Source organism: Rhizobium sp. ZX09, from assembly GCF_017357485.1.
GTDB lineage: Bacteria > Pseudomonadota > Alphaproteobacteria > Rhizobiales > Rhizobiaceae > Agrobacterium > Agrobacterium pusense.
Genome location: NZ_CP031363.1, coordinates 2,593,187 through 2,649,133, shown reverse-complemented (window position 1 = coordinate 2,649,133; position 55,947 = coordinate 2,593,187). Strand labels below are relative to the sequence as shown.

54 protein-coding genes and 1 riboswitch (2 of these 55 only partly in view) are annotated in these 55,947 nt (G+C 59.3%); of the genes, 35 read left to right on the top strand and 19 right to left on the bottom strand.

Going from position 1 to position 55,947, the window contains the following annotated elements; all coding sequences use genetic code 11:
- A riboswitch (cobalamin riboswitch) is annotated at positions 1-49 on the top strand; it begins 169 nt to the left of the window's first position.
- 117 nt (positions 50-166) lie between these two features.
- The 7 genes from BTN45_RS12960 to BTN45_RS12930 are packed head-to-tail and all read left to right on the top strand — an operon-like array spanning position 167 to position 8,482.
- A complete protein-coding gene (locus tag BTN45_RS12960) occupies positions 167-592 on the top strand; it encodes a DUF1636 family protein (RefSeq protein WP_207588184.1) in 426 nt (141 codons plus the stop codon).
- Positions 589-1,626, top strand: a complete 1,038-nt coding sequence (gene cobW, locus BTN45_RS12955) for a cobalamin biosynthesis protein CobW (protein WP_006700272.1) — start codon at positions 589-591, stop codon at positions 1,624-1,626. Before BTN45_RS12960 ends, cobW begins: the two co-directional genes overlap by 4 nt.
- Positions 1,627-1,628: 2 nt before the next feature.
- Positions 1,629-4,979, top strand: coding sequence for a cobaltochelatase subunit CobN (gene cobN / locus BTN45_RS12950; RefSeq protein ID WP_207588181.1), 3,351 nt, complete (start codon positions 1,629-1,631; stop codon positions 4,977-4,979).
- On the top strand, positions 4,979-6,331 hold the full coding sequence (cobG, locus tag BTN45_RS12945) for a precorrin-3B synthase (protein WP_207589735.1): 1,353 nt from the start codon (positions 4,979-4,981) through the stop codon (positions 6,329-6,331). Before cobN ends, cobG begins: the two co-directional genes overlap by 1 nt.
- Positions 6,328-6,960, top strand: coding sequence for a precorrin-8X methylmutase (locus tag BTN45_RS12940; protein WP_006700275.1), 633 nt, complete (start codon positions 6,328-6,330; stop codon positions 6,958-6,960). Before cobG ends, BTN45_RS12940 begins: the two co-directional genes overlap by 4 nt.
- Positions 6,957-7,724: a precorrin-2 C(20)-methyltransferase gene (locus tag BTN45_RS12935; RefSeq protein WP_022557022.1), complete on the top strand. Its 768-nt coding sequence runs from the start codon at positions 6,957-6,959 to the stop codon at positions 7,722-7,724. Before BTN45_RS12940 ends, BTN45_RS12935 begins: the two co-directional genes overlap by 4 nt.
- A complete protein-coding gene (locus BTN45_RS12930) occupies positions 7,721-8,482 on the top strand; it encodes a precorrin-3B C(17)-methyltransferase (protein WP_004444163.1) in 762 nt (253 codons plus the stop codon). Before BTN45_RS12935 ends, BTN45_RS12930 begins: the two co-directional genes overlap by 4 nt.
- On the opposite strand, the gene BTN45_RS12925 is transcribed toward BTN45_RS12930, so the two are convergent.
- Positions 8,449-9,231 (bottom strand): cobalt-precorrin-6A reductase, encoded by a 783-nt coding sequence (locus BTN45_RS12925; protein WP_207588179.1) that lies wholly within the window; start codon positions 9,229-9,231, stop codon positions 8,449-8,451. The genes BTN45_RS12930 and BTN45_RS12925 overlap by 34 nt on opposite strands.
- Here BTN45_RS12925 and cbiE point away from each other — a divergent pair.
- Genes cbiE through cobM form a run of 3 tightly spaced genes read left to right on the top strand, consistent with a single transcriptional unit; the run spans position 9,230 to position 11,675 of the window.
- Complete coding sequence (gene cbiE / locus BTN45_RS12920) at positions 9,230-10,489, top strand: precorrin-6y C5,15-methyltransferase (decarboxylating) subunit CbiE (protein WP_207588177.1); 1,260 nt, start codon at positions 9,230-9,232, stop codon at positions 10,487-10,489. The genes BTN45_RS12925 and cbiE overlap by 2 nt on opposite strands.
- The gene (locus BTN45_RS12915; RefSeq protein WP_004444156.1) at positions 10,483-10,905 is read left to right on the top strand and encodes a cobalamin biosynthesis protein; all 423 of its coding nucleotides are present in this window, start codon (positions 10,483-10,485) and stop codon (positions 10,903-10,905) included. The genes cbiE and BTN45_RS12915 overlap by 7 nt, the downstream gene beginning before the upstream one ends.
- Positions 10,902-11,675 carry a precorrin-4 C(11)-methyltransferase gene (cobM, locus tag BTN45_RS12910; RefSeq protein ID WP_004444155.1) on the top strand — a complete coding sequence of 258 codons (774 nt, stop codon included), beginning with the start codon at positions 10,902-10,904 and terminating at the stop codon, positions 11,673-11,675. The genes BTN45_RS12915 and cobM overlap by 4 nt, the downstream gene beginning before the upstream one ends.
- Here cobM and BTN45_RS12905 read toward each other — a convergent pair.
- A complete protein-coding gene (locus tag BTN45_RS12905) occupies positions 11,630-12,760 on the bottom strand; it encodes a cobalt-precorrin-5B (C(1))-methyltransferase (RefSeq protein ID WP_207588175.1) in 1,131 nt (376 codons plus the stop codon). The genes cobM and BTN45_RS12905 overlap by 46 nt on opposite strands.
- A gap of 58 nt (positions 12,761-12,818) precedes the next feature.
- Here BTN45_RS12905 and cobA point away from each other — a divergent pair, with 58 nt between their 5' ends.
- The 3 genes from cobA to BTN45_RS12890 all read left to right on the top strand — a co-directional run bounded on the left by cobA (position 12,819) and on the right by BTN45_RS12890 (position 16,365).
- Entirely contained in the window at positions 12,819-13,607 is a 789-nt protein-coding gene (gene cobA / locus BTN45_RS12900; RefSeq protein ID WP_207588173.1) for a uroporphyrinogen-III C-methyltransferase, read from the top strand.
- Complete coding sequence (locus BTN45_RS12895; protein ID WP_207588171.1) at positions 13,604-14,920, top strand: cobyrinate a,c-diamide synthase; 1,317 nt, start codon at positions 13,604-13,606, stop codon at positions 14,918-14,920. Before cobA ends, BTN45_RS12895 begins: the two co-directional genes overlap by 4 nt.
- A 197-nt stretch (positions 14,921-15,117) precedes the next feature.
- Positions 15,118-16,365: a cytochrome-c peroxidase gene (locus BTN45_RS12890; protein WP_112765666.1), complete on the top strand. Its 1,248-nt coding sequence runs from the start codon at positions 15,118-15,120 to the stop codon at positions 16,363-16,365.
- Here the strand turns inward: BTN45_RS12890 and leuB are convergent.
- From leuB to BTN45_RS12875, 3 genes are all read right to left on the bottom strand, one after another.
- Positions 16,346-17,458, bottom strand: a complete 1,113-nt coding sequence (gene leuB / locus BTN45_RS12885) for a 3-isopropylmalate dehydrogenase (protein WP_035208013.1) — start codon at positions 17,456-17,458, stop codon at positions 16,346-16,348. The two genes, BTN45_RS12890 and leuB, sit on opposite strands and share 20 nt — an antisense overlap.
- A gap of 270 nt (positions 17,459-17,728) precedes the next feature.
- Positions 17,729-18,334 carry a 3-isopropylmalate dehydratase small subunit gene (leuD, locus tag BTN45_RS12880; RefSeq protein WP_006698323.1) on the bottom strand — a complete coding sequence of 202 codons (606 nt, stop codon included), beginning with the start codon at positions 18,332-18,334 and terminating at the stop codon, positions 17,729-17,731.
- Between the two features lie 161 nt (positions 18,335-18,495).
- Complete coding sequence (locus BTN45_RS12875; RefSeq protein ID WP_006698322.1) at positions 18,496-18,726, bottom strand: hypothetical protein; 231 nt, start codon at positions 18,724-18,726, stop codon at positions 18,496-18,498.
- Positions 18,727-18,836: 110 nt separating this feature from the next.
- Here BTN45_RS12875 and BTN45_RS12870 point away from each other — a divergent pair, with 110 nt between their 5' ends.
- Positions 18,837-19,748, top strand: a complete 912-nt coding sequence (locus tag BTN45_RS12870) for a CoA ester lyase (RefSeq protein WP_207588169.1) — start codon at positions 18,837-18,839, stop codon at positions 19,746-19,748.
- The gene (locus BTN45_RS12865) at positions 19,745-19,951 is read left to right on the top strand and encodes a DUF1737 domain-containing protein (protein ID WP_003505258.1); all 207 of its coding nucleotides are present in this window, start codon (positions 19,745-19,747) and stop codon (positions 19,949-19,951) included. The genes BTN45_RS12870 and BTN45_RS12865 overlap by 4 nt, the downstream gene beginning before the upstream one ends.
- A gap of 19 nt (positions 19,952-19,970) precedes the next feature.
- On the opposite strand, the gene BTN45_RS12860 is transcribed toward BTN45_RS12865, so the two are convergent.
- The gene (locus BTN45_RS12860) at positions 19,971-20,411 is read right to left on the bottom strand and encodes a metallopeptidase family protein (protein WP_003520258.1); all 441 of its coding nucleotides are present in this window, start codon (positions 20,409-20,411) and stop codon (positions 19,971-19,973) included.
- A 332-nt stretch (positions 20,412-20,743) separates the two neighbouring features.
- Between BTN45_RS12860 and rplU the strand changes: the two genes are divergently transcribed.
- From rplU to BTN45_RS12790, 14 genes are all read left to right on the top strand, one after another.
- Positions 20,744-21,058: a 50S ribosomal protein L21 gene (rplU, locus tag BTN45_RS12855; protein WP_003492690.1), complete on the top strand. Its 315-nt coding sequence runs from the start codon at positions 20,744-20,746 to the stop codon at positions 21,056-21,058.
- Between the two features lie 40 nt (positions 21,059-21,098).
- A complete protein-coding gene (gene rpmA, locus BTN45_RS12850) occupies positions 21,099-21,368 on the top strand; it encodes a 50S ribosomal protein L27 (protein ID WP_004444127.1) in 270 nt (89 codons plus the stop codon).
- A 131-nt stretch (positions 21,369-21,499) separates the two neighbouring features.
- Positions 21,500-22,132 carry a GNAT family protein gene (locus tag BTN45_RS12845; protein WP_004444125.1) on the top strand — a complete coding sequence of 211 codons (633 nt, stop codon included), beginning with the start codon at positions 21,500-21,502 and terminating at the stop codon, positions 22,130-22,132.
- Positions 22,129-22,722 (top strand): GNAT family N-acetyltransferase, encoded by a 594-nt coding sequence (locus tag BTN45_RS12840; protein ID WP_207588167.1) that lies wholly within the window; start codon positions 22,129-22,131, stop codon positions 22,720-22,722. Before BTN45_RS12845 ends, BTN45_RS12840 begins: the two co-directional genes overlap by 4 nt.
- A 169-nt stretch (positions 22,723-22,891) precedes the next feature.
- Positions 22,892-23,959: a GTPase ObgE gene (gene obgE, locus BTN45_RS12835; protein WP_004444121.1), complete on the top strand. Its 1,068-nt coding sequence runs from the start codon at positions 22,892-22,894 to the stop codon at positions 23,957-23,959.
- Positions 23,956-25,125 carry a glutamate 5-kinase gene (gene proB, locus BTN45_RS12830; protein WP_207588164.1) on the top strand — a complete coding sequence of 390 codons (1,170 nt, stop codon included), beginning with the start codon at positions 23,956-23,958 and terminating at the stop codon, positions 25,123-25,125. The genes obgE and proB overlap by 4 nt, the downstream gene beginning before the upstream one ends.
- Positions 25,118-26,404, top strand: a complete 1,287-nt coding sequence (locus tag BTN45_RS12825; RefSeq protein ID WP_042936043.1) for a glutamate-5-semialdehyde dehydrogenase — start codon at positions 25,118-25,120, stop codon at positions 26,402-26,404. Before proB ends, BTN45_RS12825 begins: the two co-directional genes overlap by 8 nt.
- Before the next feature lie 3 nt (positions 26,405-26,407).
- Positions 26,408-27,031, top strand: a complete 624-nt coding sequence (locus BTN45_RS12820; RefSeq protein ID WP_004444115.1) for a nicotinate-nucleotide adenylyltransferase — start codon at positions 26,408-26,410, stop codon at positions 27,029-27,031.
- 69 nt (positions 27,032-27,100) lie between these two features.
- The gene (gene rsfS / locus BTN45_RS12815) at positions 27,101-27,589 is read left to right on the top strand and encodes a ribosome silencing factor (protein ID WP_006698315.1); all 489 of its coding nucleotides are present in this window, start codon (positions 27,101-27,103) and stop codon (positions 27,587-27,589) included.
- Positions 27,590-27,746: 157 nt separating this feature from the next.
- Complete coding sequence (gene rlmH, locus BTN45_RS12810) at positions 27,747-28,229, top strand: 23S rRNA (pseudouridine(1915)-N(3))-methyltransferase RlmH (RefSeq protein WP_004444109.1); 483 nt, start codon at positions 27,747-27,749, stop codon at positions 28,227-28,229.
- A gap of 157 nt (positions 28,230-28,386) precedes the next feature.
- Positions 28,387-29,784, top strand: coding sequence for a murein hydrolase activator EnvC (locus BTN45_RS12805; RefSeq protein ID WP_207588162.1), 1,398 nt, complete (start codon positions 28,387-28,389; stop codon positions 29,782-29,784).
- Positions 29,774-31,102, top strand: a complete 1,329-nt coding sequence (locus BTN45_RS12800) for a S41 family peptidase (RefSeq protein ID WP_004444102.1) — start codon at positions 29,774-29,776, stop codon at positions 31,100-31,102. The genes BTN45_RS12805 and BTN45_RS12800 overlap by 11 nt, the downstream gene beginning before the upstream one ends.
- A gap of 62 nt (positions 31,103-31,164) precedes the next feature.
- Positions 31,165-32,358 carry a divergent polysaccharide deacetylase family protein gene (locus tag BTN45_RS12795; RefSeq protein WP_207588161.1) on the top strand — a complete coding sequence of 398 codons (1,194 nt, stop codon included), beginning with the start codon at positions 31,165-31,167 and terminating at the stop codon, positions 32,356-32,358.
- A gap of 56 nt (positions 32,359-32,414) precedes the next feature.
- Entirely contained in the window at positions 32,415-32,927 is a 513-nt protein-coding gene (locus tag BTN45_RS12790) for an RNA pyrophosphohydrolase (protein ID WP_022557006.1), read from the top strand.
- A gap of 32 nt (positions 32,928-32,959) precedes the next feature.
- Here BTN45_RS12790 and bfr read toward each other — a convergent pair whose 3' ends face one another.
- The 4 genes from bfr to BTN45_RS12770 form a co-directional block, all read right to left on the bottom strand.
- A complete protein-coding gene (gene bfr / locus BTN45_RS12785; RefSeq protein ID WP_004444094.1) occupies positions 32,960-33,451 on the bottom strand; it encodes a bacterioferritin in 492 nt (163 codons plus the stop codon).
- Entirely contained in the window at positions 33,417-33,728 is a 312-nt protein-coding gene (locus BTN45_RS12780) for a (2Fe-2S)-binding protein (RefSeq protein ID WP_207588160.1), read from the bottom strand. The genes bfr and BTN45_RS12780 overlap by 35 nt, the downstream gene beginning before the upstream one ends.
- Positions 33,729-33,994: 266 nt before the next feature.
- Positions 33,995-34,720, bottom strand: coding sequence for an acetoacetyl-CoA reductase (gene phbB, locus BTN45_RS12775; protein WP_022557005.1), 726 nt, complete (start codon positions 34,718-34,720; stop codon positions 33,995-33,997).
- Positions 34,721-34,877: 157 nt separating this feature from the next.
- On the bottom strand, positions 34,878-36,059 hold the full coding sequence (locus BTN45_RS12770; protein ID WP_022557004.1) for an acetyl-CoA C-acetyltransferase: 1,182 nt from the start codon (positions 36,057-36,059) through the stop codon (positions 34,878-34,880).
- 243 nt (positions 36,060-36,302) lie between these two features.
- On the opposite strand from BTN45_RS12770, the gene phaR reads away from it, so the two are divergent.
- On the top strand, positions 36,303-36,878 hold the full coding sequence (phaR, locus tag BTN45_RS12765) for a polyhydroxyalkanoate synthesis repressor PhaR (protein WP_004444083.1): 576 nt from the start codon (positions 36,303-36,305) through the stop codon (positions 36,876-36,878).
- Between the two features lie 60 nt (positions 36,879-36,938).
- On the opposite strand, the gene BTN45_RS12760 is transcribed toward phaR, so the two are convergent.
- Both BTN45_RS12760 and BTN45_RS12755 read right to left on the bottom strand, forming a co-directional pair.
- The gene (locus BTN45_RS12760; protein ID WP_207588159.1) at positions 36,939-38,315 is read right to left on the bottom strand and encodes an MFS transporter; all 1,377 of its coding nucleotides are present in this window, start codon (positions 38,313-38,315) and stop codon (positions 36,939-36,941) included.
- Between the two features lie 112 nt (positions 38,316-38,427).
- On the bottom strand, positions 38,428-43,188 hold the full coding sequence (locus BTN45_RS12755; RefSeq protein WP_207588158.1) for an NAD-glutamate dehydrogenase: 4,761 nt from the start codon (positions 43,186-43,188) through the stop codon (positions 38,428-38,430).
- 541 nt (positions 43,189-43,729) lie between these two features.
- Between BTN45_RS12755 and BTN45_RS12750 the strand changes: the two genes are divergently transcribed.
- Positions 43,730-44,299, top strand: coding sequence for a CarD family transcriptional regulator (locus BTN45_RS12750; protein WP_004444078.1), 570 nt, complete (start codon positions 43,730-43,732; stop codon positions 44,297-44,299).
- A 71-nt stretch (positions 44,300-44,370) separates the two neighbouring features.
- On the opposite strand, the gene BTN45_RS12745 is transcribed toward BTN45_RS12750, so the two are convergent.
- The gene (locus BTN45_RS12745) at positions 44,371-44,874 is read right to left on the bottom strand and encodes a L,D-transpeptidase (protein WP_064263777.1); all 504 of its coding nucleotides are present in this window, start codon (positions 44,872-44,874) and stop codon (positions 44,371-44,373) included.
- Between the two features lie 183 nt (positions 44,875-45,057).
- Between BTN45_RS12745 and BTN45_RS12740 the strand changes: the two genes are divergently transcribed.
- Entirely contained in the window at positions 45,058-45,741 is a 684-nt protein-coding gene (locus BTN45_RS12740; RefSeq protein WP_004444073.1) for a response regulator transcription factor, read from the top strand.
- A 119-nt stretch (positions 45,742-45,860) separates the two neighbouring features.
- Positions 45,861-46,316 (top strand): cyclic nucleotide-binding domain-containing protein, encoded by a 456-nt coding sequence (locus BTN45_RS12735; RefSeq protein WP_004444071.1) that lies wholly within the window; start codon positions 45,861-45,863, stop codon positions 46,314-46,316.
- A gap of 32 nt (positions 46,317-46,348) precedes the next feature.
- Here the strand turns inward: BTN45_RS12735 and BTN45_RS12730 are convergent, their stop codons facing one another.
- The 6 genes from BTN45_RS12730 to tesB form a co-directional block, all read right to left on the bottom strand.
- Positions 46,349-47,152 carry an exodeoxyribonuclease III gene (locus BTN45_RS12730; protein ID WP_004444069.1) on the bottom strand — a complete coding sequence of 268 codons (804 nt, stop codon included), beginning with the start codon at positions 47,150-47,152 and terminating at the stop codon, positions 46,349-46,351.
- Between the two features lie 158 nt (positions 47,153-47,310).
- Positions 47,311-48,036: an outer membrane lipoprotein carrier protein LolA gene (locus BTN45_RS12725; RefSeq protein ID WP_207588157.1), complete on the bottom strand. Its 726-nt coding sequence runs from the start codon at positions 48,034-48,036 to the stop codon at positions 47,311-47,313.
- Between the two features lie 47 nt (positions 48,037-48,083).
- On the bottom strand, positions 48,084-50,747 hold the full coding sequence (locus BTN45_RS12720) for a DNA translocase FtsK (protein WP_207588156.1): 2,664 nt from the start codon (positions 50,745-50,747) through the stop codon (positions 48,084-48,086).
- Between the two features lie 273 nt (positions 50,748-51,020).
- The gene (locus BTN45_RS12715; protein WP_004444059.1) at positions 51,021-52,367 is read right to left on the bottom strand and encodes an ammonium transporter; all 1,347 of its coding nucleotides are present in this window, start codon (positions 52,365-52,367) and stop codon (positions 51,021-51,023) included.
- Positions 52,368-52,396: 29 nt separating this feature from the next.
- Entirely contained in the window at positions 52,397-52,747 is a 351-nt protein-coding gene (locus tag BTN45_RS12710) for a P-II family nitrogen regulator (protein ID WP_004444057.1), read from the bottom strand.
- A 211-nt stretch (positions 52,748-52,958) separates the two neighbouring features.
- Positions 52,959-53,843 carry an acyl-CoA thioesterase II gene (tesB, locus tag BTN45_RS12705; protein WP_004444049.1) on the bottom strand — a complete coding sequence of 295 codons (885 nt, stop codon included), beginning with the start codon at positions 53,841-53,843 and terminating at the stop codon, positions 52,959-52,961.
- A gap of 56 nt (positions 53,844-53,899) precedes the next feature.
- Between tesB and BTN45_RS12700 the strand changes: the two genes are divergently transcribed.
- Both BTN45_RS12700 and BTN45_RS12695 read left to right on the top strand, forming a co-directional pair.
- A complete protein-coding gene (locus BTN45_RS12700) occupies positions 53,900-55,144 on the top strand; it encodes a ubiquinone biosynthesis hydroxylase (RefSeq protein WP_207589733.1) in 1,245 nt (414 codons plus the stop codon).
- A 458-nt stretch (positions 55,145-55,602) separates the two neighbouring features.
- Positions 55,603-55,947: the 5' portion of a helicase-related protein gene (locus BTN45_RS12695; RefSeq protein WP_207589731.1), read on the top strand. The gene runs 2,739 nt beyond the window's last position; the window shows 345 of its 3,084 coding nt (coding positions 1-345); it begins with the start codon at positions 55,603-55,605; its stop codon lies off the right edge, out of view.

Below are 55,947 nucleotides of genomic sequence, written 5' to 3'. Positions count from 1 at the left end.
GCTCATCGAGCCGCAAGCCAGGAGACCTGCCGTTTCAGGAAAAACGTCTACCGGGCGGGGTGCTCCGGTCAGTCGATGACGTCGAACAGCCGGTCTGTGCCTGTGCGCATACCGTTTTCGATATCCGCACCCCAAAGAATTTGACTTGGCGCGGGAACGATACGGTTTGGATATTTCAGCGACATCTTCACATGCTGGTGGAAACGCGCAGGATGAAACGGCGTCCGGTGTGGTCGTTTTCGTTTGCCGAAGCTGTCGCGACGAAGCTGATCCCAGCGCCGAGCCACGTGCCGGCTCACGTCTTGCCGAGGCCGTCACCGCAGAGGCGGAAGCGTCCGGCATCGCGGTCCGTTCCGTCAATTGTCTCGCCAACTGCAAACGTGGCCTCAGTGCCGTGCTGCGCAGCGCCAATGGCTGGTCCTATGTGTTTGGCGGGCTGAAACCCGACGATGCAGGGGACCTGCTGACCGGCGCGCGGCTTCTTTCTGCGTCTTCAGATGGCCTGATGCCCTGGCGCGGCCGCCCCGAACCATTAAAGCGCGGCATGGTGGCGCGCATTCCCCCATTCGATTTTACCGAGGAGAGATCATGAGCAACCATCTGGACCGCGTTCCCTGCACCATCGTCACCGGTTTTCTGGGGGCGGGAAAAACGACGCTGTTGCGGGGTCTTCTGGAAAAGCTGGACGGCAAGCGGCTCGCAATCATCGTCAATGAATTCGGCGATATCGGTATCGACGGCGAAATCCTGAAAGGCTGCGGCATTGAAAGCTGCCCCGAAGAAAACATCGTCGAACTGGCCAACGGCTGTATCTGCTGCACGGTGGCTGACGATTTCCAGCCCGCGATCGAACAGATTCTCAGCCGCCAGCCGAAGGTGGAGCATATTCTGATCGAGACCTCGGGTCTTGCCCTGCCTAAGCCGCTGGTCCAGGCTTTCCAATGGCCGGCCATCAAGAGCCGCGTGACCGTGGACGCCGTTGTGGCCGTGGTGGATGGCGCCGCCCTTGCTGAAGGAAAGGTCGCGCACGACATGGAGGCGCTCGCTGCTCAGCGGGCCAATGACGAGGCGCTTGATCACGATGATCCGGTTGAGGAAGTTTTCGAGGACCAGGTCGCCTGCGCCGATCTCATCGTTCTCACCAAGGCCGATCTTCTAGATGAAGCCGGCCTCGACAAGGCGAGGGCGCATGTGCTCGAACATCTGCCGAAGGCGGCGAAGATCGTTGTGGCCTCCAATGGCGCCATCGACCCCGCCGTGCTGATCGGTCTTGGTCTTGCCGTTGAAGAGGATATCGAAAACCGCCGCACCCACCATGACGGTGAACTCGACCATGAACACGACGATTTCGACAGCTTCGTGATCGACCTGCCGGCCGTGGCCGATCCGGAAGCACTGGCGGCGCGCATTGCCGAAACGGCTGCGGCTGAAAACGTCCTGCGCATCAAGGGCTTCGTCGAAGTTTCCGCCAAGCCCATGCGTCTGCAGGTGCAGGCGGTCGGAAGCCGGGTCAATCATTATTATGACCGCCCCTGGGCAGCGGGCGAGCAGCGCCGCAGCCGACTGGTCATCATCGGCGAAAAGGGCATCAATCGCGAAAAGATCGAACAGATGCTGGCCGCCTGACGATGCATATTCTTGCCACCACATCCTCGTCTCTCGACGATCTGATCGAGCCGGTTGACCTCAACCAGCCTCGATCGGATGTGGTGATGCTGTCGTTTTCGACAAGCGATCTTGCCGGGCTTGAGCAGGCGTGGCGACAGGCGGACAGTGTGCTCCCCAGCCTGTCCGCCGCAAACCTCGCCGAGCTTCGCCATCCCATGTCGGTTGACCTGTGGATCGAAAAGACGGCGGAGCATGCCACGGTCATTCTTGTCCGAATCCTCGGTGGAGCGGAACGCTGGCGTTATGGAGTTGATCAGCTTTCCAGCATGGCGCGCCGACGTGGCATAAAGCTTCTGCTTCTGCCCGGCGAATGCAGTGAAAGGGACGAAAAGCTCGAAGCGGCGTCGACCGTGGACACACACATCCTGACATCTGTCCTTTCTTTTTTCCGCGAAGGCGGAAGAGAGAATATGAGCCGCCTTGCCGGTGGCCTCGCCGCTCTGGCGAGAGACGACGCGTGGCCGGCGATAGAGGCTGAGCCATTGGCGAAAGCCGGCTTTTATCGGCCCGGGTTGGGGGTGTTGGGGCAAACGGAGGCCTGCTCTGGCTTCCAGGCTGCCGCGCCCGTTCTGCCTATTGTCTTTTATCGCTCCATGTTGCTGGCTGCGGATGCAGCGCCGGTGGATGCGCTCTTTCACGCGCTTTGCGAGCGCGGTTTCTCCCCGGTGCCGATTTTTGTCAGCGGCCTGAAGGATGGCGACGCCCTTCGCTTTCTCGAAAAGGCGCTGAGAGATATTCAGCCCGCTGCCATCGTTGCCGCGACGGCCTTTGCCAGTCAGAGCGATGCCGATGGCCATACGCTGTTCGATCGGCTTGGCGTCCCCGTTTTCCAGGTCGCCATGGCGACGACCCGCCGCGACGGCTGGGCGGCGAATGCGCGTGGACTAAATCCGTCCGATCTTGCCATGCATATTGTGCTGCCTGAACTGGATGGCCGGATTTTCGCAGGCGTGATTTCATTCAAGCAGCCTCGGACCGATGGCGGTATCAGTCTCGTAAACATGCCGGAGGCGGATCGTGTCGAACAGGTGGCAAGCCGCATCGCGGCTTTCCTGCGTTTGAAAAATAGCTCGCCGGAGGAGCGGCGCATTGTCGTTCTGATGCCGGATTATCCGGGTGCAGCCCCGGGGCGAACCGGTTACGCCGTTGGTCTCGATGTGCCGCAAAGTGTGCTCGAAATGCTGCGAGATCTTGCTGATGCCGGCTATTGCGTCGAAGATATTCCCGAAACGGCAAGGGCGCTGCTCGATCGCCTCGAGCAGCAGGAAGCGACGATCGATCTTGCGGACTATCGAGGTTTTCTTTCGGGTTTGCCTAACGATGCCGCGTCCTCCTTGAACGCGACATGGGGAGCTGCGGAAAGTGACGAAGCTTTCGCCGATGGCAGGTTTCATTTTCGCGTCGCGCGTTTCGGCCAGATCTTCGTGGCGCTTGCGCCGGACAGGGGGCGCAATGAGGACCGCCGGGTTGACTATCACGATCCCGCCCTGCCACCGCGCCACGCGCTTGTTGCCTTCGGCGCATGGATGCAGCGCGTGGCATCCGCCCATGCCATCGTGCATGTGGGCGCGCACGGTACGCTGGAATGGCTGCCGGGCAAGACAGTGGCGCTTTCCCGCAAGTGCTTTCCGGAAATTGTCACTGGTCCGCTGCCGGTGATTTATCCGTTTATCGTTTCCAATCCCGGTGAGGCGGCGGTGGCGAAACGGCGTATTGCAGCCGTCACCATCGGCCATATTCCGCCGGTGCTGGTTAATGCCGGGCTTTCGCCGGAACAACTGGCGCTTGAACAGCTGGTCGACGAATATGCGCAGGCCGATGGGCTCGATCGGCGCCGGCGCGACCGGCTGGCGAAGCTGATCATTGAAAAAGCGCAGGAAACCGGGCTTGCAACCGAGGCCGGCGTGAATACGAAAGACGATGCCGACGCCGCCCTCTCACGCATCGACGCCTTTCTCTGTGATCTCAAGGATTTTGCGATCAAGGACGGCCAGCACATTTTCGGCCGCTGCGCCGAAGGTGAGGCTGATCCTCTGAGACTTCAAAGCGCCCGGGCCGAGAAGGCGGCCTTGCTTGCCGCACTCGATGGCCGGCACGTTGCTCCCGGTCCTTCCGGCGCACCGGCACGGGGCCGGATCGATGTACTTCCCACGGGCCGCAATCTTTATGCAGCGGATCCGCGCACGATGCCGACGCCCACCGCTTTTGAACTCGGGCGCATGGCCGGCGAAGAGGTGCTCCGTCATCATCTGCAGAGCCACGGGGATTGGCCGAAACATCTGGTGTTCGATCTCTGGGGAAGTGCCAGTCTTCGCAACGGCGGCGAGGATGTGGCGCAGGCGCTGCACCTGATGGGAGCGCGGCCAATTTACGACGCCGGCACCGGCCGCGTTACCGGCATCGAGGTGCTGCCGCCGGCCAGCCTCGGCCGTCCACGCGTTGATGTCACGTTCCGCATTTCCGGTCTGTTTCGGGATATGTTTCCTGCGCTGATCGCGCTTCTCGATGCTGCCGCCAAGGCCGTGGCGCGGCGTGAAGAAGCGCCGGGCGACAATCCGCTTGCGGAAGAGGCGGCTCTGCTCGGTCATGTACCACCGCGGATTTTCGGCTCTGCGCCCGGCACCTATGGTGCCGGTATTGAGGAGAAGCTCGCCAGCGGCAAATGGGACGAACGCGAGGAACTGGGTAAAGCCTACTTAGATGCGGCAAGTCACGCATTCGGGGGTGCGGACGGGCTGGAGATTTTCGAGGATGCCGGATTTGCGCAGGCGGTGCGCCGGGCTGATCTTCTGGTTCACACCGGCGATGATCCCGGCCGCGATCTTCTGGACGGTTCTTCCGATGTCGCTTTCATTGGCGGCTTTTCCGCTGCCAAGGCTGCACTTGGAGGCGTTGCCGATATCGTGGCGCTGGATACGACCGATCCGGCGCGCCCACGGGCAAGATCGATGACACAGGCCCTGACGCGGGTGGTGCGGGCCCGGGCCGTCAATCCGCGCTTCATCGAAGGCCAGATGCGACATGGTCCACGCGGTGCGGCGGAGTTTGCCGAGACGGTGGACCGGCTGGTCGGCTTTGCCGAAACCACCAATGCGGTGTCGTCATCGTTGATCGAAGCCCTTCACGATGCCTATTTCGGCAATGAAGCGGTGCGCGATTTCATCCTGCGCGAAAACCCGAAGGCAGCGCGGGTGATGGCGGAACGTTTCTTGTCCGCCCGCCGCCGCGGCCTGTGGCACAGTCGCCGAAACGCGGTGGATGCGGAGCTTGAAATGCTGCTTTTGCCCCGTCCGGAAAGGGTCGGCGCGTGATGACGGCCTTATTCAATCCCGTTCAGCCAGTCAGCCGCCGCGGCGCATGCCCGGCTCTCTCTGCACCCATGCCCACCGGCGATGGTCTCCTGTCACGGATCGCATTCGAAGAGGATATCACGCCCCTTGAGATGAAGAGGCTTTGCGATCTTTCGGATTTCCATGGCAATGGCTTGATGGACATTACCGCCCGGGGCAGCCTGCAATTTCGCGGTCTGTCGCCCGAGAGCGCGCGCTTTCTGGAAAAAGAGGTTCTGGCGCTTGGTCTACCGCTTCGCGATGGGCTGGCGGTTGAGGTGTCGCCCTTATCCGGTCGTGACGAGGCGGAAATTGCCGATGGCCGTTCTCTTGCAGACGAGATTCGCCGGGAGGCAAAAGCGCCGGGACTTGCTGAAAAACTCGCCGCCAAAATGTCTGTGGTGATCGACGGTGGCGGATATGTTTCCATGGGAGATTTGCTCGCTGACATCCGCCTGAAAGCACAGCGTCTGGAAGGGCAGGTCTTCTGGCGCCTGTTTGTGGGCGGTCCGGAAAGCAGCTCGGTGGATGCGGGGCTGGTTGGCGCCGGCGCCGCAGCTGGTGTCGTCCTTGAATTGCTCGCGCTTCTGGCAAAAAAAGGTCCGCTCGCCCGCGGTCGCGATCTGGATCGGAAGATGATTGAAGCGATCTGTGGTGATCATCTGGTGGATTGGGCCGGAAGCGAGGCATCCCCGTCCTTCGTGCCTTTGGGTTTGATGGCCGCAGGCGGGGCCGGTTTTGCTGCAGGCGTCGCGCCTGCCTTCAGTCAGATCAAAGCCAATGATATAGCACGTCTTTGCGAAGCGGCCGCCGTGCTCGGTATTCAGTCTCTTCGGCCAGCGATAAATCATAGCCTGCTGTTTTTCGGTTCCCAGCGCGCGTGCGGCGCACTGCTTGCGAGTGCCGGAACATCGGGTTTCGTCACGGCTGCCGGCGACGGGAGATCTTCCATAGCAGTCTGTCCTGGCGCTCCCGGTTGCGCGTCGGCCTTTTATCCTACTCACGAACTGGCTTCCTTTGCGGCAGGCGCTTGCGCCCCGCTGCTCGACGGTTCCGTGACCCTGCATATTTCTGGATGCGGCAAAGGCTGCGCCCATCCCGCGCCGTCGCTTCTGACCTTTTCAGGTTCCGATAATGGCATGGCTTTTTCGATTTTTGGCCGCGCCGGTGATTCGCCGGACGGCATTTTACCCTTTGCACAACAAAGAGCGGCGCTTTCGCGGCTTGCCCGTCTTTATGAAAAAGAACATAAGCCCGGGGAAAACGCCGCTGGCCTGTTTGCCCGTCTGGGCAGGCAGGCAATTGTCGCGGCGCTTCGACAGGATGACCGATGACCGACTATGACTATATTCGCGATGGCAATGCGATCTATGAGCGCTCCTTCGCCATAATACGCGAGGAAGCGGATTTGTCCGCTTTTGCCGAGGATCAGGCGGACATCGCCATTCGCATGATTCATGCCTGCGGGCTGGTTGAGGCCGCCGCCCATTTCCGTTTCTCCCCGGATTTTGTCTCTGCCGCGCGTGGCGCACTCCTTGCGGGCAAGCCCATCCTTTGCGATGCGGAAATGGTCGCCCATGGTGTGACGCGCGCGCGCCTGCCAGCCGCCAATGCGGTCATCTGCACACTTCGTGATCCGCGCACGCCCGACATTGCGAGGTCCATCGGCAATACACGTTCGGCCGCCGCGCTTGATCTCTGGGCGGAGCACATGAACGGTGCTCTGGTGGCGATCGGCAACGCGCCAACAGCCCTGTTCTATCTTCTGGAGATGCTCGAAAAGGGCGCGCCTCGCCCCGCCGCCATCATCGGCATGCCGGTCGGTTTCGTCGGCGCAGCGGAATCGAAGGATGCGTTGGAAGTCAGTACGCTCGGCATTCCCTACGCCATCGTCAAGGGACGCATGGGCGGCTCGGCCATGACGGCTGCCGCCGTCAACGCGGTTGCGAGGGCGGGCCTGTGAGCGCGGCTCTTTTTGAACATCGTAAGGGGAAACTCGTCGGCGTCGGCACCGGTCCCGGCGATCCTGAACTGCTGACGCTGAAAGCGGTGCGTGCCATCGAGGCAGCCGACGTTCTGGCTTTCTTCTGCAAAAAGGGCAGTAGCGGTAACGGCCGTGGTATCGTCGAGGCCTTTATCCGTCCGGGCACGCTTGAAATGCCGTTGGTTTACCCCGTCACGGTCGAAAGCGACAAGAACGGTGAGGATTATCGCGATGCGATCGCCCGATTTTTCGATCAGTCGGCGAAGGACATTGCAGCACATCTCGAAGCCGGCAGGAATGTTGCCGTGCTCTCGGAAGGCGATCCGCTGTTCTATGGCTCCTATATGCATCTGCATCTGCGGCTTGCGCCGTCCTATCAGGCGGAAGTCGTAGCCGGCATCACCGCCATGTCCGGCTGCTGGTCCATGGCTGGGCTGCCGCTGGTGCAGGGAGACGATATTCTGAGCGTGCTTCCTGGAACGCTTGCAGAAGATGTTCTTTCTGACCGTCTTTCCGGCACGGACGGGGCGGTCATCATGAAAGTCGGGCGCAACCTGCCCAAAATCCGCCGTGCACTGGAAAAGGCCGGCAAGCTCGAACAGGCGCTTTATGTCGAGCGCGGCACCATGGCCAACAGCCATGCAGTGCGGCTCATCGAGCGGGATGCTTCGCCTGCACCCTACTTTTCGCTGGTTCTTGTACCTGGCTGGAAAACGAGGCCCGGCGCGGGTGAAGCACCATGACCGGCAAGCTCGTCGTCGTCGGGCTGGGTCCCGGTAATGCTGCACAGGTGACGCCGGAGGCGCTTGCCGCTGTCGCGGCATCCGACGATTTTTTCGGCTACATTCCTTATCTCGACCGGCTGTCGCTTGGGCCCCATCAGCGCCGCCATGCCTCCGACAATCGCGAGGAGATCTCCCGCGCTGAACAGGCCCTTCGGCTTGCGGCCGAAGGCGGCAGGGTCTGCGTGGTTTCCGGTGGTGATCCCGGTGTCTTCGCCATGGCGGCGGCCATCTGCGAGGCAATCGAAAATGGTCCATCCGAATGGCGCGACATCGATGTTTCCGTCGTGCCCGGCGTGACGGCGATGCTGGCGGTGGCGGCAAGAGCGGGTGCGCCGCTCGGGCATGATTTTTGCGCCATTTCACTGTCGGACAATCTCAAACCCTGGGGAATCATCGAGAAACGACTGATCGCAGCGGCGCAGGCGGGTTTCGTGATGGCCTTCTATAATCCTGTCAGCAAGGCGCGGCCGCATCAGCTCGGCACGGCTTTTGACCTGTTGCGGGTGCACCTGCCCGGATCGGTGCCGGTGATCTTCGGCAGGGCGGCAGGCCGCCTGGATGAGCGCATACGGGTCGTGCCGCTATCGGAGGCGTCGAGCGACATGGCAGACATGGCGACCTGTGTCATTGTCGGTTCGGAAGAAACGCGTTTGATCGAACGTCCCGGAAAAGAACCGATCGTTTATTCGCCTCGTTTTTCGAAAAGAGAAAACTGATGGTGGATGGCGGTGAGCGCAGTCGCTATATCCGGCACCGTTACGCTTGTGGCGGCCGTGTCGCACGACTGCCTCGGCCGCTCGATCATGATAACCGGCAGATGGAGTTGTCTGGCCGCTTCGATCTTGCCGTAACTTGCTGCGCCACCCGAGTTTTTCGATATCACGACCTCAATGCGGTTTTCTTCCAGCATACGGATTTCGTCCTCCGTTGCGAAAGGACCGCGTGCAGTGATGTAACGCGCATCCGGCAACTTCAGCGGCGGTTCCACGGGATCGACGCTGCGGATGAGATAGTTGTGCTGGGGCGCGGCCTCAAAAGGAAGAAGCTCCTGTCGACCGAGCGCCAGAAACACGCACCTGCCTTGGCCGCCAAGCGCGACGACCGCCTGATCGATGCTCTCGACACTTTGCCAGTTATCGCCCGGCTGACGCTGCCAGGCAGGACGCGAAAGCCTGATGAGCGGAACGCCTGCGCGCTTCGACGCCTCCACGGCATTGGCGGAAATTCTGGCGGCATAGGGATGGGTCGCATCCACCAGAATATCGAAATTCCCGGCGCGGATGAAATCCGCCAGCCCCGCCGCACCGCCGAAGCCGCCACTGCGCATGGGTACGGGCTGTTCCACCGGGGAGATCGTGCGCCCCGCCATGGAGAGCAGGATACGATAGCTGGAATCCTCGCCCAGCCGGCCGGCCAGGAGGCGGGCATCGGTCGTGCCGCCAAGAATGAGTATGGAGCGTGTCATGACCTCTGAATATTCCGGAACGGGCAAGGCTTCCACCGAAAAGGAAGCAACGCGCTGGCTTTCCATCGTCGGCATCGGCGAGGACGGGCTTGACGGGCTCGGTAAAAATGCGCTGCGGGCAATCGAGGCCGCCGAAGTTGTCTTTGGCGGCAAACGTCATCTGGACCTGGCCGCTGCGTCCATTCGGGGCGAAGCACGGGCCTGGCCCGTGCCATTCGACGTGGAGATGAGGGACGTTCTGGCGCTGCGCGGCAGGAGGGTTTGCGTGCTGGCATCCGGTGATCCGTTCTTCTACGGTGTGGGCGTCACGCTTCTGAGAAGCGTCCCTGTCCAGGAGGCTGTCTCGTATCCTTCGCCTTCGGCCTTTTCTCTCGCGGCTTCCCGGCTCGGCTGGCCGCTGCAGTCGGTCGAGTGCGTTTCGCTGCACGGCCGACCCATCGACCTTTTGCGGCCGCATCTCCATCCCGGCACCCGCATCATAGCGCTGACGTCGGACGAGCGCGACCCGGTTTTGATCGCAAAATTGCTGTCTGCCTCCGGTTTCGGCCGGTCGGAATTCACTCTGCTCGAGGCTTTGGGAGGAGAACAGGAAAGATCGCGCCGCCTCCCGGCGAGCGATTTCGCCGTTGAGGACGTCAATGCTCTGAATGTCGTGGCAATTGACGTTGTTGCGGATCAAGGCGCACGTGTCCTGCCCTTTGCGCACGGACTTGACGATGGCCTGTTCGAACATGACGGGCAGATCACCAAACGCGAAATCCGGGCTGTGACCCTGTCCTCGCTGGCGCCACGCCGCGGCGAACTGCTTTGGGATATCGGTGCGGGTTCCGGCTCGATCGGTATTGAATGGATGCTGTCGCACCCTTCGCTCCGCGCCATTGCCATAGAGCAGCACCCGACAAGGGCGGAACGCATAACGTTTAATGCCGACGTCTGCGGTGTTCCCGGGCTTGAGGTCATGATCGGTTCCGCTCCCGACGCTTTTGAAGGGTTACCCCGTCCGGACGCAATCTTCATTGGCGGCGGCGGCAGTGAAGCGGGTGTATTCGATGGGGCCGTGGAGGCATTGAAATCCGGTGGGCGTCTGGTCGCCAATGCCGTGACGTTGGAAATGGAGGCAGTTCTGCTGGCCGCGCATGCGAGGCTCGGCGGTTCGATTGTAAGGCTGGATGTGTCGCGGGCGGCGGCTGTCGGTTCAATGTCGGGGTGGCGTCCGGCCATGCCGGTGACCCAGTGGAGCTGGGTGAAGCCATGGTGATCGTGGCTGGCATAGGCTGCCGCAAGGGAGCGACGGCGGGGATGATCATCGCTGCCTTGCGCGCTGCCGAGCAGGATTTTGGCGTCAAGGCCGACCGTCTGGCAACTGCGCCACTTAAATCGCGGGAAGCCGGCCTTGCGGAAGCGGCGAAAACCCTTTCCCTGTCGCTCGAAATCGTCGCGCAGCACCGGCTTGACGCGGTTATCTCGAAAACACTGACGTTTTCACGCGCAAGTTTCGAGCGGTCCGGTTTGCCGAGCGTGAGCGAAACCGCGGCGCTTGCGGCAGCGGGAGAGAATGCAAGACTGGTTGCGCCGCGGCTCGTACACGGCGATGTGACGGTGGCCATCGCAACCGCTGACGGTGCCGCCCCAGAGGATGGCGGCTGCGCGATCGAACATGGAGAACACGAATGACGGTTCATTTCATCGGTGCCGGTCCGGGCGCCGCCGATCTCATTACGGTGCGCGGGCGCGATCTTATCGCGGCGTGCCCGGTCTGCCTTTATGCCGGCTCGCTGGTTCCGAAGGCGCTGATCGACTATTGCCCGCCGGGCGCGCGTATTGTCGATACGGCCGCACTTTCGCTGGATGAGATCGAGGCGGAATTCATCGCGGCAGCAAGGGAAGGCAAGGACGTTGCACGGTTGCACTCCGGCGACCTTTCCGTCTGGAGCGCAATGGGCGAACAGATCCGCCGGCTGGAGCAGCTGGGGCTCGATTACAGCGTGACGCCCGGGGTTCCTTCCTTCGCCGCCGCCGCCGCCGCCTTGCAACGCGAACTGACGGTGCCGGAAGTGGCGCAGAGCCTTGTGCTGACGCGGATTTCCGGGCGTGCATCGAAGATGCCTGATGGTGAGACGCTGCAGGCTTTCGGTGCGACGGGCGCGACGCTTGCCATCCATCTTGCCATTCATGCCATCGGCAGGGTCGTGGAAGAATTGACGCCGCTTTATGGTTCCGATTGCCCCGTCGCCATTGTCGTGCGGGCGTCCTGGCCGGATGAGCGGGTCATTCGCGGTAGCCTGTTCGATATCGAAGGCAAGCTTGCGGCCGAGCCTGTCGAGCGCACGGCGCTGATCTTTGTCGGCCGTGGTTTGGCCTCGACGGATTTTCGTGAAAGCGCACTCTACAGTGCAGACTATGTACGCCGCTTCCGGTCTCCAAAGGAGGATGCGGCGGGCTGATGCGACGGGGTGGAGGCGGTGCGTCCCTTCAACGCGCCCTGACGATCGAAAACAAGGATATCCAGTGCTATGGCCGGCGTCCTCAGCGCCGCCGCCGCGGTCACCCAGGCTTTTTCCGCAACGATCGCGCCAAGATCGATAGCGTTGCGATCGGCCAGCTGGAAAGCATGGGCGACGGTGTTGGCGCTGCGAATGGCGTCAGCGAGTTCCCCATCGCCACCTGCCTCCCCTGCCAGCGCCGCCAGCGCATCGAGATCGGCAAGACCTTTTTTGGAGTGCACGTCGAGCATCCCCTGGGCGAGCTTCGTCATCTTGGCGACGCCACCAGCAATCGTTACCCGCTCGACCGGGTGGCTGCGCAGATATTTCAACATGCCGCCGATGAAATCCCCCATGTCGATCAACGCGGCCTCGGGCAGTTCATACAGCGCCTGTCCCGCTTTTTCAGAGGTGTTCCCGGTAGCGCCGAGCACGTGAGTGCAGCCGGTCGCACGCGCCACGTCAATGCCTCGCCAGATGGAGTGGATCCAGGCCGAGCAGGAAAAAGGGATAACGACGCCCGTGGTGCCGAGAATGGAGATACCCCCGAGAATGCCGAGTCTGCCGTTGAGGGTTTTTTCCGCAAGTTTCTCGCCGTCTCGAACGGAAATTTCGACTTCGAAATCAGCCTCCGCACCAGCCACCTCGTGAATGGCGGTTTCGATCATCTTGCGTGGCACGGGATTGATGGCGGGTTCTCCTGGCGGCAGGGGCAGTCCGGGCCGCGTGACGGTGCCGACGCCCATGCCGGCCTTGAAGGTGATACCGCTTCCCGGCTGACCGCGCCGCACCGTGCTTTCGATCAGCGCGCCGTGGGTAACATCAGGGTCATCGCCCGCATCCTTGATGACACCTGCGCGGGCGAAGTTTTCACCCTTTTCCTCGGTCGCGAGGGAAAATGCGGGCCTCGCGCCGCTTGGAAGTTCGACCTCGACAGGGTAAGGAAACTCGCCGGTCAGAAGGGCGGCGCAGGCCGCCTTCGTGGCGGCTGCCGCGCAGGTGCCCGTGGTCCAGCCGCGGCGAAGGGTCTTTCCATCCGTTTCCATATGAATTCCTATAGCCGGGACGGCTTTTTCCGTCATCGTTAAAAAGCAGCCGAGAAGAATGTCGATACCGCAGATTTTGAACAGTATTGCCGCAAAAGGTCCGGCCTTCGAAGCGGGGCACGTCTGGCTCGCGGGCGCAGGGCCTGGAGATGTGCGTTATCTGACGCTCGAAGTGGCGCTGGCACTCTCCCAGGCCGAGATCATCGTGCGTGATGCGCTGGTGAGTGACGATGTCGTGGCGCTCGGTCCCCAGGCGGAGATCGTCTTTGCCGGCAAGCGCGGTGGCAAGCCCTCTGCGACGCAGGACGATATTACCGCCTCGCTGATCAATTTCGCCCGGCAGGGAAAAAAGGTGCTGCGGCTGAAGGGCGGCGATCCCTTTATTTTTGGCCGTGGCGGCGAAGAAGCGGAGGCGCTGGTCCGTGCCGGCGTTCCGTTTCGCATATTGCCGGGCATGACATCTTCGCTGGCGGCGCTGGCTTCTGCGCGTATTCCAGCCACGATGCGTGGGATCAGTCGCGCCGTGACGCTCGCCACCGGTCATGCGGCTGGCACGGAGGAGGACCTGGACTGGCTGGCGCTGGCAAAAACACAGGAGCCTATCGTCGTTTATATGGGTCTGAAGAATATCGGCGCAATTGCAAAGCTTCTGATGCAGGGCGGACGTTCGGCGACGACGCCGGTCGCTGTCATCATGTCGGCGACAACTGAACAAGAGCGCATCTTTATTAGCAAGCTGGAAAGTATAGCTGGCGATGCAATGCGGGAAAATTTCGAAGCGCCGGCCTTGATCGTCATCGGAGAGATTGTGTCGATGCGCGAGCGGCTGGGAGTTTCGCAGGCATGACGGCGCGGGCGATCATCATCGGCGCGCCGCGCTCGGGATCCGGCAAAACCAGCGTGACCATCGGCCTGCTGCGGGCTTTTGCCCGACGCGGCATCAAGGTACGCGGCATCAAGACGGGACCCGATTACATAGACCCGGGTTTCCATGCCTTCGCCACCGGCTCATCAGGTCTTAATCTGGATAGCTGGGCAATGAGGCCAGAGCTGCTGCGGCACCTGTTTTCACAGCACACGCAGGACGCCGATCTCATTCTGATCGAGAGCGCGATGGGCCTGTTCGACGGCATTTCGGTGGCGGAAAACCGTACCGGTTCGGCTGCGGATCTGGCACGGCTATTCGGCATTCCCGTGCTGCTGGTCCTCGATGTGTCCGGTCAGTCGCAGACCGCCGCCGCCGTTGCTCACGGTTTTGCCCATTACGATCACGCCGTAACCATGGCGGCGGTGGTGCTGAACCGGGCCGGCAGCGAAAGGCACAGGCTCCTGTGTACGGAAGCCATCGAAAAAATCGGATTGCCGGTTGCCGGATGCGTGCTGCGCGATCCCTCCCTCATCCTGCCGGAACGTCACCTGGGTCTCGTGCAGGCGAGCGAACATCCGGAAATCGATGCACATATCGAAAGGCTCGCGGACGCAATGGAAAAATCCATCGATCTTGATGCCGTGTTGTCACTTGCCGCACCGGTTGAGCTGTCTCCGGGTTTGAAAACAGCAGCCATCGCGCCGCCCGGCCAGCGCATTGCGCTGGCGGAAGATGCAGCTTTCACCTTCCTTTACCCGCATCTCAAGAAGCACTGGCATGCATCCGGCGCCGAAATCGTGCCTTTTTCTCCGCTCGCCGATGAGGCTCCGGACGGGAGCTGTGATATCTGCTGGCTGCCCGGCGGGTATCCCGAGCTTTTTGCCGGAAAACTCGCGAATGCCGCTGTTTTCAAGGCCGGCATTACCCGCTTTGCCGCGACAAAGCCCGTGCATGGCGAGTGCGGTGGTTACATGGTGATGGGGGCGGCGCTGGAGGATGCCGATGGGGTGACCCATGCCATGACAGGGCTGTTGTCGCATGCCACCAGCTTTGCCACGCGCAAGATGAATCTCGGCTACCGGCAGGCAACAATTGCGGTGAATGGTCCGCTCGGATCGGCAGGGGAAGTTCTGCGCGGCCATGAATTCCATTATGCGCGGGTCATCGACCCCGGCCAAGACGCGCCTTTTGCTGAGATAGCCGACGGGCAGGGTCGCCCGCTCGGGCCATCGGGCGGCAGGCGAGGCCTCGTTTCGGGCACGTTTTTCCACGCCATTGCCCGGGGCGTTTGATCCCGGTGCGGCAAAGTGGAGCAAGCTGTGAAAGTTTGTAGGCTCCGACCGTTAGAAAGTGTTATAGGGTCCTCTCAGAGGGCATGGAAAGACGGAAATACTTCCGGCTCCATGTTCCGTGAAGTCCGGGCCGGAAGCCGTTCTGTCTGCCGCGGCCCGGATCTGCTATCGCGCATTTATCTCGAGCGTGCCTACCGATGATGAAACCCGGATTTTTTCTCTCCGCCGCTCTGGCTGCATCCGTTCTGCTCGCTCCTTTCGGTGTCGGGTTCGATGGTGTGGCTGCTCATGGCGGCGAAGATTATGCGACGCTGGAAAAGCTCGGTGCGGCGCTCTTTGACGATCCCAATCTTTCCATGAACCGAACGATGGCCTGTTCCACCTGCCATATGCAGGCGGCCGGTTTTTCCGATGGACGGGAAAACGACAAGGTTGGGCGCGATGTTTCGCTCGGCGATGACGGTTTCTCACTGGGCGACCGCAACGCGCCGACCGCGGCCTACGCCCGGTTCTCACCGCCTTTCGGCAGGAATGCGGCGGGAGAGTATGTGGGTGGCCAGTTCTGGGACGGCCGCGCCTCGCTGCTGGAGGATCAGGCAGGTGGACCGCCGCTCAACCCCGTCGAAATGGGTATGCCGAACAAGCCCTCGGTCGTGAAGCGACTCAAGGAGAATCCGGATTATGTCGCGGCGTTCGGCACGCAGTTTGGCAAGGATGTTTTTGAGAACGACGACACCGCCTATGCCGCAATGACGAAGGCGCTGGCGAGCTTTGAGCGATCGGACGAGTTCTCGACCTTCGATTCCAGATATGACCGCTTCCTGCGTGGCGAGGAAAAGCTGACTGATCAGGAAGAGCTGGGGCGGGTTCTTATCTCCTCGACGCAATTCACCAATTGCAATACCTGCCACGAAATCCGGGGCGCCAAGGGTCTGGAAGACGGCCTCTTCACCAACCACAAATATTTCAACATCGGTGTGCCCGCCAATACTCCTGTCCGGGCCGTAAATGGCTCGAAGCCGGGCGCAGTCGATCTCGGTCTTGCGCAGAATCCGATCGTCGCCGGTGATCCGGCTGAGCGCGGCAAATTCAAGGTGCCGACGCTGCGCAACGTCGCCGTGACCGGCCCTTACATGCACAATGGCGTGTTCAAGGATCTGCGCACGGTCGTGCTGTTTTACGTGAAATATAAGAGCAAGAAGCCGAGCCGTCAGATCAATCCTGAAACCGGCAGAGCCTGGGACGCGCCTGAGGTGCCTGAGAATATCGCCATGGCGGAACTGACATCAGCGCCGGCGCTGGACGACAAGCGGGTCGACGCCATTGTCGCGTTTCTGATGACACTGACCGACAGGCGCTACGAGCATCTTCTTACGAAGGAAAACGGGCAGACGGCTATGCCGCCTGCCCAGCCTGTATCAAGCCTTACGCCGAAAGCGCCTTGAATTCGGCAAGAACCGCATCACCCATTTCGGACGTGCCGACCTGGCGGCTGCCTTCTGCCATGATGTCGGCGGTGCGGATGCCCTGGTCGAGCACGTTTGCAATCGCTGTCTCGAGTTTCGTTGCCTCATCCACCATGTTGAACGAGTAGCGAAGGCACATGGCGAAGGACGCGATCATGGCGATGGGGTTGGCGATGCCCTTGCCGGCAATGTCAGGCGCCGAGCCGTGGACCGGCTCGTACATCGCCTTGCGTTTGCCGGTCTTGGCGTCCGGTGCGCCAAGCGAGGCGGAAGGCAGCATGCCAAGCGAGCCGGTGAGCATGGCGGCGACGTCGGAAAGCATGTCGCCGAAGAGATTGTCGGTGACGATAACGTCGAACTGCTTGGGTTTGCGCACCAGCTGCATGCCGCCGGCATCCGCCAGCATATGCTCCAGCTGAACATCCCTGTACTTTGCGGCATGGGTTTCGGTGACCACCTGGTTCCACAGCACGCCCGACTTCATCACGTTGCGCTTTTCCATCGAGCAGACGCGGTTGTCGCGGGTGCGGGCCAGCTCGAAAGCGACACTGGCGATCCGCTCGATCTCGAAGGTGTCATAGATCTGGGTGTCGATGCCGCGCTTCTGGCCGTTGCCGAGGTCGATGATCTGCTTTGGTTCACCGAAATAAACGCCGCCCGTCAGCTCGCGAACGATGAGGATATCGAGACCTTCGACAAGTTCCGGCTTCAGGGAGGAAGCGGCGGCGAGTGCCGGGTAGCAGATGGCGGGACGCAGATTGGCGAAAAGTTCAAGATCCTTGCGCAGGCGAAGAAGGCCGGCTTCCGGGCGATGCTCATAGGGAACGCCATCCCATTTCGGGCCGCCGACGGCGCCGAACAGGATAGCATCGGCGGCGAGCGCCTTTTCCATGTCCGCATCGGAAATCGCAACGCCATGGGCGTCATAGGCTGAACCCCCGACCAAGCCTTCGGAGACTGTGAAACCGGCACCTTCAGCGCTGTTCATATAGTCGATCAGCTTGCGGACTTCGGCCATGGCCTCAGGGCCGATACCATCACCGGGCAGAAGGAAAAGCGAACGAACTGTCATAGGAACCCTCCTTGGGCGGCGCGCCGGAAAACATCCAGAAGGGTTTTCGATGGCGGCGAGCACGGCGTCAAACTCGTTCCGTCCTGCATCTGCAAGGTCTTATTGCAGCCGGACGGGATCGGGGGCTTTTTATCTCTGCCTCAGGGGCTTTTCAAGCAAAGCAAAAGCCGATCCGGTACGGTTTTGTACGGGATCGGCTTTTTAGTCTTTTACCTTGACGCATTTTCCTGACGGGCCCGCTTGTGCGAATGCCCGACGTAGAAAGTGGGATCAGGCCCAGGGCCGCGCGGAGGCGTTGGTCTTTTCGAAGGTATCGATTGCGCCGCGATGTTCCAGCGTCAGGCCAATATCGTCGAGGCCATTCAGCATGCAGTGACGCTTGAACTCATCGATCTCAAAACTGATCGTACCGCCGTCGGGACCGCTGATCTCCTGACGTTCAAGATCGATGGAAAGAACGGCGTTTGATCCGCGCGATGCGTCGTCCAGCAGCTTTTCCAGGTTCTCGGGGCTGACGACAACCGGAAGAATGCCGTTCTTGAAACAGTTATTGTAAAAAATATCCGCAAAGCTGGTGGAGATCACGCAGCGGATGCCAAAATCGAGCAGCGCCCAGGGTGCGTGTTCGCGCGATGAGCCGCAGCCGAAATTATCGCCAGCGACGAGGATCTGGGCGTTCTGGTAGGCGGGCTTGTTCAGCACGAAATCGGGATTGGGCGAACCGTCTTCGAGATACCGGGATTCAGCGAAAAGGCCCTTGCCGAGACCGGTGCGCTTGATGGTCTTCAGATAATCTTTCGGAATGATCATATCGGTGTCGATATTGACGACCGGCATGGGCGCGGCAACGCCTGTCAGCTTGGTGAATTTTTCCATCTGTCGCTTCCCGTGTTTCCCTGAACAAAATCTGGCGCTGGCTAAAGCCGGCCGGAGTTAACTGGGGAAATACTGCAAAAAGGGTCGCTTTAGAAGCGCAAACCCGCATTCATCGGTACGCCTTGCGCGCACCGCCGGTGCTTTTTCCGAATTCATCGACCTCAGAGATCGATAATCGTACCCTTGCCGTCGTTCCAGACGCGCATGTCGCGCTGGCTGCGCGGCTTCACAGGGATCGGAGCCGGCTTCAGACGCGCGGACAGGAGGCGGGCTGCGCTAAGAACCGCGAGCACGCCAATGAAAGCGACCGTAAGCGACGCCGTGAAAAGAGCGGCCATGGCCAGAATTGCAATGCCGGATGCGGCGATGAAAAACGAACGTATGCCTTGCATGATCCAAACCTTTCTTTCCAGACGAATGTGGGCCTTCTTCTTCCGGCTTGCAAGAGGATTCAGTGGATTGTCGGCTTGCAGATGTCACAAAAGCTTGACACAAGTGCGGCATGGTCAGTTTTTCCGAAAATATTCCTGTCCGACCGCGCCGTTCGCTGCTGTCCGTCCCCGCGATCAACGTCCGGGCACTGGAGAAAATTCGCGATCTCGATTGTGACGGGGTGATCCTCGATCTGGAAGATTCGGTAGCGCCCGACATGAAGGGCAAGGCGCGGGAGAATCTGAAAACCTTGTTTTCGGAAGCCCCTTTTTTCGGCGGCGAGACCATTATTCGCATCAATCCCCTCTCCACACCTGAGGGGAAGGCGGATCTGCAGCTTGTTCTTTCCTGTCAGCCGAACGCAGTCCTGCTGCCGAAGGTGGAACAGCCGGCGGATATCAATGACGTGGCTGATCTTCTGGCCGAAGCAGATGCGCCCGAAGCCCTGAAAATCTGGGCGATGATCGAGACGCCGCTCGGTGTCCTGAACGCCGCCTCGATTGCAGACGCGGCCCACACGCCGGATGCACGGCTGGCGGCTTTTGTCATCGGGCTGAACGACCTCCGCAAGGAAACGCGCGTTCCAGCGCTGACAGACCGCATGTATCTCGTACCCTGGATGATGCAGGTTGTGCTTGCCGCCCGTGCGTACCGTCTGGAAGTCATCGACAGCGTTTCAAACGACTTTCGTAACATCGAGGCCTTCGAAGCTGAATGCGAACAGGGGCGCGCCATGGGATTCGATGGCAAGATGTTGATCCATCCTGCTCAGATCGAGCCGGCTAACCGGCGTTTCGCCCCGGACGAGACTGCGGTCGCGGAAGCGCGTGAGATCATTGCGGCTTTCGCAAAACCGGAATATGCGAAATTTAATGTCATCAACATGAATGGTCGGATGATAGAACGGCTGCATGTAAACCAGGCCGAAAGGCTGGTCGCCATGGCCGATATCATCGCGCAAAGAAAGGTAAAAACGACGTGAAGGTCTATCGTTTCATCACCGGACCGGACGACGCGAAATTCTGTCACCGGGTTACCGAGGCGCTGAACAAAGGCTGGGAACTCGCGGGTTCGCCAAGCTATGCCTTTAATGCGGCAAGTGGCGTCATGCATTGCGGCCAGGCCGTGACCAAGGTGGTCGAGGGCAAGGAATACCATCCCGACATGAAGCTCGGCGAGCAGTAAGCAGTCATGGCCGCCCCGATCAGCGATCGGCGGCGGCCTCGTCGGCGCTTTCTTCGATCCGCTCCATGTCGTCATCAGACAGGCCGAAATGATGGCCAATCTCGTGGATGAGGACATGAGTGATGATATCACCCAGTGTTTCCTCGTTCTCGGCCCAGTAGTCTAGAATGGGACGTCGATAAAGCGTGATACGGTTTACCATCTCGCCCGTTTCCATGGTGAAACGTTCGGAGATGCCCCGGCCCTCGAAAAGCCCCAGGAGATCGAAAGGGGTTTCGAGTGCCATGTCTTCGAAGACATCGTCGGTCGGGAAATCGGCGATCTCGATGATGAGATCTTTCGTCAGTGCGCGAAATTCTTCCGGCAGGTGGCCATAGGCCTCGATCGCAAGCGATTCGAAGGCGGAAAGTGTCGGCGCATGGCGGTCCCGCCAATCGTCGGTCTGGTCTATGCGGGCCATTTCTGCTCCTTGTTGGAAGGCCCATATAAACACTTGCTGGGCAAATTTCGAGACCTGACTGCCGCGCCTGCCGAAAAAGCATGAAATTCTTGGCGTTACAGTTACTTTTCAAGCCGTCTTCATCTTGACATAAACCGGCGTCTCGCGTAATCGGCACCCAAATTGATGGCGTAGTGCGCCTTCTGTTTATGCCGCCTTTCAAATGGCGGCTTCACCGGCAGACACTCAAAGGGACATCCTGTCCCGACGGGTTTCTACCAAATTCCGACTGATAAAAAGACGGCCAGCTTGCTTAGGCGGGCAGAGCCGGAACGAACATGAAAGGATAAAAAATGTTCGCAGTCATCAAGACCGGCGGTAAGCAGTACCGCGTAGCGGCCGACGCCGTGCTGACCATCGAAAAGCTGGAAGCAGAGGCAGGCGCAACTGTAGAATTCACCGAAGTTCTCGTTGTTGGCGAAGGTGCCGACGCCAAGTTCGGTGCTCCCTTCGTCAAGGGTGCCATCGTCAAGGCTGAAGTTGTCGAGCACAACCGCGGCAAGAAGGTCATCGCCTTCAAGAAGCGTCGTCGTCAGAACTCCAAGCGTTCGCGCGGCCATCGTCAGCATCACACTGTCGTCCGCATCACGGACATCGTTGCTGCCTGATCGGCGCGACACGGGAAACAAGGTTTAAAGGAGAACTCCAATGGCACACAAAAAAGCTGGCGGTTCCTCGCGTAACGGTCGCGATTCCGAATCCAAGCGCCTTGGCGTAAAGAAGTTCGGCGGCGAAGCTGTCATTCCAGGCAACATTATTCTGCGTCAGCGCGGCACGCAGTGGCATCCCGGCGCCAATGTTGGCATGGGCAAGGACCACACGATTTTCGCACTGACCGCAGGTAACGTGAACTTCCGTACGAAGGCCAATGGCCGCGTATTCGTATCTGTGGCACCGAAAGCGGAAGCCGCAGAATAAGCCGGTAAGCGTCATATGCAGCCGGTGTCCCATCGACCCGGCTGAGGCGTATCAGGTTCAGTCAAGAAAACAGGGGAGATGGGGCACCACCCAACTCCCCTTTTTCTTTAACCCCAAGGAGGGACTGAACCATGCAAGCTGAATTGTTGAGGGTTGACCAATCACGGTCACCCGAGGAACGGCCGAGGCCCGATCGGTCGAGGAGCGATTGCCCCGTTTTACTGTCGCAGAGGCTGGTTTTGCGCAAGCCTCACGAAGAAGACATCGACGCCCTTGCCCATCTTGCCAACAATGCCAATATCGCGACCATGGTGTCGCGTATGCCGCACCCCTACACGGCCAAAGACGCCGCGGATTTTGTGCGACGCTCCAAAGCTGGCGAGATTGGCAAGTGCGTCTATGCGATTACCCGCATGGACAATGGCGAGTTTCTGGGCTGCTGCGCGCTCGAACCCCAGGAAGACGAAAAGACGCTGGAGATCGGTTACTGGCTGGGGGAACCCTACTGGAACCGGGGATACATGACCGAAGCGGCGCATGCGCTAATCGACATGGCCTTTCGCACGCGTGAAATCGACCAGATCGATGCCCGTTGCCGGGTCACCAACATCCCGTCGCGCCGTGTCATCCAGAAGTGCGGTTTCCAGTTCCAGGGCTCCGGCATGGTCGGTTCGCTGGCGCTCGGTGGCATGGTGCCGGTCGAATGGTATAGGCTGGACCGCAAGACCTGGGTTTCGCTGAAGAGCTGGGGGGACATGGGATGAGCACGCTCGAACTGAGCCGCCGCCGGGCGGCCCCTGCGATAGCGCCACCAGGCCCCTGCCCCGTCATCGAGACATCGCGTCTGGTGCTGCGCCCACAGCGCCTTTCCGATGCCGGCAGCATTGCGGAATCGCTTGGCGATTTTGCGGTAACGAAAATGCTGGCCCGCGTTCCCGCGCCTTACCACAAGCAGGATGCGCTGGAGTGGCTGGTGTTGCGCACCTCCGGCACCCTGCCTGACTGGGATTTCGCCATTACCAGCGGCGACGATACGCTGATCGGCGTCGTCTCGGTGGAATTGCGGCATGGCGAGTGGCATCTCGGCTATTGGCTCAACCGCTTCTACTGGGGCAAGGGTTACATGACCGAGGGGGTGGCCGCCGTCGTTGAGCGGTTCTTTCGCCGCATGCCGGGAGTGACCCTTCACTCCGGCGTGTTTGCGGATAACCCCGCCTCGCTGCGTGTGCAGGAGAAGCTCGGCTTCCGGGTGACCGGTTGTCACCAGATCTACGCCACGGCGCGTGCCGCCATGGTGGCGCATATCGACACGATGGTCACGGCTGAAGATTTCATTAAGCCGCATCGCATTTGAGGAACATTACAAGGCCGGTTTGATCCAGACCGGCCTTGTCTCGCGCATGAGCTTCCCGCACGATAGTCTTTGACCTTGTGAAGAAGCGCTTGTATTCGAAACGACGATATTTTTGTTTGGCGCAGCACGATTGGTTGCGGTGCCCGCAAACCGACAGAACGGCAGTCCGATGAAATTTCTCGATGAAGCAAAAGTCTATATCAAGTCCGGTGATGGCGGCGCGGGTGCCGTGTCGTTCCGGCGTGAAAAATTCATCGAATTCGGCGGCCCCGATGGTGGCGATGGCGGACGCGGCGGCGACGTCTGGGTTGAGGTGGTCAACGGTCTCAACACGCTGATCGACTTCCGTTTCCAGCAGCATTTCAAGGCCTCGATCGGCCAGCACGGCATGGGCAAGACCCGCACCGGCGCCAAGGGTTCCGACGTGGTGCTGCGGGTGCCTGTTGGCACGCAGATTTTTGAGGAAGACAACGAGACGCTGATCGTCGACCTCACCAAGGAGGGCCAGCGCTTTCGCCTGGCCGCGGGCGGCAATGGCGGTTTCGGCAATGCCTATTTCAAATCGTCCACCAATCAGGCGCCGACGCACGCCAATCCGGGTCTTCCGGGTGAAGAAAAGACGGTCTGGCTTCGTTTGAAGCTGATTGCCGACGCTGGTCTCGTTGGCCTGCCTAATGCGGGCAAGTCTACATTCCTTGCAACCGTGACGCGCGCGCGGCCAAAGATTGCCAACTATCCGTTCACCACGCTGCATCCGAACCTTGGTGTCGCGACCATCGATGGCCGTGAATTCGTGCTGGCGGATATTCCCGGGTTGATTGAAGGCGCGCATGAGGGGGTCGGCATCGGTGACCGTTTCCTCGGCCATGTCGAGCGCACCCGCGTGCTTCTGCATCTCGTTTCCGCGCAGGAAGAGAAGGTCGGCAAGGCCTACAAGACCGTCAAAGCTGAACTCGATGCCTATGGTGGCGGACTGACAGACAAGCCGGAAATCGTCGCGCTGTCGCAGATCGACGTGCTGGATGAAAAGGAACTGAAAAAGAAGGCCAAGGAACTGGAAAAGGCCTGCGGCCGTCCGCCGCTTCTTCTGTCCGCTGCCGCGCATATCGGCATGACGGAAGCCCTTCGCGCCCTTCGCGACATCATCGTGTCGGCAAGCAATGGCGGCGAAACCGCCCTTCCCGATCGGTCCATGCCGCATGAGAGCGAGGTCGAGGAAGAGGACGACCGCCTATGAGCCTGACGCGCAAGCCGCTGGGCAGCCACCACCGGATCGTCATCAAGATCGGATCGGCGCTTCTGGTGGACCGCAAAAGCGGCCTGAAGAAAGACTGGTTGGATGCCATCTGCGAAGACATCGCGGCGCTGAAGAAAAACGGTGCGGATGTTCAGGTGGTGTCTTCGGGCGCTATCGCTCTTGGCCGCACCGTGCTCGGCCTGCCTTCGGGCGCGTTGAAGCTGGAGGAAAGCCAAGCGGCGGCGGCTGTCGGCCAGATTGCGCTGGCGCGGGCATGGTCGGAAAGCCTGTCGCGGCATGACATCGTTGCCGGCCAGATTTTGCTGACGCTCTCCGACACCGAAGAGCGTCGCCGTTATCTCAATGCGCGCGCCACCATCAACCAGCTTCTGAAGATCGGCGCTATTCCGATCATCAATGAAAACGACACGGTTGCGACTACCGAAATTCGTTATGGCGATAATGATCGCCTCGCTGCGCGCGTGGCGACCATGACGGGCGCCGATTTGCTGGTTCTGCTGTCGGATATTGACGGCTTGTACACAGCTCCGCCGCATCTCGATCCGGACGCCAAATTCCTTGACACGATTGCGGACATCACCCCCGAAATTGAGGCTATGGCCGGCGGTGCGGCCTCCGAGCTTTCACGCGGCGGCATGCGCACCAAGATAGATGCGGGCAAGATTGCGACGGCTGCCGGCTGTGGCATGATCATCGCGTCAGGCAAGACGCTCAACCCGCTCAAGGCAATCGAAAACGGTGCGCGCTCCTCATGGTTCGCGCCATCCGGAACCCCGGTGACGGCACGCAAGACCTGGATTGCCGGGCAATTGCAGCCCGCTGGCGAAATCCACGTGGATGCCGGCGCGGAAAAGGCCCTTTATGCCGGTAAAAGCCTGCTTCCCGCTGGCGTGCGGCAGGTCAAGGGCAATTTCGGGCGCGGCGATGCTGTTGCCATTATCGGCTCGGAAGGCCGTGAGGTCGCGCGCGGTCTGGCGGGTTATGATGCGGACGAAGCGCGTCTCATCATCGGCCACAAGTCCAATGAGATCGAGGCGATCCTTGGTTATGTCGGACGGGCGGCGATGATCCATCGCGACGACCTCGTCATGACCGGAGCAGCCGTAAAAGTTAAGAGTGCAGAGAAGGATGAGGTCCATGCCTGAACAGGCCGTGAAGCAGAGCCATGATATTGACGCGCTGATGATGACCATCGGCGCTCAGGCGAAAGCTGCTTCACGACCGTTGTCCATTGCCGGCGCGGACCAGAAGAACCGTGCGCTGCTTGCCATGGCCTCCGCCATTGAAGCCTCGAAAGAGGCGATCCTTGCTGCTAACCGCAAAGATCTAGCCGCGGCGGATCAGGCAGGTCTTGCGCCCTCATTCATCGACAGGCTGACGCTCAATGATGACCGGATTGCCGGTATCGCTGAAGGCATTCGTTCGGTCGCGGCGCTGCCTGATCCGGTCGGCGAAGTCATCGCCGCATGGGACAGGCCCAATGGCCTGAAGATCGAGCGCGTGCGCACGCCGCTTGGCGTCATCGGTGTGATTTACGAAAGCCGCCCGAACGTGACGGCGGATGCCGGCGCGCTATGTCTCAAGGCGGGTAATGCCGTGATCCTGCGCGGCGGCTCGGATTCGCAACATTCATCGCGTGCTATCCATGCCTGCCTCGTGGAAGGCCTGAAGATCGCGGGTCTTCCCGAGCATGCCATTCAACTGGTACCGGTGACCGACCGCGCCGCCGTCGGCGCGCTTCTCAGCGGCCTGAATGGCACGGTTGACGTTATCGTGCCGCGTGGCGGCAAGAGCCTCGTGGCCCGGGTACAGTCGGAGGCCCGCGTGCCGGTTTTCGCGCATCTTGAGGGGATCTGCCACATCTATGTCGATAAATCCGCTGATCTCGACATGGCAAAACGCATCGTTGTCAACGCCAAGATGCGCCGTACCGGCATTTGCGGGGCGGCCGAAACACTGCTGGTGGATGCTGCTGCCGTTTCCACCCATTTGCAGCCGCTCGTCAAGGCTCTGATGGAAGTCGGTTGTGAAGTGCGCGGTTCGCAGGCCGTACGCGAAGTGATGGCGGGTCTCGCGCCGGCAACGGAAGAGGATTGGCGCACCGAATATCTCGATGCAATCATTTCGGTCGCTGTGGTGGATGGCATTTCCGGTGCGATCGAACATATCGGCACCTACTCTTCCAACCATACCGAGGCCGTTATCGCCGAGGATGCCGAGGTGGTGGCGCGATTCTTCAACGAACTTGATTCGGCCATTCTGCTGCACAATGCCTCGACCCAATTTGCCGATGGCGGTGAATTCGGCATGGGCGCTGAAATCGGCATCGCCACCGGCAAGATGCATGCGCGAGGCCCCGTCGGCGTCGAGCAGCTTACCTCGTTCAAATACCGTGTGCATGGCACCGGCCAGACACGGACCTGATATTTGCCGGCCGATAAGCGCCTCGACAGACGTTATCTCACCATGCCGCATGTGGAGCGCGGCATGGTTGTGGGGCTGTTCGGTGGTTCTTTTAATCCGCCGCATGCCGGTCACGCGCTTGTTGCAGAGATTGCGCTGCGCAGGCTCGGTCTCGATCAACTGTGGTGGATGGTGACGCCAGGCAATCCGTTGAAAAGCCGCTCAGAGCTGGCCTCTCTCGAAGATCGCATCGCTGCCTGCGAAAAGCTCGTTCACGATCCTCGCATCAAGGTCACGGCTTTCGAAAAGTCGCTAGGCATAAGCTATACCGCTAATACGCTCGCCAAGGTGAAGGCGAAAAATCCGCACGTGCGCTTCATCTGGGTTATGGGTGCCGATAATCTCAAGAGTTTCCATCACTGGCAGAAATGGCGCACGATTGCTGAGACTTTCCCGATTGCGGTGATCGACAGGCCGGGTTCGACGCTTTCCTACCTCTCCTCCACCATGGCGCAGGCCTTCAGCCAGGCGCGGATCGATGAGGACGATGCCGGTGTTTTATGGAAAAAACCAGCGCCCGCCTGGGTTTTCATTCATGGACCGCGTTCCACGCTCAGCTCCACCGCGCTACGTAACGGCCGCAAATGACACGGCCGATCACAAATGATGTATGTGGCCGCCGTCGAAGGCTCCATATCTTGAAAAGTTAATGCTTTGATGCCACCTTCATTGTGTGACGCAGAGAATCGCGTCGCGCAGTGCCTGTTTTGTCATTCTTGGAAAGGAAAACCTCTGACAACAGTACACGCCAAGGGAAGAGCATTCGTTGCTATCCCGAAGGGCCAGGACAGTGGCGCCGATGCCGCCGGCCATGCCCTCGACACCGTCCTCGCGAGCCTCGAGGACTCCAAGGCTGAAGATATCGTCTCTCTCAACATTGCCGGAAAATCGGCGCTTGCGGACTACATGGTTGTGGTGTCCGGGCGGTCGAACAGGCATGTCTCGGCGATTTGCGAGCATCTTCTGAAAGACATGAAGGATGAAGGGTTCGGAAACGCCCGCGTCGAAGGTCTTGAGACCGGCGACTGGGTGCTCATCGATACCGGCGATATCATCGTTCATGTGTTCCGACCGGAAATCCGCGCTTTCTACAACATCGAAAAAATGTGGGCGACGCCGGACATGCCGGAAGAGACGCTGCATTGATGCGGTGAGCCTTTGAGCGAAGGCATCGTTTTTGCCGAAGATCGCCTGTGACTTCGGAGCGATGCTTCTGGCCGGAAATCAGGTCGGCCGCATAGGAATCCGCGCGCTATGCTGTTAAGAGCGTGGCCCATTGGGCTACGACACGTGCAGGTTTGCGATGCGGATTTCAATTTTTGCGGTGGGACGGCTGAAATCCGGCCCCGAAAAGGATCTTGCGACCCGTTATATCGAGCGCCTCGCCAAGACTGGCCCGGCGGTCGGGCTGGAATTTTCGCGGGTCATCGAAGTCGCGGAAAGTCGTGCATCAAACGCAGAAACCCGCAAGCGCGAAGAGGCGGCGATGCTGGAAAAGCATCTTTCCGATGGCGCAGTGCTCATCTTACTCGATGAGCGTGGCAAGGCGCTGGACAGCCCGGCCTTCGCGTCCTTTTTCGGTGATCTGCGCGACAGCGGCAAGCGCGAACTTGTTATCGCCATCGGCGGGGCCGATGGTCTCGATCCCGGCCTTTATGACAGGGCGACAGCCGTTCTCAATCTCGGCAAACTGACATGGCCGCATCAGATTGTCCGCATCCTGATTGCCGAGCAGCTTTACCGCGCCGTTACCATCCTATCCGGTCACCCCTATCACCGGGTATGACGCGGGGACGGATGCGGGTGCCGTCGCAATTTCAACATGAAACTCGGCGACACGGCTGACATGGGGATGGTCGTCGGCCGCCTTAAAGGCCTCTTGGAAGATCGCGGTAAAATCCCTAATATCGGCGCTCCCTGCTTCGGCATCAAAGAAAGTTCAGATGGACAAGAAGTCTCCAGGAAAACGGCACGCGGCCCTTGCGGGCGCGGTTCTCGCTGCTTTCGTTGTGGGGATTGGTCCGACCTATTCGCGCGATGATGCGGGCGCCGTTCCCACCGAGAATGGCGATCTATCTCCAGATGAGTTGCAGTCGCTGGAGAAGCGTCGTGACCAGAACCGTCAGGATCTTGAGGAACTGGTCGACAGTATCGGACTTTCCGAGGACAAAACAAGGAAGCTCGAGGAGAGCATCGCATCCCTCAATCAGGACAGCGCCCGTATCCGGGAAGAGCTGATCGCGTCGGCTGCGAGACGCAAGGCGCTGGAAACCAGGATCAGCGATGGTGAGGATCGCCTGGCCAAGCTTTCGGTGCGCGAGGACGGCGTCAAGGCGTCTCTACGGGAGAGGCGCGGTGTACTGGCTGAGGTTCTGGCCGCGTTGCAGCGCATGGGCAGAAATCCGCCGCCCGCCCTGCTCGTTTCGCCGGAGGATGCGCTTGCTTCCGTTCGCAGCGCCATTCTTCTTGGCGCCGTTGTGCCCGGCATTCGCGGTGAAACGGACAAGCTGGTCGCCGCTCTCAAAGAATTGACCGATCTCAGACAGGCAATCGCTCGCGAAAAAGACGATCTTACGGGTATGATGACGGCAAGTCTTGAAGAGGAAAAACGCCTCGACCTGCTGATTGCCGAAAACGACCGCAAGAACTCCCAGACGGCGGCGGAGCTGGAGGCGGAGCGCAAGCGGTCCGAAGAACTTGCGAGCAAGGCGACGAGCCTCGAAGGGCTGGTCAGTTCGCTTGAAGGCGAAATTACCTCGGTACGGGAGGCGATGGAAAAGGCGCGTGCGGAAGAGCAGCGTCTGGCCCGTCTTCCGGAGGCGGAACGCGAAAAGCAGCGCGCCGCGGCCGAGGCTGGAATGCCCGATAAAAACCGTATTGCGCCCGCATATCCCTTCGCGAGTTTGAAGGGAAAGCTGGAGTTTCCGGTGGCGGGCGAAGTGCTGCGGCGCTTCGGCGACGCGGATGGTACGGGCCATTTTTCCAAGGGAGTTGTCGTCGCGAGCGGCCCGGAGGCCATCGTGACGGCGCCTGCGGACGGTTTCGTGGTGTTTGCCGGCGATTTTCGCAGCTACGGTCGCATGGTCATCCTCAATACCGGCGATGGGTATCACGTGGTCATGACGGGCATGGATAATGTAAGAACCCGGCAGGGCATGTTCGTGTTCTCCGGAGAGCCGATCGCCTCCATGGGGGCAAAAAGAGTAGCGAGTGCAGCAGCATTGGCGCTGGAAACCGACAGGCCAACGCTCTACATTGAGTTCAGGAAAGATGGTGTACCGGTTGATTCCCAACCGTGGTGGACCGCAAAAAATACCGGAAGGGCGCACAATGATTCGTAAGGTTTCGCTTCTCCTTATCGGTGGGCTTATGGGCGCCACGGCGATGAGCGTGATTTATTCGGCGAGCATGCCGGCACAGGCGGCCGGGCCTTCGACCTATAAGGAGCTGTCGATCTTTGGCGACGTGTTCGAACGCGTGCGTGCGCAATATGTGACGCCGCCGGATGACGAGAAGCTGGTGGAAAATGCCATTAACGGCATGCTCAGCTCGCTCGACCCGCATTCAAGCTTCATGAATGCGAAGGACGCCAACGACATGCGCACCCAGACCAAGGGTGAGTTCGGCGGCCTCGGCATTGAAGTGACGATGGAAAACGAACTGGTCAAGGTCATCTCTCCGATGGATGATACGCCAGCATCCCGCGCGGGCATTCTTGCCGGCGACTTCATCTCCGAAATCGATGGTACGCCGGTTCGCGGACTGAAGCTGGAGCAGGCGGTCGAAAAGATGCGCGGCGCAGTCAAGACGCCCATCAAGCTGACCGTCATCCGCCAGGGCGCCGACAAGCCGCTTGAAATTACCGTTGTGCGCGACGTGATTGCCGTCCGCGCGGTCAAGTCGCGTGTCGAGGGCGACAATGTCGGTTATCTGCGCGTCATCTCCTTTACCGAGAAGACCTACGACGATCTCGAAAAGGCGATCAAGAAGATCAAGGCGGATGTTCCTGCCGACAAGCTGAAGGGTTACGTGCTCGACCTGCGCCTCAACCCGGGCGGTCTGCTCGATCAGGCGATCAATGTCTCCGACGCCTTCCTTGAGCGTGGTGAGGTCGTTTCAACCCGTGGCCGTAACCCCGACGAGACCCGCCGCTTCAACGCAACGGCCGGCGATCTGACCGACGGCAAGCCGGTGATCGTGCTCGTCAACGGCGGTTCGGCTTCGGCGTCTGAGATCGTTGCCGGCGCTCTGCAGGATTTGCGTCGCGCGACCGTTGTCGGCACGCGCTCCTTCGGCAAGGGTTCGGTTCAGACGATCATTCCGCTCGGCGAGGCCGGTGCGCTGCGTCTGACCACCGCGCTCTATTACACGCCGTCTGGCAAATCGATCCAGGGAACAGGTATCGAGCCCGATATCAAGGTAGAGCAGCCTTTGCCGCCGGAATTGCAGGGTCGCGTCACGGCAGAGGGCGAATCCAGTCTCTCCGGGCACATCAAGGGTCAGAGCGAAACGGACGAAGGTTCGGGTTCTTCGGCCTATGTTCCGCCGGAGGCCAAGGACGACATCCAGCTTAACTATGCGCTTGACCTGTTGCGTGGCGTCAAGACGGATCCGTCTTTCCCGCCCAACCCGGAAAAGGCTGTGGTCAACAAGCAATAAGAGCGTTGTGCCGGCTTCCGGCACTCCATCTCGATTGACAAACCCTCTGGACGGATCGTTCATTGCCTTCGGACCTGCGAAAACCGCTTCTGGGTCGTCAGAAAAAAAGCGCCGGTATCAACCGGCGCTTTTCCGTCATTATGGTTCTGGCGGCGCTTGCGGTTCTTTCCATCGGCGGACTGTCCGTCTACACGGCGCTCTCGCCCGGCAATCTGCAGAGGACGGCGACCGGGCCGGACCTTGAACTGCCGCCTGCGCAAAACAAAGCTGAACCATCCGTACCGGACGGGGAGGCCGAAACGGCTGGTCTGCAACCGGAAAGTGGCCGATCTGGCGCGAACATCAATCGTGCGACCATGCCCGATGGTAATGTTGTCTCAGTCTATTCTCCTCGGCCCCGTGATAATGACGGGCCTGTGTTGATGAGCGGCCAGACCTATGGCCAGGACCCGCGGATGGCCACGCGGCCCAACGAGGAATTGCTTGAGGATACGGCCTTTGGCAGGTTGCCAGTGGTGGGCGCCGACGGATTGCGGCCGATGGAGCAATATGCGCGGCCCTGGTCGGGAGCGCGGGGCACGCGGGTGGCGATCGTGGTCGGTGGTCTCGGCCTCAGCCAGACAGGCTCGCAAAAGGCGATACGGGAACTGCCGCCGGAGGTGACGCTTGGCTTTGCCGCCAGCGGCAACAGCCTGCAACGCTGGATGCAGGAAGCACGCCGTGAGGGGCACGAAATTCTTCTCCAGATACCGCTGGAGCCCTTTGGTTATCCCGGCACCAATCCCGGCCCGGATACATTGATTGCGGACGATCCCGCCAAGGTAAACCTCGACCGGCTGCATCGATCCATGGCCAAAATCACCAATTATACCGGCATCATGAATTATCTCGGCGGGCGCTTTCTCGCCGAGCAGGCGGCGCTGGAGCCGGTGATGCGTGATATCGGCAAACGTGGTCTGCTATTTCTGGACGATGGTTCGTCAGCGCAGTCCCTGAGTGGCGGGATTGCAAAGGCCATCTCTGCCCCCCAGGGTTTTGCCGATATTCTGCTCGACGGCGAAGTGACCGAAGCTTCCATCTTGCGGAAGTTGGACGAATTGGAGCGGGTCGCGCGCCGCAATGGTCAGGCGATCGGGGTGGCTTCTGCTTTTGATGAAAGCATTGCCGCGATCTCGCGGTGGTCCCGGGAAGCGGCGGGCCGCGGTATCGAGATCGTCGGCGTTTCCGCCCTTGTTTCGGAGCCGGCGGGGCAGTAAACCTTGCCTGCGGCCATTTCCGCGCCCTTGTGGCGCTCAGACAATGCGGGAAACCCATGACAATCAAAGCAGAAGATTTGCCCTATCGTCCCTGTGCGGGGATGATGGTTCTGAACGCCGAAGGCCTGGTGTGGGCCGGCCGGCGCATCAAGGAAGGCAATTCCGAATATGATGGCTCGCCGCATTTGTGGCAGATGCCACAGGGGGGCATTGATGAGGGCGAGCGGCCTCTGGCCGCGGCCATTCGCGAGCTTCACGAAGAGACGGGAATGAAAACGGTGCGGCTGCTGGCGGAAGCGAGCGACTGGATCCACTACGATCTTCCGCCGGAACTGATCGGCATCGGATTGAGGGGTAAATATCGCGGCCAGGCACAGCGCTGGTTCGCATTCCGGTTCGAAGGCGACGAAAGCGAAATCCAGATCGATCCGCCACCGACGGGGCACGCAGCCGAATTCGATGCCTGGGACTGGAAGCCGATGGAGAGCCTGCCTGAACTCATCGTTCCGTTCAAGCGCGGCGTCTACGAGAAAGTGGTTGCCGAATTCCGGCACCTTTCCGATAAATAAAAAAGGCGGCCGCCGGCCGCCTTTTCCGTATTTTAGTGGTCTTCCGCTTCGTTGGCGGAATCCGCATTGAGCTGGCCGTATTTTTCTTCGCCGATCTTGCCGAGCAGTTCGAGCTGGGTCTCGAGGAAGTCGATATGACCCTCCTCGTCGATCAGCAGCGTTTCGAACAGCTTCATCGAAACGTAGTCACCGGCCTCATGACAGATATCGCGGGATTTCTTATAAGACGCTCTTGCATCATATTCACCAGCAAGGTCGGCTTCGAGCACTTCCTTGACATTCTGTCCGATACGCAGGGGAGCAACGGTCTGGAGGTTGGGATGGCCCTCCAGGAAGATGATCCGGTCGATAAGCTTGTCTGCGTGCTGCATCTCTTCGATGGATTCCGCACGCTCCTTCTTGGCAAGCTTGGTGTAACCCCAGTCATTCAGAAGCCGGTAATGAAGCCAATACTGGTTTACTGCACCGAGTTCGAGAAAAAGGGCTTCGTTAAGCCGCTCGATGACTCTTTTGTCGCCTTTCAATGTCCGCTCTCCTGTTCTCTTCGTGGAATCGCTTCAGGCGGGACATAAAATCAAAAACATCAGCCTCAGTCGAGTGCCGACGGGCGTGATATTCTTCCGTGGTTTTGATAATCAGGTCGACAACGGTCGGAAAACAGCCACAGCAGCGACCGCGCTTTTCCATGGCATGATACACTTTTGCGGGAACGATAAGCTGCCAACAGTCCTCAACGAGGAGCTCGTTGATAACGTCCTTGATCTCATGATCGGTGATGTAATTGCAGCTGCAAACCAGCATGATGGACTGCCTGTATGACGCAACACGTTGTTTTCGTTCTTAAACCAAAACAGGACAGCGAATGTCAAGAAAAACCTCTTTTCAAATTCATAACGATTTTCTAGACTCGTTCTAAACTATACGAAAAATGTCGTATTTTCATTGGTTTAGCTGTCTCTTTTTTACGTCCTGTCCTGCTCAAGTTTTCGTGCGCGCCAAAATGTGCTGTCACGATATCACGAGAAGTTTACTGATCTGAGCCGGCCGGAGCAGCAGGCGTGTAAATGTCAGGCGAAATATTGACCGCCATTGGCCGTCATTGTGGAACCGGTGATAAAGCCAGCCTCGTCCGAGACGAGAAACAGGACGCAACGCGCGATCTCCTCCGGTTCCCCAAGCCGTCCGATGGGGATTTGTGGCACGATCCGCTCGGCCAGAACCTTCTCCGGGATCGCTCTCACCATTTCCGTGCCGATATAGCCGGGGCAGATGGCGTTGACGGTGATATTGCGGCTTGCGCCCTCCTGCGCGAGCGCCTTGGTGAAGCCGATATCGCCGGCTTTCGACGCGGAGTAATTGACTTGGCCCGCCTGACCCTTCTGTCCATTGATGGAGGAAATATTGACGATGCGGCCGAAACCGCGCTCCCGCATGCCCGGCCAGACGGGGTGGGTCATGTTGAAGACGCCGGTGAGGTTCGTGTCGATGACGTCACGCCACTGCTGCGGTGTCATCTTGTGAAACATGGCGTCACGGGTGATGCCGGCATTGTTGACGAGGATTTCGACCGGCCCGAGGGTTTCCTCCACCTTCGCGATACCGTTGACGCAAGCATCGTAGTCGCGCACGTCCCACTGGAACGCAGGAATGCCTGTCTCCGTCTGGAATGTCTCCGCCCGGTCCGTCGTGAAGGCATAGTTGACGGCCACCCGATAGCCGGCTGCCTGCAGGGCGCGGGCGATGGCGGCACCTATACCGCTCGTCCCGCCGGAAATCAAAGCAACCCGGCTCATCTAGGCCTCCATGACCTGTCATTGAAGCGCCTGCAGTTGTGCAGGTGCTTGTTCGTCGTGCTCAACCGCCACAGAAATGCGGCCAATGGGAGGCCGCTTCTATCCTATTGTCCGCTGAACCGGAATTGCTTTTTGGCAAGTGCGGGCGGTCCGCGCGTCAGAGCGCCTCGATGCACATGGCTACACCCATGCCGCCGCCGATGCAGAGTGTCGCAAGACCCTTGGACACGTTACGGCGGCGCATCTCGTAAATCAGGGTGTTCAGGACGCGGGCGCCCGAAGCGCCGATCGGATGGCCGATGGCAATCGCTCCGCCGTTGACGTTGACGATATCAGGATCAAGGCCAAGCTCGCGCACGACGGCACAGGACTGGGCTGCAAATGCTTCGTTGGCTTCGACGAGGCCGATATCGCCTACCGACCAGCCGGCCTTGGCCAAGGCCTTGCGGGAGGCGGGAATGGGGCCGGTGCCCATGATCTGCGGATCGACGCCCGCCGTCGCCCAGGAGGCAATACGGGCCAGTGGCTTGATGCCGCGCTTTTCTGCTTCCTGTTCCGACATCAAAAGCGTGGCGGCTGCGCCGTCGTTCAGACCTGAGGCGTTCCCCGCCGTCACGGTGCCGTCCTTGTCGAAGGCAGGGCGCAACTTGGCCATTGTTTCCAGCGAGGCGCCAGCGCGGATATGTTCATCGGCGTCGATGACGATATCGGCCTTGCGGCCCTTCACGGTGAAAGCGACGATTTCGTCCACGAAACGTCCGGCAGCCTGTGCGGCTTCAGCCTTGTTTTGCGATGAGACCGCAAACTGGTCCTGCTCATCCCGGGAGAGTTGCCACTGGCGGGCTATGTTTTCAGCGGTGATGCCCATGTGATAGCCGTAAAAGGCGTCGGTCAGGCCGTCCTTCAGCATGGTGTCGATCATCTTGAAGTCGCCCATTTTCACGCCGCCACGCAAATGGGCGCAGTGAGGTGCCATGGACATGGATTCCTGACCGCCGGCGATGACAATGCCCGCATCACCCGTCAAGATTTGCTGCATGCCGAGGGCCACGGCGCGCAGTCCCGAGCCGCAGAGCTGGTTGAGGCCGAAAGCGGTCGCTTCCTGTGGAATGCCTGCCTTCATTGCCGCTTGCCGCGCCGGGTTCTGCCCTTCGCCCGCGGTGAGCACCTGACCGAGAATGACTTCATCAATTTCGTTCGCCGCAACGCCGGCACGTTCAAGCACGGCACTGATAACGGTCGCGCCGAGTTCGTGGGCTGGCGTATTGGCAAAGTGGCCATTGAAAGAACCGACGGCGGTGCGCGCAGCGCTGGCAATCACGATTGAAGGCAGGGTCATTTGTTTTCTCCTCACTTGCGGGCGGAGACTGGCAAAGCTTTCAATCCAAGTCAAATGACGAAAGTTGCTTTAAAAGATATTGCTAAATCACATTGGAATCTTGCTAAAAATTGCTGCGCAAAAAACAAACTGTTGCGATGCACAAAACATTTGTCAGACAGCGCATTTTGCGCATACACTTTGCGGCGGGAAGAGCAATAACACCAAAAAACAAAAAAATACCATCATCGCGAGGAGGCGGGCATGGCGAAACACGACGGCGAAACGATCATAAAAAAATACGCCAATCGGCGGCTCTACAATACCGGTACCAGCACCTATGTGACGCTTGATGATCTGGCGCAGATGGTCAAGCGTGGTGAAGACTTCAAGGTTCAGGACGCGAAGTCATCCGAAGACATCACGCACGCCGTGCTGACGCAGATCATCGTCGAACAGGAGGCCAAAACCGGCAATACGCTGTTGCCGACGGCGTTTCTGCGTCAATTGATTTCTTATTATGGCGACCAGATGCAGATGGTCGTGCCGACATTTCTCGAACATTCCATGAAGACCTTTTCCGACCAGCAGAGCCAGATGCAGGAGCATATGGCCAAGGCTTTCGGTGACGGCTCGCTTGCCCGCAATTTTCAGGCGCCATTGCAGATGATGGAAGAGCAGATCCGCCGTAATACGGAACTGTTCCGGCAGGCGATGCAGGGTTTCACGCCTTTTGCAATGCCACAGGCGCCGAAAGAGGCCCGCAAGCCGAATGCATCCGAAATCGATGAGCTGAAGGCGCAGCTGCGCGCATTGCAGCAAAAGCTCGACCAGCTCTGAGTCTGCGCTGTTCCGGCCGATGCTGGAATTGACCACCGCATCGGCTGCCGCTTATGACTTTCAGCCTGCCGCTCTTTCCGGAACGCGCAACAGCAGCAGGAAACCCGCCCCCAGGAATACGATGAGCGTGGCCATGCCGATATGGGCGGAGCCGCTTATAGTGGTGGCTATGGAAAATGATAGCGTCGCCATGAAACTCGTGGCGCGCCCCGACAGCGCATAGATGCCGAAATATCGGCCCGCTTCCGCCACCGTGATGTTGCGCGCGAGATAAGAGCGCGATGACGCCTGAACCGGGCCGAAGGCAAGGCCGATCAAGACGCCGTAGAGGAGATAGGCTTTTTCGGCGCCTGTCGCGAAGAAACTATCATTGTCATCCGTGGAAAGTTGGAGCAATCCGAATAGGGTTGAGCCCTTTTCTGTGGAAACGATGCCAACGGTGGCAAGCAAAAGCAGCACCAGACTTATGAGTACGGTATTGCGCGATCCGAGGGTTTGATCAACACGCCCTGCGGCAAAGCATCCGACGATGGCGACGACATTCAGAAGGATGCCAAAGAGACCAGTTTCGATTGTTTGCCACCCGAACATTCCCGCCGCGAACGCGCCGCCCAAGATTACGACGCCATTCACGCCATCCTGATATAGCATGCGCGCAATCAGAAATCGCAGCAGCATGGGGCGGTGACGAAGCTCGCGCAGTGTCGTCTTTAACTCCCGAAGTCCGGAGTGGATTGCCGCTCCGAAAGGCAGACCCTTGTTAGCGTCCGGGGTCATTAAGAACATCGGCAAAATGAAGATGAGATACCAGAGCGCAGCAATCGGTCCGATTATTCTCGCGTCCTGCCCGGAGGCGGGGTCGAGGCCGAAAAGAGGCGCGATTCCCACGAGCGTAAGTCCGGTCTTGGGGTTTGCCGCCAGCAGGGTGACGACCGCAATCAGCACCACCATGCCGCCGAGATAGCCGAGGCCCCAAGCGAGATTGGAAATGCGCCCAACATTTTGTGGATTGGTGAGCCGCGGCATCATGGAATCGTTGAAGACAATCGAAAATTCCGCCGCGATGGACGCCAGGATCATGCAGATTACGGGCAGAATGACCGGCGATCCCGGCGCCGCGTACCAAAGGAGACACAGGCTGGTGATCTTGATGATCGCAAAAAAGGCGATCCATGGTTTGCGCGCACCGGCTTGATCGGCGATGGAGCCGAGAATGGGGGAGAAGAGGGCTATGATGATCGACGACACCGTCGCCATGTTGCTCCATGTCGCCTGCGCCGAAATCGGATCGTCGGTGAGGCGGGCAACGAAATAGGGGCCGAAAATGAACGTGGTGACAACAGTGAAGAAGGGCTGCGCCGCCCAGTCGAACATAATCCATCCCCATATGCCGCGTTTGGCAACCACTGTTTCCGCGTTCGGGGAAGGGACAGTCATTCAGATTCCTATCGGTAGATAGTAGAGATTTGGTATGTGCGGAGACGGTAGCGTATCGCGTTTTTAGTCGCCACCCGGGAGATATGAACCGGGTGGCGATTAACTTTATCGATCAGCGTGCCTGAACGATATCGGAAAGCAGCCCGGCCGCCACGGCAAGGCGGGCAAGGTTGGTGTCGCCACTTTCGCTGAGCGCGCCGAGTTCGGAGACGATGCGGTTGACGCGCACTCGGTCAGCCGCATACCAGGCCTGAACCGGGTCCTTTTCCTTGGCATACTCGGTAAGGGCCGAGATGACGATGCGACGTCTCGACGAGGAGATCTGGTCCTGGCTGCGCAGGAGAGCCAGACTCTCATAATGATCCGCCGGTGTGATGCGCTGGCTTGCATCCAGCAGACGCGCGACGCGGAAGGTCGAGGAGACGGTGGCATAGCTTTCGGCGGCGCGCGCAAGCGTAGTGCCCGCGCTTTCGGCGATGCGCATGATTTCAGGCACATAGACGAGCAGGGAAAGCGTATCCAGCTCCTCGAGAAGAGCGGAGGGCACGCCCGCTATTTCCGTGATGCCGAGTTCGCGGCGATATTTCGCCGCTGCCGGTGACAGCGTCTTGATCGCGGTTTTCAGGCGCTCGATTTCCGTCGCCATGTCGCCCGGGGTCGTACCCGCGCTCCCGGTTTGCAGATAGAGCCTGCTCGCATCCGTGAAGATACGCGTGATCGTGGCATAAAGCCCATTCTGAACTTCGCCCCCGATCTGGCCGTCGAGCGCATCGACCTCGCTCCACAGTCGTTTGAGACCGAAGCCATCTTCAACGATTACCGCTGCCTTGACGACATCGGCCGCAAGCAGACCACTTGCATCGGCAAGTTTCTGCACGAAGCCGGGGCCGCCGCGATTGACCACGGCATTGGCAAGTGCGGTCGCGACGATTTCGCGATGCAGGCGATGCGATTTGATATCGTCGGCATAGTTCTTCTGCATCTTGGCCGGAAAATAATCGACCAGCAGATGCTGGAGATAGGGTTCGTCGGGAAGCGTGCTTGCCACCAGTGCATCAAACAAAGTGAGCTTGGCATAGGACAGGAGCACGCCGATCTCTGGCCGGGTCAGCGGTTTGCCGTTGGCGTATCTCTCGCTGAACTCGGCATTGTTGGGCAGGGTTTCGACCTTGCGGTTCAACTGCCCGGTTGCCTCCAGTGCGCTCATCAGGCGGCCGAGTTCTTCCCGGTTTGAAAGGCCCAGCCGCTCGGTCAGCGAGATCGCAAGCGATTGCAGATAGTTGTTGCGCAATACCAGCTGCGCCACCTCAGGCGTCATGGAGGCGAGAAGCTGGTTACGCTTCGGCATCGTCAGGCGACCGCTATTGACGGCGGAGGCGAGTGCGATCTTGATATTGACCTCGACGTCGGAGGAGTTCACGCCTGCCGAGTTGTCGATGGCGTCGGAATTGCAGCGCCCGCCCGAAAGCGCATAGGCGATGCGCCCCTTCTGGGTGATACCGAGATTGGCGCCTTCGCCGATGACCTTGGCGCGCACCTCCGTGGCGTTGACGCGGATGGGGTCGTTTGCCCTGTCGCCCACCTCGGCATTGGTTTCCACCGCCGCCTTGATGTAGGTGCCGATGCCGCCGAACCAGAGGAGATCGGCCGGGGCCTTCAGGATGGCGGTCATGATTTCGAACGGTGTGGCGACTGATTTGTCGATGCCGATGGCCGCCACAGCTTCCGGAGTCAGCGTCACCGATTTTTCTGAGCGCGAAATGATCATCGCGCCGGCAGAGAGAGCCGAACGGTCATAATCCTGCCAGCTGGAACGTGGCAATTCGAACAGCCGCCTGCGCTCGGCGAAGGATTTGTCGGTATCGGGATCCGGATCAATGAAGATATCGCGGTGGTCGAAGGCGGCGATAAGCCTGATCTTCTCCGACAGCAGCATGCCGTTACCGAAGACGTCGCCGGACATATCGCCCACACCCGCCACCGTGAAGGGTGTGGTCTGGATGTCGGTGTTCATCTCCCGGAAATGGCGCTTCACCGTCTCCCATGCGCCACGCGCGGTGATGCCCATCTTCTTGTGGTCGTAACCGGCCGAACCGCCCGATGCGAAAGCATCGTCCAGCCAGAAGCCGGCTTCATGGGCAAGGCCGTTTGCCGTATCGGAGAAGGTGGCCGTTCCCTTGTCGGCGGCGACGACGAAATAGGGGTCGTCACCATCGAGCCGCAATGTGTCAGCCGGCGGCACGATGGCGTCGTCGACAATATTATCGGTGATGGACAGCAGTGTGCGGATATAGGTCTTATAGGCCTCGCGGCCGGCATTGAAGACCTCGTCGCGGGAGCCGCCGGCGGGCAGGTTCTTGGGGAAGAAACCGCCCTTGGCGCCGACGGGCACGATGACCGCGTTCTTCACCTGCTGCGCCTTGACAAGACCGAGCACCTCCGTGCGGTAATCCTGGCCGCGATCCGACCAGCGCAGACCACCGCGTGCAACCTTGCCGAAACGCAGATGCACGCCTTCGACCTCGGTTCCGTAAACGAAGATTTCGCGGAAGGGGCGCGGATCGGGCAGGCCGTCCAGATGTTTGGGATCGAATTTGAATGCCAGAATGTCACGCGGCGTGCCGTCGGCATTTTTCTGGAAGTAATTGGTGCGCAGGGTTGCATCGATGGCGTTGACGTAACGCCGGAGGGTGCGGTCCTCATCGAGATTGGGAACGCCGCTCAGGGCTGCTTCGATTGCCTTATGAATTTCCGCGAGTTTCTTCAGCCGCTTCTTCTCTTCGATGGATGGATCGAAGCCGGCCTTGAACAGCGCGAAAATATTCCTGGAGATGTCAGGATATTTATAGAGCGTTTCGGAGATATGTTCCTGCGAATAGACGATTCCGGTCTGGCGCAGGTACCGCGCGTAGGCGCGCAGCACCGAGACTTCGCGCACCGTGAGACCGCAGGCAAGGATCAGGCGATTGAAGTTGTCATTGTCCACCTTTCCTGAAAAAGCAGCAAGGAAAGCTTCTTCGAGTTTCTGTCCGTAATGCGGCAGGTCGAGTGTCGTGCTGGCCGCGACCGACAGTTCCATGTCGTGCAGCACGATGTCGTGCTTTTCGCCATCCGCCACGACGCCGATATCGAAAGTGCGCTCGCTGATGACGTTAAAACCAAGATTTTCGAGCAGCGGAACACGTCGTGAAAGCGGAAGATGGCCTTCGCGGTGGAAAATCTTCAGGGATAGCGTTCCCGCCGGCTGGCCTTCCTGCTGATAGAATTCAATGCGGACCGGGTCGCCTTTCACAGCGGCCAGAATATCAGGCATGTCGCCGATCGCCTCTTCGGGCGTGAAAGCTTCCTGATAGGCCTGATCCACTTCCAGCACCGGTGCGCCCGGTTCGGACAGGGAGACGAAGTGATCTATCCAGCGTGCCGCAATATCGCTGACGGCATCTTCGAGCTTGTCCTGGGCGATGCGGGGCGTCTTGCCTTCCGTGCGGCCGACAATGAAATGGACGCGGGCAACGGCGCCTTCGGGAAAGGCGGGATAATAGGCCGATATATGCCCGTCATAGACCCTGCTCAGATAATCGCCGATCTTCTCGCGCACATAGGAATTATACTCCTCGCGCGGAACGAAGATGATGGCCGAAACGAAGCGGTCGAAACGGTCTATACGTGCGAGCACGCGCACACGCGGACGGTCGCTGAGCTCCATGATCTGCTCGATGAAGCGGATCAGAAGGTCGGTTTCGATCTGGAAAAGATCGTCACGCGGATAGGCTTCCAGCGTGTTCTGCAGGATGCGGCCCGAATGGCTGTTTGGATCGAAGCCGAAATGCCGCTCGACTTCCGCGACCTTGGCGCGCAGCAAGGGAATTTGCTTGACCGAACGCGTATAAGCAGTTGCGGTGAAAAGGCCGACGATACGCAGCTCACCAACGACATTGCCGTCCTCGTCGAAGCGCTTGATGCCGATATAGTCCATATAGGCGCGACGATGCACGATGGACTTCACATTAGCCTTGGTAACGATGAGGAAATCCGGGCCATCGAGGAAGGCAAGGATTTCCGGTGTCGTCGTCACGGCATTCTTGCCGAGTCGCAGCACGCGGACATCCGGGTCGCTGAGGCTGCCGAGGCCGACGCCGTCACCGCGCTCGATCTTCGCGTTCTTCCCCTTGCCGGAATAGGTGTAGTCACGCATGCCCAGGAAGGTGAAATTGTCGTTGCGAAGCCAGTTGAGGAATTCGACCGCCTCCGTCCGTTCGGCCTTGCGCCGCGACGAGCCGCGTTTCGACAGTTCATCCAACGCCTCGTCTAGCTTCGCCAGCATGGGCCGCCAGTCGCGATAGGCCGATTCCACCTGCTTCAGCACGAAGCGAAGCCGCTCTTCCAGAGCCGAGGCTCCCTGCTGCGAAAGCGGTGCGATGTGCAGCTGGATAAGACTTATATTGCCGGCCGGATCATCATCGGGCTCGGCAAGGCGGTAACCACCCTTCGCATCATCGTCTCGGACGAGGATCGGGTGCACGGCAAGATAAAGACCGCGATAACTACTGGTGACTTCGCCCATAACAGAATCGTAGAGGAAGGGCATGTTGCGGCCGATAATGGTCAGAACCGTTACCGGCACGTCCCGCGGGGAAACACCCTCGACTTGGGAAATGCTGATATAAGGGGTGTCCCCGGTCCATCGCGAAAGCGCCTGGAAACTGTGGGCGGCACTCGCCGCCAGCATCTCGGCGGAATAATATTCTATATCGTCGACACTTGCCCTTCCATAAAGAATACCAGGATCAAGAAATTCGACATTTTCGGCAATTGCCTGCTGGCGCGCTTTTTCGATCTGTTTTTCGCGTTTTGGATTGTTTCTGTAGCCCATTTGACGTGGATTCCTCCAAAAATCACACTTTAATATAAAAAAGCATCGCCAATTTGCGGATTTTGCCTTTTCGGTCGAATCGGATATTGGCGTGGAATTACGAAGAGTTTAAGAGGCTATCGTGTTTCTTCAGGCGGTAAGTGAAATTTTTTTGCTTCTTTTCTCGCGAGGCTCAGTTTAGAAGCATACGACAGTATTTTTGCGGCTAATTTTTAAGCGGTTCTTGAGCCGCAATGTGATGTTGCGGCCACGGTTGAAGCAAATTATTGATTTGCGCCTATTTTTGTGGTACACCAACAACACTGATCCACAGCGCGGCATTTGTGTGCCCAAAAACACCACGAAAGCAACACCTCTTTTGCACGCGGTTTCCGTGACATATCGAGCGTTTACGTTATCGAACCCCGCGAGGCGGGAAGGTGTATTTTTGCGTGCACGGCTGGACCAGTGCGGAATCACCTGACGGTTCCCCCGTCTCATCAGGGCCTGACCGACCCAACCCCGGCATCCCCGGGTATGTAACAGGGAGTTTTTAGAACGAATGACGACCCAGCAGAAGAAATCTCCAGCACATCACGGCTTTAAAACCGGTGAAGCGATTGTGTATCCCGCTCATGGTGTCGGTACCATTTCTGCCATCGAGGAACAAGAAGTCGCCGGCATGAAGCTTGAGCTTTTTGTCATTGATTTCGAAAAAGACAAGATGCGTCTTAAAGTTCCCGTCGCTAAAGCCGTCAGCATCGGCATGCGCAAGCTTTCCGAAGGCGATTTTGTCGAGCGGGCGCTGAAAGTGGTGCAGGGCAAGGCGCGTGTGAAGCGTACCATGTGGTCGCGCCGTGCACAGGAATATGATGCGAAGATCAACTCCGGCGATCTCATCGCGATCGCGGAAGTCGTTCGCGATCTCTACCGCGCGGAAAACCAGCCTGAGCAGTCCTATTCCGAGCGCCAGCTTTACGAAGCCGCTCTCGACCGCATGGCGCGCGAAATCGCCGCTGTCAACAAGATGTCCGAAACCGAGGCTGTTCGCCTGGTGGAAGTTAACCTTGCCAAGGGCCCCAAGCGCGGCAAGGCTGTCGAAGAAGACGATTCTCAGGACGAAGCCGCGTAATCGCCGGCCTCTTCCTTCTAAAAAAACCCGCCTTTATGGCGGGTTTTTTGTTGTCCAAGTGCCGGCTTAATTCACAAGATGCGGATTTTCGTGCCTTCGCGCAGATGCGGCAGGACGCGCCGCATGTCGCGGGGATGCAGTGCGACGCAACCTGCTGTCGGTTCATATCCCGGCCGAATAATATGCATGAAGATTGCTGAGCCGCGGTTGCGGCTTCTTGAGGTGACGTTCCAGTCCAGCACGAGACAGACATCGTAAAGGCCATCTGTGCGCATCATGTCCTCGTGGCTCGGCGCGAAAGGTGCCTTGACCAGCCTGTTATAATTGGGGTTGCCGGGCTCATCACACCACAGCATCGATTTCCGTGTGCGTTGCATCGGCAGGGCAGTCGTGATGGCGGACATGCGGTCGCCGCGATAAAAGCCATGCAGCAGGCGGGTCACGGAAATCGGCGACTTTCCGTCACCTTCCCGTTTTCGTGCAGTCCGGCCATTGCGGCCGATGGCAGCCGGAAATGTGAGATGGCCGAGCTGAACGATGGCCCGGTTGATTTTCAAAGGAGCTGGCCGAACCATGAGCGTTGATGCGCGTTTACGTTGTTCTACGGGACGTTTGCTCATGTTTTTCACGAGATTTTGCTTTGCAGGTTATTTAACGTGAAGTCATAGCACTTCATCATGTGATGGCAATGGGTTGACCTTTTACCGGCAAACCGCTGAATTGGCTGACGATTAAAGTAAGAAAGGCTGAGAATCCGAATGACGGCTCGCACTATCCTTCTCGTGGACGATGACGACGATCTTCGGGAGACGCTGACCGAGCAATTGTCTCCCTATGAGGAATTCTCGCTGTTGAGCGGCGCAAACGCCGCACAGGCGATGCAGACCGCCAAAACTTCGCAGGTCGATCTACTCATCATGGATGTCGGCCTTCCCGACATGGATGGCCGCGAAGCCGTGAAGCTTTTGCGCAAGGGCGGCTTCAAGGCGCCCATCATCATGCTCACGGGTCACGATACGGATTCGGACACGATCCTCGGCCTTGAGGCTGGCGCCAATGACTATGTGACAAAGCCTTTCCGCTTTGCCGTGCTTCTCGCCCGCATCCGGGCCCAGTTGCGTCAATATGAACAGAGCGAGGATGCGGTCTTCACCGTTGGTCCTTATCAGTTCAAGCCCAGCCAGAAGCTCCTGACGACCGAAGACGGCAAGAAAATCCGGCTGACGGAAAAAGAGGCCGCGATCATTCGTTATCTCTACCGGGCAGGCAGCACGGTCGTGACTCGTGACGTCCTGCTGGAAGAGGTCTGGGGTTACAATTCCGGGGTCACGACCCACACGCTCGAAACGCACGTTTATCGGCTGCGTCAGAAGATCGAGCGGGATCCTTCCAATGCCGAGATTCTCGTAACCGAGAACGGCGGCTACAAGATCGTCCCCTGACAGGCCCCCCGGGGAGTCCCCCCGAGTTGTTGAGCATTGCTCTAGCACCTTGTGTTTTGAAGGCCGATATTGGAAAACCGCTATAGCAATGCAGGCGGTTTTCCGGAGTAACAATCGACATGGCCTTGACCGACGATATCATGCTGCTGGGGCAAGTGCCGTTGTTTGCGGGCTTCAGTGATGATCAGCTGCGGCTCATCGCCTTCGGCGCAGAGCGCCGGCGTGTCGCGGCGGGACAGACCTTGTTTCGCGAACACTCCCCCGCCGAATGCGCCTTTGCCGTGACGTCGGGTCATTTCGAGCTTTTTTCAGCCGGCCGGGACGGCAAGCCCGTGCTGCAGGCTACGCCCGGAAAGGGCGCCCTGCTTTCGGAACTTGCGCTTTTTACCCTTTGCGAAAGAAAATTTACTGCCGTGGCTGCGGAAGATTCCGAAGTCATCCGGATAACGCGCATTCTCTTTCACCGCCTGGTGGAAGAGTTTCCTGAGGTCGCCGACATCGTTTCGGCGCGCATTCGCGACAATATCGCGTCTCTGGCCGCCGGTGCGGCCCGTTTGCAGAACCGCTTCATGTGACCGCGCGCCAGATCACCGCGTCCGGCATTGGTTCAAAACCGGAAATGGGCGGTGACTGGAACGTGATCCGATGGTCGGTTCCAGCCGCGGGCTTCCCGCAATATCTCGATCCTGTCAAGCGACGGGCCGAGATCCTGAGACGACCAGATGTGATCGAGGCGGCGGCCGCGATCAGCCGCTTCCCAGTCCTTGGCGCGGTAACTCCACCACGTATAGATTTTTTCCGTCGCCGGCACATTCAGCCGCATCAGATCAAGCCAGTTGCCCTTCTTCATGATGTCCAGCATACCCTCGGTTTCCACCGGCGTGTGGCTGACGATCTTGAGAAGCTGCTTGTGCGACCAGACATCATTCTCGAGCGGCGCTATATTGAGGTCGCCGACGAGGATGGAAGAGGTGCCCGGCACGCCATCGGCACGCAATGCCTTCATTTCCTCAATGAAATCCAGCTTGTGGCCGAATTTCGGATTGATTGAGCGATCAGGTTCGTCGCCGCCTGCCGGAACATAAAAATTATGGAGCCGGATGCGGCGCGATCCCACCTGGACAATCGCGGAAATATGGCGCGCGTCGCCAATTCCGCAGTAATCCTGACGATGATCTTCCGTCAGCGGGATTTTCGAGGCGATGGCGACACCATGATAGCCCTTCTGGCCGTGAATGATCACGTGCTCGTAACCCAGCGCCTTCAACGGCTTCATCGGAAACTCGCCATTCGGGCATTTGGTTTCCTGCAGGCAGAGAATGTCGGGTTTGTAACGCACCAGAAACTGCTCGACGATCGGCATTCTGAGCCTGACGGAGTTGATGTTCCAGGTGGTTATCGAAAACGACATAAATGAGCTCCGCTTTTATCGCCTTGAAGCAAGGTCTCAAGGCTGTTTCCGGGGCGCAGGCTTATAACATAGTGATGAAAACGGGAATGTATTTTAGCGGCAAAATGAAAAAGGCGGCCTGAGAGCCGCCTTCACGGAGCATACATTGACAGGGAGCGTCAGCCGCGCTTGCGTACTTCTTCATAATTGATGTTGAAGACGCGTTCATCCAGGTTCACGCCGGTTTGAACGTTGAAGATCATCACGGTCGTGTCCTTGTTCTGGGCGTCCGTCGTGGTCCATTGCCGCAGATCGAACGTCTTCGGGTCGAACATCAGCGTGATGGTGGAATCGCCGAACACGCTCTTGTCACCGAGGACGATGGTGGTCAGGTCAGATTCTTCCTTCACATCCCGGACCTTCTGGTTGCTGAGATCGATCTTGTCGGAGAGAAGCAGGCTGAGCGGAGTCTTCGACAGTGGATAGAGATCCCATGTCTTCAGCTTCATATTGCCGATGACGACATTCTTGCCGTCGGAGATGACGCGCATCGGCGATGGGTCTTCATAATTGAAACGGAGCTTGCCTGGCCGTTCGATGTAGAACTTGCCGCCGGTCTGTTCCCCGCGCGGGCCGAACTGCACGAATTCACCCATCATGGTTTTTACCGACGAGAAGTGGTTCGCGATCTTCTGCGCCGTCGCGGTATTGCCGGCTGCCTGCGCAAAGGCTTCGAGCGGCGAGATGCCAGCGATCACGGCAGCCATGGAAAATGCCGTCAGCACCCCACGCCGCGTCACGCCATTTTGCGCTGCGCTTGCATTGGCCGTTTCGCCGGTGGTCAGGTCGTTCATTCTGTTCTCCTTCATCGCAGCGATTGTCCGCGAAAAACGCGGCGGCTTCATGACGTGAAAGCGTGTAATAACGCTTCTCGACGCCGCTTGGTTGCGGATTATCGCTCGATGATATCTGCTTCCGTGGGAACGAGGATTTCGCGTTTTCCGGCGTGGTTGGCGGGGCCGATAATGCCTTCCTGCTCCATGCGTTCGATCAGCGATGCCGCGCGGTTGTAACCGATGCCGAGACGACGCTGCACATAGGAGGTGGAGGCTTTGCCATCGCGAAGTACGACGGCCACGGCCTGATCGTAGGGGTCCTCGGAATCCGAGAAGCTGCCGCCGCCGGCCGGGCTTGCGCCAGCGCCGTCCTCGTCTTCTTCCTCGGTAATCGCTTCCAGATATTCCGGCGAGCCCTGCGTCTTGAGATAGGCGACGATCTCTTCCACTTCATTGTCGGAAACGAAGGGCCCGTGCACACGCTGGATGCGTCCGCCGCCAGCCATATAGAGCATGTCGCCCATGCCGAGCAGCTGCTCGGCGCCCTGCTCTCCAAGGATCGTGCGGCTGTCGATCTTCGAGGTGACCTGGAATGAGATGCGGGTCGGGAAATTGGCCTTGATCGTGCCGGTGATGACATCAACGGAGGGGCGCTGGGTGGCCATGATGACATGGATGCCGGCAGCACGCGCCATCTGCGCCAAACGCTGCACCGCGCCTTCGATATCCTTGCCGGCCACCATCATCAGGTCGGCCATCTCGTCGATGATGACGACGATATAGGGCAGGGGCTTCAGATCGAACTCTTCCGTTTCGTAGATTGCCTCGCCGGTCTGGCGGTCGAAACCGGTCTGCACCGTGCGGGTGAGGATCTCGCCCTTGTCGAGCGCCTGCTGCACGCGGCTGTTGAAGCCGTCGATATTGCGCACGCCGATCTTGGACATCTTCTTGTAGCGCTCCTCCATCTCGCGCACCGTCCATTTGAGCGCGACGACCGCCTTTTTCGGATCCGTGACGACGGGAGAAAGCAGGTGCGGAATGCCGTCATAGATCGACAGTTCCAGCATTTTCGGGTCGATCATGATCAGGCGGCACTGTTCCGGCGACATGCGGTAAAGCAGCGACAGGATCATGGTGTTGATGGCAACGGACTTGCCCGAACCGGTGGTGCCTGCAACGAGCAGGTGCGGCATCTTGGCGAGATCGGCGATGACGGGTTCGCCGCCGATGGTCTTGCCGAGCGCCATGGCAAGCTTGGCTTTGCTGTTTTCGAAATCGCGGCTGCCGATCAGTTCGCGCAGGAACACGGTTTCGCGGGTCTGGTTCGGCAGTTCGATGCCGATGGCATTGCGGCCGGGAACAACGGCGACGCGGGCAGCGATCGCGCTCATGGAGCGGGCGATATCATCCGCGAGGCCGATGACACGCGACGATTTGATGCCGGGTGCCGGTTCCAGTTCGTAAAGGGTGACGACCGGGCCGGGGCGGACATGAATGATTTCACCCTTGACGCCGAAGTCTTCAAGAACCCCCTCGAGAAGACGGGCGTTCTGCTCGAGCACCTCTTCGCTTAGCGTATTGTCGCGAACAATGTTCTTGGGCTCCGCCAGAAGATGAACGGTAGGAAGCTGGAAACCGTCTGCGGCGATGAAAGAGGCCTGTGCTTCGCGTGCCACACGCTCACTGGGCTTCGGGCGTGCCGAAGGAGCGGTTATTTTCGTCTGTCCGCGTCCCGGCGCCTGTCGGGCAGTGAATTTCTGGTCGACGTCGTCATCGGAAAGGATGCCACTTGGCAGGCGGGCCTCGTCAGTACCGAAGGACGGCTCGCCGTCCCCATCGTCTTCATGACCGGGCGCGATGGAGGGAGGAGACATCTGGCGACGCGATGCAGTTCGTTCTTCGAAAGAGGGTTCCGCGCGCTGGTCGAGACGGTTGATCGCCGTCTTGAGGCGCGACGGCTCGTTTAGCGTGCCGAATTCATACTCGTTGAAATCATAGGGATGTTCGAATTCGTCATGCAGCGATTTCGACTTCAGGCCGAACAGGCGACGAAAACGGGCCTGGGTGATGTACCAGTAGTGCGTCAGTGCGCCGAAGGCGAGAATGTTGGCGAAGAAACCCTCGCCATCATCCTCGTCGTCCTCTTCCGCCTCGCGGACGGCGCGGGCCTTGCTGACGGCCGGTGCGGGTTCTTCACGCTCCAGTTCATCGTCCAGACCGCCGACAATGCCCGCGGCAAACAGCATGAGCCAGGCAGCCGGCGCGGCGAATATTACCCCAAGTATCGTCGCAACGGTGCCCGTGGGATAAGCGCCGATGAATAGGGCGGGGAAACGAAGGATCATGTCGCCGATCACGCCGCCGATACCGTTCGGCAGCGGCCAGGTGACGGGAGCCGGAAAGCAGCCGAGGGACGCGGCGCAGACGATCGCGCCTGCGATCCAGGCCACGAGGCGGGCGGGTATGCGCTGCAGCTTGCGGCCGGCGATCAGGGCGATCGCCCATGCAATGACCGGCAGCAGGGAAATGATGGCCGAAAGCCCGAGGAACTGCATAACGATATCCGCGAAGATCGCGCCGCCGTAGCCCAGGAGATTGGTTGGTTGGTTTCCTGTGGCATAGGACAGGCTCGGATCTGCCACATTCCACGTCGCGAGCGCGGCGATACCGAGTGCAATCGTGGCAAGCAGAGCGAAACCGGCCAGAGCCATAATCTGCCGCACGAAAAACGCCGTCAGCACAAAACGTGTGTGACGACCATCGAATGTCGGAGAATGCATTCTGCCCATGTCCCTGAACCCGTCATTTTTTGGTTTCGGCGAGATCCGGCACACGGCCTGATCCCGGATTGACAGGGAAAACTAACCGCCAGCTGGTTAATGTCGTGTTAACCATGCGGTTTTTTGAGGAGATCAGAGCATTTTCGGGTGAGCGTTCGAGCGGATTTGTGCTTTGAGACGGCTGCGTTACGGCGGGCTGGCGGCAAAGAAAAAGGCCCGTCGAAACGGGCCTTTCTTTCGGGGATGGGGATGGAGAACCCCATTTTCCCGGAATCAGGAGTGGTAAGCGGCTTCGCCGTGGGTGGCGAGGTCCAGACCTTCGCGCTCGGCTTCGACCGGGACGCGGAGCCCGACGATCACATCGACGATCTTGTAAAGGATTGCCGAGACGATGGCGCACCAGACGATGGTGATGGCGACGGCCACGAACTGCGTCCAGAGCTGCGAGGCGATGGAGAATTCGGGCTTGCCGGTGCCGCCGAGTAGCGGCGAGGTGAAGATGCCGGTGCCGAGTGCGCCGATGATGCCGCCAATGCCGTGAACGCCGAAGACGTCAGCGGTATCGTCGTAACCGAACTTGTTCTTCACCACGGAGACGAAGAAGTAGCAGATCGGCGAGACGATGAGGCCGAGAACGATGGCACCCATCGGGCCAACCGAGCCTGCAGCAGGTGTGACGGCAACGAGGCCGGCGATCATGCCCGAAGCGGCGCCCAGCATGGATGCCTTGCCGCGGGTGAAGCTTTCAACCAGCGACCAGGAAACAATGGCGGCTGCGGTTGCGAGGAAGGTGTTCATGGTTGCGAGAACCGCACCACCCGATGCTTCGAGGTTGGAGCCGGCGTTGAAACCGAACCAGCCGAACCACAGCATAGCTGCACCGACGAGTGTCAGCGTCATGGAGTGAGGAGCCATCATGTCCTTGCCGAAGCCGGTGCGCTTGCCGACCATGATCGCGCCGATCAGGCCTGCGATACCGGCATTGATGTGGACGACCGTGCCGCCGGCGAAGTCAAGAGCGCCCATGCCGAAGATCAGGCCGTTTGCGTCCCAGACCATATGGGCGACCGGGAAATACACGAAGGTGGCCCAAAGGATGGTGAAGAGGATGACGGCGGAGAACTTCACGCGTTCCGCGAAGGCACCGATGATCAGCGCCGGGGTGATGGCCGCAAAGGTCATCTGGAAGGCGATGAAGGTATATTCGTAGATCACGACGCCCTGCGAGAAGGTTGCCGAGGTGCTGTCAAGCGAAACGCCCGACAGGAACAGCTTGCCGAAGCCGCCGAAATAAGGGCCGGTGCCGCCGCCGAAGGCGAAAGAGTAACCGTAGATGACCCAGATGAGCATCATGACAGCGGTGATGACCGTGCACTGCATGAGGACGGAGAGCATGTTCTTCGTGCGGACAAGACCGCCGTAAAACAGCGCCAGACCCGGAAGGATCATGAAGAGCACGAGGATTGTGGCGACATACATGAAGGCTGTGTCGGCCTTTTCCGGAACAGGCGCTGCGGCTGCGGCCGGCGCTGCATCCTGGGCAAAGGCGATGGCCGGGGCCATCAGGGCCGTCGCTGTTGCGCCCAGCTTGCCGAGCGTCAAAAACTTGTTGAGTTGCATAGCTAGAAAACTCCCCTGTCAGCCGTGCTTCAAAGCGCTTCTGTGTTGGTTTCGCCGGTACGGATGCGCACGGCCTGTTCAATTGAGTAAACGAAGATCTTGCCGTCGCCGATCTGCCCGGTCTTTGCCGCAGATGCGATCGCTTCGACGGCCTTGTCCACGACGTCGGATGGAACAGCGATCTCGATCTTTAGCTTGGGAAGGAAGCTCACCGCATATTCCGTGCCGCGATAAATCTCGGTATGTCCCTTCTGGCGCCCGTAACCCTTTACTTCGGTCACGGTCAGGCCCTGGATGCCGACGCCGGTGAGTGCTTCGCGCACTTCATCCAGCTTGAACGGCTTGATAATGGCCATCACAATTTTCATCTGGTTTCCCATCCTTTGTTTGTCCTCGGCACGGAGCCGACTCTCCTGCCGCTGGCAGATCAGTAACAGCGACTGCGGACATACATTCAAAGGGCGTGCCAGTTTTGAGTGTGTAACTAACTTATTGAAATGTAATGTTTATATGACGGACGTCTGAAAAAGGGGCATTTGTCGGCGAATTTTGCGTCTATAAAATGTGCGATTTTTAGAAAACGCACTTTATTTAATCATTTGCCCTTTTGCGGATCAAACCTTCCTGCGCCACGGAGGCGACCAGTTCGCCCTGTCTGGTGAAAATATTGCCACGGGTCAAACCGCGCGCGCCCGAGGCGCTGGGGCTGTCCTGCGTATAGAGCAGCCAGTCATCCAGCCGGCAGGGACGATGAAACCACATGGCGTGGTCCAGGCTTGCCACCTGGATCGAAGGATCGAAGATCGTCGTGCCATGGGCATAGAGCGAGGTGTCCAGCAGCGTCATGTCGGAGAGATAGGCGAGAATGGCGGATTGCAGGCGCGGATCGTCAGGTACGCTTCCGACGGCACGGACCCAGATGTCCTGCTGCGGCTCCAGCTTTTCTTTTGAGATGTAGTGGGTCAGCGAGACCGGCCTGATCTCGATCGGCCGCTTGTTGCTCCAGTAGTTGCGGATCGAAGCGGGCGCCTTGGCGAGGAAAGCCGCCTGCATCTGTTCCTCGCTCATCAGTTTTTCAGGCGGCGTCACATCAGGCATCCTGATCTGATGGGTAAAACCGTCCTCGAATATCTGGAACGACGCCGACATGGAAAAAATGGCTTTGCCGTGCTGGATGGCGACCACGCGACGGGTGCAGAAACTGGCGCCATCGCGGATACGCTCGACCTGGTAGACGATGGGCACGAGCGGGTCGCCGGGACGCATGAAATAGGCGTGCAACGAATGCACGAAGCGATCGTCATCCACGGTTCTTTGCGCGGCGATCAGGGCCTGTGCAATGACCTGGCCACCAAAAACCCGTTGCCAGCCGATCTGCGGGCTTTCGCCCCGGTAAAGGTTCTCTTCCAGCTTCTCAAGATCGAGCGTGGCAATGAGATTTGCCATCGGGTCTGACGATTGCAAGGGATGCGACATTTTTTCGGCCTGCTCCGGCTGTAGGAAGACGTCACATGGTCTATAGTGCGCTGATGATGCGTGCACAAGATTTGAGGAGAAGCGCGATGCTGGACGTTGTGGTGGCAGGCGGCGGATATGTCGGTCTTTCCGTTGCTGTGGCAATCAAGCAGGCGGCCCCGCATCTGAATGTGCAGGTAATTGAAGCCGCTCCTGAGGATGTCTGGGCAAAGGATGTCCGCGCGTCCGCCATTATCGCAGCGGCTACCCGCATGCTCGATGTTTTCGGCATCTGGAACGAGATCGAGCCGGAAGCCCAGCCGATCCACAAGATGATCGTTACCGATTCGAAAACCGCCGATCCGGTGCGTCCGGTGTTCCTGACGTTTGATGGCGCGGTGGAAGAGGGCCGGCCCTTTGCCCATATGGTTCCCAACGTCGCTCTGGTAGGCGCGTTGCGCGGCCTTTGCGCACGCCTGGGCATAGAAATCCGCCACAGCCTCAGTGTTTCCGATTTTACCGCAGGACCGCAGTCGACGGCTATTCACCTTTCCGACGGATCGATGCTCGAAGCGCGATTGCTGATTGCCTGTGATGGTGTTCGCTCGGCTCTTCGGGATATGGCTGGCATCAAGACGGTGCACTGGGCTTACGATCAGTCGGGCATCGTGACGACCGTTGAGCATGAGCGACCGCACGAAGGCTGCGCCGAGGAGCATTTCCTGCCATCCGGACCCTTCGCCATTCTGCCGTTGAAGGGAAACCGGTCTTCGCTTGTCTGGACCGAACGCACCGCCGACGCCGACAGGCTTGTGGCCGCCGACGACCTGGTGTTCGAGGAGGAGCTTGAGCGCCGGTTCGGCCACAAGCTCGGCACGATCCGGCCTGTCGGTCCCCGGCGCGCCTTTCCGCTGGGTCTCACTTTGGCACGGTCCTTCGTCGCGTCGCGTTTCGCGCTCGCCGGTGATGCGGCCCACGGTATTCACCCGATCTCGGGTCAAGGCCTCAATCTCGGTTTCAAGGATGTGGCGGCTCTGGCCGAAACCGTGGTTGAAGCTGACCGTCTCGGCCTCGACATCGGCTCCCTCAATGTTCTGGAGCGGTATCAGTCCTGGCGCCGGTTCGACACCTTGCGGATGGGGGTGACCACGGATGTGCTGAACCGGCTGTTCTCCAATGATGTCGGTCCCATTCGCATCATGCGCGATTTCGGTCTCGGCGTGGTGGATCGTTTGCCGGGTCTCAAATCCTATTTCATTGGCCAGGCCGCCGGTACCACGGATGCAAATGCGCCGCGTTTGCTCACCGGTGAGGCACTCTGATCTCGGCTTGTGGTGCTGGCTTCGGAACGGCTTTTCCGGGATTGGCGCTTGACAGCTGATTCCCGGATTTTCCGACCGGCGGTTTTACCGTAATGCCGAATCCGGCCAAGGACTTATCCGGATTCATAATCTGGTAGAGGCTGTCACTTCGCCAACCAGATATTGCGGAGAACAAAAGCTGAATCATGAGGAGTCAGCGATTCGTATTCGATTCGTTCGCAGACTGTTCCGCAGCCGAATCGATTTCATTTTCGCCGGATTCTTTTTTCTTGTTCAACTATCTGAATCGAAATGGAAAATTTCGTTGACTGGTCGCCTTATGGCACTTTGCGGGTGAGGCCTATTGCCTTTGTCGGCAGGCGTTGCCATGTGTGGTGCGTGCGGCCCATACCGTTGATGTGGGTGGCACGCCAAGCAGATGAAGTCGATTCGCGGATAGTACGTTGAATTTTCGCCCCATGATCCTGAGCGGCCGCGGTGTCACGGCCGTTCTCGGCCCCACCAACACCGGCAAGACCCATTACGCGATTGAGCGTATGGTGGCGCATGGCAGCGGTGTCATTGGCCTGCCGCTGCGCCTTTTGGCGCGCGAGGTCTATACCCGTCTGGTCGAAAAGGTGGGGGCGCCCAATGTGGCGCTGATAACCGGCGAAGAAAAAATCTCACCCCCAAAAGCCAAGTATTCCGTTTGCACAGTGGAAGCCATGCCGCGCGAAACGACGGCCGCCTTCGTTGCAATCGATGAGGTGCAGCTGGCAGGCGATCTCGAGCGCGGGCATATCTTTACCGACCGGGTGCTGCAT

What these genes read in the sequence shown, in the direction of transcription:
- cobW (WP_006700272.1), top strand. Translation starts at nt 589, where the DNA reads ATGAGCAACCATCTGGACCGCGTTCCCTGCACCATCGTCACCGGTTTT.
- cobN (WP_207588181.1), top strand. Translation starts at nt 1,629, where the DNA reads ATGCATATTCTTGCCACCACATCCTCGTCTCTCGACGATCTGATCGAG.
- cobG (WP_207589735.1), top strand. Translation starts at nt 4,979, where the DNA reads ATGACGGCCTTATTCAATCCCGTTCAGCCAGTCAGCCGCCGCGGCGCA.
- BTN45_RS12940 (WP_006700275.1), top strand. Translation starts at nt 6,328, where the DNA reads ATGACCGACTATGACTATATTCGCGATGGCAATGCGATCTATGAGCGC.
- BTN45_RS12930 (WP_004444163.1), top strand. Translation starts at nt 7,721, where the DNA reads ATGACCGGCAAGCTCGTCGTCGTCGGGCTGGGTCCCGGTAATGCTGCA.
- cbiE (WP_207588177.1), top strand. Translation starts at nt 9,230, where the DNA reads ATGACCTCTGAATATTCCGGAACGGGCAAGGCTTCCACCGAAAAGGAA.
- BTN45_RS12925 (WP_207588179.1), bottom strand. Translation starts at nt 9,231, where the DNA reads ATGACACGCTCCATACTCATTCTTGGCGGCACGACCGATGCCCGCCTC.
- BTN45_RS12915 (WP_004444156.1), top strand. Translation starts at nt 10,483, where the DNA reads ATGGTGATCGTGGCTGGCATAGGCTGCCGCAAGGGAGCGACGGCGGGG.
- cobM (WP_004444155.1), top strand. Translation starts at nt 10,902, where the DNA reads ATGACGGTTCATTTCATCGGTGCCGGTCCGGGCGCCGCCGATCTCATT.
- BTN45_RS12905 (WP_207588175.1), bottom strand. Translation starts at nt 12,760, where the DNA reads ATGGAAACGGATGGAAAGACCCTTCGCCGCGGCTGGACCACGGGCACC.
- cobA (WP_207588173.1), top strand. Translation starts at nt 12,819, where the DNA reads ATGTCGATACCGCAGATTTTGAACAGTATTGCCGCAAAAGGTCCGGCC.
- BTN45_RS12895 (WP_207588171.1), top strand. Translation starts at nt 13,604, where the DNA reads ATGACGGCGCGGGCGATCATCATCGGCGCGCCGCGCTCGGGATCCGGC.
- BTN45_RS12890 (WP_112765666.1), top strand. Translation starts at nt 15,118, where the DNA reads ATGATGAAACCCGGATTTTTTCTCTCCGCCGCTCTGGCTGCATCCGTT.
- leuB (WP_035208013.1), bottom strand. Translation starts at nt 17,458, where the DNA reads ATGACAGTTCGTTCGCTTTTCCTTCTGCCCGGTGATGGTATCGGCCCT.
- leuD (WP_006698323.1), bottom strand. Translation starts at nt 18,334, where the DNA reads ATGGAAAAATTCACCAAGCTGACAGGCGTTGCCGCGCCCATGCCGGTC.
- BTN45_RS12875 (WP_006698322.1), bottom strand. Translation starts at nt 18,726, where the DNA reads ATGCAAGGCATACGTTCGTTTTTCATCGCCGCATCCGGCATTGCAATT.
- BTN45_RS12870 (WP_207588169.1), top strand. Translation starts at nt 18,837, where the DNA reads ATGGTCAGTTTTTCCGAAAATATTCCTGTCCGACCGCGCCGTTCGCTG.
- BTN45_RS12860 (WP_003520258.1), bottom strand. Translation starts at nt 20,411, where the DNA reads ATGGCCCGCATAGACCAGACCGACGATTGGCGGGACCGCCATGCGCCG.
- rplU (WP_003492690.1), top strand. Translation starts at nt 20,744, where the DNA reads ATGTTCGCAGTCATCAAGACCGGCGGTAAGCAGTACCGCGTAGCGGCC.
- rpmA (WP_004444127.1), top strand. Translation starts at nt 21,099, where the DNA reads ATGGCACACAAAAAAGCTGGCGGTTCCTCGCGTAACGGTCGCGATTCC.
- BTN45_RS12845 (WP_004444125.1), top strand. Translation starts at nt 21,500, where the DNA reads ATGCAAGCTGAATTGTTGAGGGTTGACCAATCACGGTCACCCGAGGAA.
- BTN45_RS12840 (WP_207588167.1), top strand. Translation starts at nt 22,129, where the DNA reads ATGAGCACGCTCGAACTGAGCCGCCGCCGGGCGGCCCCTGCGATAGCG.
- obgE (WP_004444121.1), top strand. Translation starts at nt 22,892, where the DNA reads ATGAAATTTCTCGATGAAGCAAAAGTCTATATCAAGTCCGGTGATGGC.
- proB (WP_207588164.1), top strand. Translation starts at nt 23,956, where the DNA reads ATGAGCCTGACGCGCAAGCCGCTGGGCAGCCACCACCGGATCGTCATC.
- BTN45_RS12825 (WP_042936043.1), top strand. Translation starts at nt 25,118, where the DNA reads ATGCCTGAACAGGCCGTGAAGCAGAGCCATGATATTGACGCGCTGATG.
- rsfS (WP_006698315.1), top strand. Translation starts at nt 27,101, where the DNA reads ATGCCACCTTCATTGTGTGACGCAGAGAATCGCGTCGCGCAGTGCCTG.
- rlmH (WP_004444109.1), top strand. Translation starts at nt 27,747, where the DNA reads ATGCGGATTTCAATTTTTGCGGTGGGACGGCTGAAATCCGGCCCCGAA.
- BTN45_RS12805 (WP_207588162.1), top strand. Translation starts at nt 28,387, where the DNA reads ATGGACAAGAAGTCTCCAGGAAAACGGCACGCGGCCCTTGCGGGCGCG.
- BTN45_RS12800 (WP_004444102.1), top strand. Translation starts at nt 29,774, where the DNA reads ATGATTCGTAAGGTTTCGCTTCTCCTTATCGGTGGGCTTATGGGCGCC.
- BTN45_RS12790 (WP_022557006.1), top strand. Translation starts at nt 32,415, where the DNA reads ATGACAATCAAAGCAGAAGATTTGCCCTATCGTCCCTGTGCGGGGATG.
- BTN45_RS12780 (WP_207588160.1), bottom strand. Translation starts at nt 33,728, where the DNA reads ATGCTGGTTTGCAGCTGCAATTACATCACCGATCATGAGATCAAGGAC.
- phbB (WP_022557005.1), bottom strand. Translation starts at nt 34,720, where the DNA reads ATGAGCCGGGTTGCTTTGATTTCCGGCGGGACGAGCGGTATAGGTGCC.
- BTN45_RS12770 (WP_022557004.1), bottom strand. Translation starts at nt 36,059, where the DNA reads ATGACCCTGCCTTCAATCGTGATTGCCAGCGCTGCGCGCACCGCCGTC.
- phaR (WP_004444083.1), top strand. Translation starts at nt 36,303, where the DNA reads ATGGCGAAACACGACGGCGAAACGATCATAAAAAAATACGCCAATCGG.
- BTN45_RS12760 (WP_207588159.1), bottom strand. Translation starts at nt 38,315, where the DNA reads ATGACTGTCCCTTCCCCGAACGCGGAAACAGTGGTTGCCAAACGCGGC.
- BTN45_RS12755 (WP_207588158.1), bottom strand. Translation starts at nt 43,188, where the DNA reads ATGGGCTACAGAAACAATCCAAAACGCGAAAAACAGATCGAAAAAGCG.
- BTN45_RS12750 (WP_004444078.1), top strand. Translation starts at nt 43,730, where the DNA reads ATGACGACCCAGCAGAAGAAATCTCCAGCACATCACGGCTTTAAAACC.
- BTN45_RS12745 (WP_064263777.1), bottom strand. Translation starts at nt 44,874, where the DNA reads ATGGTTCGGCCAGCTCCTTTGAAAATCAACCGGGCCATCGTTCAGCTC.
- BTN45_RS12740 (WP_004444073.1), top strand. Translation starts at nt 45,058, where the DNA reads ATGACGGCTCGCACTATCCTTCTCGTGGACGATGACGACGATCTTCGG.
- BTN45_RS12735 (WP_004444071.1), top strand. Translation starts at nt 45,861, where the DNA reads ATGGCCTTGACCGACGATATCATGCTGCTGGGGCAAGTGCCGTTGTTT.
- BTN45_RS12730 (WP_004444069.1), bottom strand. Translation starts at nt 47,152, where the DNA reads ATGTCGTTTTCGATAACCACCTGGAACATCAACTCCGTCAGGCTCAGA.
- BTN45_RS12725 (WP_207588157.1), bottom strand. Translation starts at nt 48,036, where the DNA reads ATGAAGCCGCCGCGTTTTTCGCGGACAATCGCTGCGATGAAGGAGAAC.
- BTN45_RS12720 (WP_207588156.1), bottom strand. Translation starts at nt 50,747, where the DNA reads ATGCATTCTCCGACATTCGATGGTCGTCACACACGTTTTGTGCTGACG.
- BTN45_RS12715 (WP_004444059.1), bottom strand. Translation starts at nt 52,367, where the DNA reads ATGCAACTCAACAAGTTTTTGACGCTCGGCAAGCTGGGCGCAACAGCG.
- BTN45_RS12710 (WP_004444057.1), bottom strand. Translation starts at nt 52,747, where the DNA reads ATGGGAAACCAGATGAAAATTGTGATGGCCATTATCAAGCCGTTCAAG.
- tesB (WP_004444049.1), bottom strand. Translation starts at nt 53,843, where the DNA reads ATGTCGCATCCCTTGCAATCGTCAGACCCGATGGCAAATCTCATTGCC.
- BTN45_RS12700 (WP_207589733.1), top strand. Translation starts at nt 53,900, where the DNA reads ATGCGTGCACAAGATTTGAGGAGAAGCGCGATGCTGGACGTTGTGGTG.